The following is a 57,671-nucleotide window of genomic DNA, read 5'->3' on the forward strand; positions in this document are numbered from 1 at the left end:
CGGGTTCGGATACGCGTACCCGGCGCACGTGAAAGTCGAGGTTGAAGTCGGGATCCACCACCCAGCGCGGCGCCGCGGTGGGCAGCGTCGGCACGACGACCTTCTGGCGCAGCCGCAACACCCGTCGAGATGCGTTTTCGAACCGGGTCCGAAAGCGCTCCCAGTCCGGCGTGGTGTCGAGGAGTTCGAGCGCCATGATCCCCGAACGGGTCCGCGGATTCGCCTCGCCCCGATGCATCAAATAGTCGACAGGTCCAAGTTCGTCGGACAATCCAACAGCCTCGACAGGCTCAGCCACGCCGATCAAGCCTCCTGATTCAGCACCCACAACACAATCGACAACACAACGCTAGTCCGGTTAACGCGGTGGTGAAAGCCGAGTGTGGGTGCGGATCGGCCTGGTTTCGAAACCTCGTGCTAGGCACGTAAGTTGGGAGCTTGGCGGCCCGTGCTGCGCCCGGTTCAGCTGGCCGGAGTTGCCGAAAGCGCCAACGAGCCCATCAGCTCGCGCCGCCCGTAGACGACTCCGAGGAAGTCCGCGACGGCGTTGGCAGCCAGCCGTGACCGGACCGTCGGGGTGATGTCGAACGCGTGGTAGGCGTTGGCGAGCTCGGCATAGGCCACCGTGGCAGCCCCGGCGCCCCGTAACGCCGCGCAGAACGCCCGGGACTGGCCGCTAGGGGCCATTTGGTCCTTTTCGCCGTGCAACACGAAGAACGGTGGTGCTCCGCGGTGCACATACGAAATGGGCGAAGCCGCCGTGAACCGCTCGGGATCGTCTGCGTAGCGGGTCTTCATCACGAACCGCTCGAGGAACGGCAGCATCATCTCGTGCATGTTTTCGAAGTCGGTGAAGTCGTAGACCCCGTAGTACGGCGCAACCGCTTGCACGGTGGTGTCGGATTCTTCGAACCCGGGCTGAAACTGTGGATCGTTGGGGGTCAGGGCGGCCAGAGACGCCAGGTGCGCGCCTGCCGATCCGCCGGTGATCGCGATGAAATCAGGGTCGCCACCGTAGTCGGTAATGTTCTCGCGGACCCAGGCGATCGCCCTTTTCACGTCGATAATGTGCGCGGGGAATGCACAGCGCGGGCTCTTGCTGTAGTCGATCGAGACGCAAATCCAGCCGAGTTCCACCATTCGGCTCATTAACGTGTATCCCTGAGGGCGTTTGCCATTGACAGACCACGCCCCGCCGGGGACTTGGATCAGAACCGGAGCCCTGCAACCGGGCGCCAGGTCGGGCCGGCGCCAGATGTCGAGCAGATTGTCACGACCGCCCGGACCGTAGGAGATGTCGCAGGTGTGCGCCGCGTATCGGCGGCGCGGTCCGGACGGTAACAGGCCGCCCCGGCGCGCGCACACGGCCGGATCGCTGGTCGGGTGGCATACCTGGTCGCGGAAATCCGGACCGAACGACTCCTCGAGTGCAGCGGTAAGGGAGTGATCGGCCCGCTGTGCCGCCCAGGTGGTTGCAACTCGGTTGATCGACGGCGCTGCCACTCGGGACAACGCGTGTCCGGTCACGACATGCGGTGGAAATTCCGTAGCGAGCCAGCTGGCGACCCAGCCAAGGGCGAACGGCGAACCACGTAGCAGTAGGGCGCCGGCCCGATAGGTGTCGCGGGCGTCAGCCGCCAGCTGCGCCCCTTGTCGCAGCGCCTGGGCGCCTGCCCTCGAGCACCGCGAAGTCACTCTGGCCATGCACATAACAAAGCCCACCCAACCCCTCGACGTCAGGCACACGCGTCTTTGCGGTTAACGGCCGATTACCGGCCGGTGTTGTACGTGTGTCGAGGCTCACACCATAACCGATATTTGGCGCAGGGGAAGACTTTTCGCGCGCGTTGCGCCGCTCAAAATGATCTTGGGACGCCGTTAGATAGACTGACCTGCACATTGCCTCCGTAGCTCAGGTGGATAGAGCAAGGGCCTTCTAATCCCTAGGTCGGGTGTTCGAGTCACCCCGGGGGCACACACTGGGACAGCTGTGACGATTGTGGCGCGAATGGGCGCGTCGATCCGGCGTGAATCCTGGCCTCTGAGGGTGAATCCTGGGCGCGAAAACCAGCCGGATCCCGCCCTGGACACACACTGAAAGCCGTGAGTTCACACTCGATCTCGACAGATCTCGGGCCGGGGTCAATGCGCGGGCACGTCGGCTTGACGGGAAAAGTAGTGATGCGTTGATGCGATAGCATCAAGCCGTGCGGACGACGCTTGACATTGACGACGACGTGATCGCCGCAGCTCGCGAACTTGCATCCGCCGAGCGCCGTCCTCGCGGCCCTACGCGTCTTGGAAGGTCACCGCTTCCTGACTGATGACGTATCGCTCGTCGATGACGACATTCCGGCGATCGTCGGTCACCGCCAGGTAACCGACGCCCATCTGCTGACGCTCGCTCGCCGGCGAGGCGTCCGGCTGGTCAGTTTCGACAGCACAGTCCTCAGCCTCGCCCAAGGACACGATGGAGCTGCTGACTACCGTTAGCTGAAATACCGCAGGCCAAGAACATCACCGTCACCACCGCCGCAAACACTTCGGCGTCTGGCCCACTGCCGTCTTCCGAATCGAACGCGGGTCTTGCGGGGGGCTGCGCGCCGTCACATCGAGCGTGCCGGGTCGCGTCGGGCGCTCCCGAGTGCCGCTCGCGATCTGCTCAAGCAGGTCGCGTGAATTCGGCGGTACACGCTTTGGTCGCAATATGTCAGCATTGAGAGGTGAACGCACGCCGATTCGCTCGTTTGCTGGGTGTCGCGGTGCTGACAACCTGTGCGACGCTGCTGAGCGCGCCAATTCTCATCGCCTCCGCGTCCGCTGCACCCTGCCCCGACGTCGAGGTGACATTTGCGCGCGGTACCGACGAGCCACCTGGTGTTGGTGGGGTTGGACAGGCATTCATCGATTCACTGCGCTCGCAGGTTCGGGGTCGGTCCATCGGGGTGTATCCGGTCAACTACCCCGCCACTGAAGATCTCGCTCCGTCCGCATCCGCCGGCGCCAGCGATGCGAGCGCTCACGTTCAGTCCATGGTTGCGAACTGTCCCAATACCAAGCTGGTGCTCGGTGGATATTCCCAAGGCGCGGGAGTGATCGATCTGATCACCATCGCCCGAGCATCGGTTGCCGGTTTCAACGCCGCGACGCTATCGGCGGAAGAGGCCGATCACGTCGCTGCGGTCGCTGTCTTCGGAAATCCGACGACCAGGTATCTGGGGGGGCCGATAAGCGAAATCAGCCCATGGTATGGGCATAAGGCCATTGACTTGTGTGCGCCCGGCGATCCGGTGTGCTCTCCAGGGGGCCTGTCGCTGCCTACGCATGACGAGCTGTTTTCCCCCGAGCACTTATCCTATGTGAACTCCGGAATGCCCAGTCAGGCCGCGACTTTCGTGGCGAACCTTCTCTAACGCACCTGTCGAGGACTCCCAGCTCATCGTTGTGCGGCGACCGGAGGTTAGCCTGGCGCGCCGGGGTTGCCGCCGGTGCCCGGCGTGCCGTCGAGGCCGTCGCCCCTGGTTAGGGTCCCGGAACCACCGGCACCTCGGGGGCCGGCGGTTCCGCCCGCACCACCCGCCCCGGCCGCACCGCCCAAGCCCGCGGCACCGTCGCTGCCCGAGCCGCCCCCCAACAACCCTCCGGATCCAGCCGCGCCGGCAGCACCGCCCGCGCCGCCATCGCCGCCGTCAGCGCCGTGGCCGCCGTCACCACCATTGCCGCCGGCCCCACCGATGGTCCGGTCCGTGCCAGCGTTGATGCTGGCGTCACCACCGAGACCACCCGCACCGCCGGCACCACCGCTTCCGCCGACCCCACCAGCCCCGCCGACACCACCAGCCCCACCATTTCCGCCCGTGCCGAACAGCCGCGAACCGGCTCCACCGCTGCCGCCCGCACCACCCGCGCCACCGGCCCCACCGACACCGAGTGAGCTGCCGCCGTCACCGCCGTCACCCCCGTTACCGCCACCGGCAGCGGTGGACAGGAACGGGCTGCCCTCGTCGACGTGCGCGGTGCCGCCGTCACCACCACTGCCGCCTGCCCCACCGGCCGCACCGCTAGCGCCAGCGCCGCCCGCACCACCCGAGCCGCCATGACCGCCGTTGCCGGCCAAAAACCCGCCCTGACCTCCGGCACCACCGCTTCCGCCAGCGCCGCCGTTGCCGCCGGACACCGAACTCGCGGCCCCGTCGCCGCCAGCACCACCGTGGCCGCCAGAGGTGAGGTTGTGACCCGCGACCACGGAGCCAGCGCCGCCGGCGCCACCGGCGCCGCCCGCGCTGCCGGAAGCCACGGCGTTGGTCCCCGCTCCACCGGCACCACCGGTGGCCGCGCCGGCACCCTGGACCGTAGCGCTGCCGCCGATCCCGCCGTCACCGCCAGCGCCGCCAACGGCGGCGGTACCGCCGTTGCCGCCCTTACCCCCGGTGGCGGTGACCCCGCTGCCGCCCACCGTGGACGTTGCGCTGGCGCCGTTGCCGCCTGTGCCACCACTGGGTGTCGGGCCGGTGCCGCTGCCGCCACTGGTTCCGCTGTCGCCCGTTTGACTACCAGGCCCAGATACGTCGTTTGGGCTAATGCCGGGGCCGGCCGCGGTACCGGCGGGGGAATTGACACCGTCAGCCCCGGCCATTCCAGCACCACCATGCCCCCCGGCGCCGCCGCTGCCGATCAATACCGCATGACCGCCGGCACCGCCGTTGCCACCGGCCCCACCGGGGGTAATCGCGGCTCCGCCGTTCCCACCAACCCCACCGTTGCCGTACAACCACCCGCCGTGGCCGCCGTTACCGCCGGCCGCGCCAGCCCCACCGGCCCCACCGGCCCCACCGTTGCCGATGAGCCCTGCCGCCCCGCCGTTGGTGCCCGCCACTCCCGGAGTCGTGCTGGTGTAGCCGGCACCACCATTGCCGTACAAAATCCCGCCGTTACCTCCGCTTTGTCCCGGCGCGGTCGCATCGGCGCCATTGCCGATGAGTGGGCGCCCTAACAACACCTGAGTAGGCGCGTTCACCGCAGCCAATACGTCCCGCTGCAAGACCTGCAAGGGCTGCCTGGGCTGCACGGACGACGCATTGGCGGCCTCGGCAGCCGCATACGCGCCCGCGCCGGCATTGAGAGCCCGCACGAACTGCGCATGAAACACCGCGGCCTGAGCACTCAGCGCCTGATACTCGTAGCCGTAGCCGCAAAACAACTTCGCGATCGTCGCCGACACCTCATCGCTAGCCGCGGCCAGCACCTGCGTGGTCGAGCTGGCCGCGGCCGCATTGGCCGCCCCAATAGTCTCGTTGATCTCGGCCAAAACGGCTGCGGCAGCCGCCTGAAAATCAGGACTCGCGATCACAAATGACGACATCAGCGGCCTCCATCACGACGACGCCCGCGCGACGCCGCAAAGATATTTGGGACAGTGCTAGGGCGGGCGACCGACAGGCCATTCGACGACGGCAAATCCGGGGTAAGCCCGACAGCCCCGGCACCGAACGGCATCGCCGTCCCCGCTGACACCGCCATGGGGCCGTCTCCCTCGCGCGTATATAAAACCTCCGACTGTCGAATCGTCGACTAACCAATGCATGCAAGGGCCGTAGCCGACTACCTAATCCCGCACCGTCGATGCCCTCGAACTACCCCATTGGGACCAGCCTCACCGACGACGTTCGGGCCTTGCCAACAAACCGCGACAACCCGAGTCGTTCCCGATTCATGGAGGTTTCCGCGCTTGTCACCACGGCAGGACACCCGTTCACACTGCCGTCGCGGGCTAAGGCCGGGGCACCGCGCGCCTAGATCGCGGCTGCCGCTGGGTGGGTGCTCGCTGACGGCTACCCATGCGGTTCGGGGATACTGCATCCGAAACAAACCCGCGGAGGTTGCTGGATGGTCGAATCCGATCTCGTCTTGTACAGCGTCGACAAGCGCGTCGCCCTGATCACCGTGAACGATCCGGACCGGCGCAACGCCATCACCGACGAGATCTCCGCCCTGCTGCGCGGCGCCGTGCAGCGGGCCGAAGCCGACCCCGATGTGCACGCAGTGGTGGTCACCGGCGCAGGCAAAGCATTTTGCGCCGGCGCGGATCTGAGCGCCCTCGGCGCCGGGATCGACGGCCCAACCGAGTCCCGATTGCTGCGGCTCTACGACGGATTCATGGCCGTTGGCAACTGCGTCCTACCGACCGTCGCGGCGGTCAATGGCCCGGCGGTTGGCGCCGGCCTGAACCTGGCACTGGCGGCCGACGTGCGCATCGCGGGACCCGCCGCAATGTTCGATGCCCGTTTCCAGAAGCTGGGGATCCATCCAGGCGGGGGTGCGACCTGGATGCTGCACCGGGCGGTAGGACCGCAGGTCGCGCGGGCGGCGCTGTTGTTCGGCATGCGTTTCGATGCCGAATCCGCTGTGCGCCACGGGGTCGCGCTCAGCGTTGCCGACGATCCCGTCGCCGCGGCACTCGAGCTGGCCGCGGCGCCCGCTGCGGCTCCACGCGAGGTAGTGCTGGCAACCAAGGCCACCATGCGCGCTACGGCCAGCCCCGGATTGCTCGACAACGAGCAACACGACCTCGCCAAGCGCTTAGAGCTTGGGCCACAAGCGAAATCGGTCCAGTCGCCGGAGTTCGCCGCACGATTGGCCGCTACCAAAGGGCAAGTGCGTAGCAAGTAGTCGGTCGGGTGCCTGGCGCGGCGATGGGGAGGTCAGCCTGGTGCGCCGTCCGCGCCGTTGATGCCGGGGTTGCCGTTGACTCCTGGGGGAGGGCTTAGCGCTCCAGTGCCGCTGGTGCCGCCAGTGCCAACGGATGTGCCGCCAGCTCCACCCGAGCCGCCAGCTCCGCCAGGTCCCGCGGTACCGCCGGTACCCACGGCACCGCTCAGGAGTCCGCCGCGCCCACCGATTCCACCGGGAACACCTCCGACGCCGCCGGTTCCGCCAGTGCCTCCGTCGCCAGCGTTGCCACCGGTGCCACCGGCGCCACCGACGGTGGCAACCCCATCGACGCCGTTACCGTTGCCGCCGGTGCCGGCGTCGCCGCCCGCCCCGCCGACCCCGCCGAGGCCGCCGGCCCCGCCGGCCCCGGCATTGCCGCCGTTGCCGCCGTTGCCGAACAGCCCAACTGCCGCACCGCCGTTACCGCCCGCGCCGCCGGCCCCACCGGTGCCGCCGGTGCCACCCTCGCCGCCTGCACCGCCGTTACCGCCCGCTCCCCCGTTGGCCAAGATAATGGGGGAGCTGCTGGTGCCGTCGACCGTCGCGCTGCCGGCGTCGCCACCGATACCGCCCGCACCGCCGGACGCGCCGCCGCCGCCGACGCCGCCCGAACCACCGACGCCGCCATTGCCGCCGTTGCCGAACAGCGTCCCGCCGGTGCCGCCCGCGCCGCCCGCCCCTCCAGCGCTACCGTTGCCGCCGGAAGCGCCAGTGCCGCCGGTGCCGCCGGAACCGCCACTACCGCCCTTGGTGGCACCGACGCCGGCAATCGTGGTCGCGTTGCCGCCGTTGCCGCCGTCGCCGCCTGCGCTGCCGGGGGCCACCCCCATGGTTCCGTTGGCACCGTTACCGCCGATAGCGTTGCCGTTGAAATCACTGACCGTCGCATTGCCCCCTGCGCCGCCGGTAGCGCCAGCACCGCCCTCGATGGAGGTCCCGGCGCTGCCGCCGGCACCGCCCGTGGCCGTGACGCTGGTACCGGAGTTGGATGTCGCGCTGGCACCTTCGCCGCCGGTGCCGCCCGTCGGAGTGAGGCCAACACCGGTGCCGCCGGTGCCGCCGCTCGCACCAGTTTGGCTGCCCGGCCCGACGACATCCGCGGGACTGGTGCCGGTGCTGGCTGCGGGGCCGGGGGTGGGGTTGACACCGGTTGCCCCCGCTAGTCCGGCCCCGCCGGTACCACCGGCGCCCCCGGCGCCGATAAGGCCAGCGTTGCCGCCGTTGCCCCCCACAGCTCCAATGCCGCCGTTGACGCCGGCCACGCCGCTACCGCCGGTCCCGCCACCACCGCCGTTGCCGTACAGCCACCCACCGGCCCCGCCAGCGCCGCCCGCCGCGCCGGCACCGCCCGTTCCACCAGTGCCGCCGTTGCCGATCAACCCCGCCGCGCCGCCGGCACCGCCCGGCTGGCCGGCGGCGCCGGCCGCGCCGTTACCGCCATTACCGAACAACAGGCCACCCGCCCCGCCGGGCTCGCCCGGCGTCGTCCCGTTGGTGCCGTTGCCGATTATCGGACGCCCCAGCAGCGCCTGAGTTGGCGCATTCACCGCGCCCAGCACACCCTGCTCCAGCGCTTGTAGCGGTGCCGCGTTGACGGCATCGGCGGCCGCGTATGACCCCGCACCCGCAACCAGGGCCCGCACGAACTGCTCGTGAAACGCTGCCGCCTGACTGCTGAGCGCCTGAAACCCCTGTGCGTGTGCACCGAAGATCGCCGCAATCGCCGCCGACACCTCGTCGGCGGCCGCGGCCACCACCCCCGCCGTCGGCAACGCCGCCGCCGCAGTGGCCGAGCTGATCGTGGAACCGATGCTCGCCAAATCCGCTGCCGCTACCGACACCGCCTCTGGCACCGCGATCACAAACGACATGCCCATCTCCTAACCAAACCAGGACACTCGGCGATCACCGGCAACCCCCGAGCCCACGTACAAGCAGCAGCGTATGCTCGTCGCGACAGCCCATGTCGCGTTTCCGTAACATCTGGTCGTCGCTGGCCGGCACCGACCGTCCGCCCGTTACAGGTCCAACAGCGCGGACTCGGGCGACTCGATCAAATCCCGCAGCTCACAAACGAATTGAGCCACCTGGGCACCGTCTGCGACGCGGTGGTCGAACACGCAGGTCAACGTCATCGTCGGACGCACCACGACCTCGTCGCCGACGGCCACCGGGCGCGGCTTGATCGCTCCCATGCCCAGGATCGCCGCTTCGGGATGGTTGATCACCGGGACACCGTCGTCCACTCCCAGCGCGCCGAAGTTTGACACGGTGAAGGTGGAACCCCGCAGCTCCGCCGGCGTGAGAGTGCCCTCGCGAGCGCCGGTGATCAACTCGGCTGTCCGGCTGGCTAGTTCGCGAGTGGTCTTGTTGTGAGCGTCGGTGATCACTGGGACCAGCAGTCCGCGTTTGGTGGCCACACCGAAGCCCAAGTGCACGCCACGATGGACGTGCACTTGCGGGCCCTCGGGCGACTCGACCCAGGTCGAGTTGAGAATCTCGTTGTGCGTCAATGCGATAACCAGGAGACGTAACGTCAGTACGAACGGTGTGATCTCGGGTGCAACCGAACGAAACCGGTCAGACAGCCGCTGCAGTTCGGTGCAGGCAACCTCAACGCTGGCTTTCGCGGCAGGAATCTCTTTGTGGGACAACGCCATTTTCTCGGCCATCCGAGTCTGAACGCCGTGGACCGGCCGCACGTCCGCCGCCTCGACATGAGCGGCCGCCAGCACGTCCGCTCGGGTGATCACGCCGCCGGCCCCGGACCCTTGAGGAAGCGAAGTCAAGTCAACCGTCAGCTCCTTGGCCAGCTTGCGCGCCGGAGGCGCGGCCAGCGGCCGGCTGGGGCGTCGGCTGGTATCGATGCTCGAGTCTGCTCCGTAACCGACCAGGGTTGGTACGTCGGCCTCGCCGTTAGTCCCCGACGGCATCTGCCGTTTCACATCACCATTCAAAGGCTCGGTGTCGATGCGGACCAACATCGCACCGACTTTGATCACATCACCGACATCGCCTGTCGAGCCGCCGATTTCGACGATCCGGCCGGAGTACGGACTCGGGATCTCGACCTCGGCCTTGGCGGTCTCCACCGTGCACAACGTCTGGTTGAGTTCAACGTCGTCACCGACGGCGACCTCCCAGGACGTCACCGTCACGTCCTCCAGTCCCTCACCGAGGTCTGGCACCCGGAACGACTTGACCCGGTCGTCGGCGTTCATGGCAATGCCAGCGCGCGCTCGACGCAATCCAGCAGCCGGTCGGGACCCGGCAACCACAACCTCTCCAACCGCGCCGGCGGGTACGGAGTGTCAAAACCGCACGCCCGCAATACTGGAGCCTCCAGCTCGTAGAACATTTCCTCCTGGATGCGCGCGGCCAAGCCGGCGCCGTAGCCCAGGCTTCGCGGACCCTCATGCATCACCACGCAACGCCCGGTTCGATGGATCGACGCGGCAATCGTATCGAAATCCAACGGGACAAGTGACCGCAAGTCGATGACCTCCAGGCTCCAACCGCGTTGCTGTTCAGCGTCTTCCGCAGCGGACAGGGCAGTGGCGACGAGACCGCCGTAGGTTATGACAGTCACGTCGGCGCCCGGCCTGCGCACCATCGCGTGTCCGATCGGAGGTTCTGGCCTGCTCGTGTCGACGATTCCCCGACCCTGGTAACGCCGCTTGGGCTCCAGGTACATCACCGGGTCCGGGCAGGCGATGGCATGCCGCAGCAGCCAATAGCCGTCGCCAGGGTTGGACGGGACCACCACCTTCAAACCGGCGGTGTGCGCCCAGTAGGACTCGGTGGATTCCGAATGGTGTTCGGCCGCACCAATGCCGCCAAACGACGGGATCCGCACGGTCACCTGCATGTTCACCTCGCCGCGGGTACGACTCCGATACTTGGCGAGGTGGCTGACCACCTGATCCAACGCAGGATAGGAAAAGCCGTCGAACTGGATCTCGGGCACCGGCACAAAACCACGCAACGCCAATCCGACCGCGATGCCGATCAGCGCGGACTCGGCCAGCGGCGTGTCGAAGCACCGCTCCTCGCCAAAGGTTTCGGCCAGTCCCTCGGTCACCCGGAACACCCCACCCGCTGCCGAAACGTCCTCGCCGAACACCAGGACCCGGTCGTCGGCGGCCATCGCATCATGTAGTGCGCGGTTGATCGCCTGCACCATGGTCAACTGCCGAGCGACGTCCGCCACCTCCACCGTGAGTGCTTCGTCGGCGTGGGCCGGACGATCGGCGATTTGAGTCACGCCCGCCTCCTCACTCGGTCCTGGCCAGTTCGGCGCGCAACTCTTGGCGCTGCGCTTGCAATCCGGGCGTGATTTCGGCGAACACGGTGGTGAATACGTCATCGATGTCGAAGTCGGGCGCACCGAACACAGCGTCACGCAGTTCGGTCCGCGTCCGCCTTGATCGAGCGGCCACTCGCTCCTCCAACCGTTCGGACCACACGCCCTGGGCCTGCAAGTACGTGCGGTAGCGCGGAATGGGGTCCAGCGCTAGCCAGCGATCCACTTCCTCCTGGCTCCGGTACCGGGACGGATCGTCGGCGGTGGTGTGCGCCCCTAGTCGATAGGTGACCGCCTCGATCAACGTCGGGCCACCACCGGACCGAGCCCGGGCGGCGGCTTCAGCCATCACCGCGTAGCACGCCAGGACGTCGTTGCCGTCGACCCGGATGCCAGGCATCCCGTAGCCGAGTGCCTTGTGCGCGATAGAGGGTGCAGCCGTCTGCTTGGATACCGGCATCGAGATGGCCCACTGGTTGTTTTGCACATAGAACACGCACGGCGTGGTGAACACCCCCGCGAAGTTCAACGCCTCGTGGACGTCACCCTCGCTGGTGGCGCCGTCGCCAAGGAAGGCCACCGTCACCGAATCCTCGCCGAGGCGTTGGGCGGCCATCGCCGCGCCGACGGCGTGCAAGGTCTGGGTGCCGATCGGTACGGAGATCGGCGCGCAGCATTTCTTGGTGAATTCCAGCCCGCCATGCCAGGTACCCCGCCACGCGGCACCTACATGTCCGGGAGGGATACCGCGCACGAGATAGGCGCCGAGCTCGCGGTATTGGGGAAACAGCCAGTCGGTCTTGCGTAGACAGGCTGTCGCACCGACCTGGGCGGCCTCCTGGCCGCGGCAGGAGGCGAACAGCGCCAATTCACCTTGGCGCTTCAGATTGATGAACTCGATGTCCAGTTCTCGAGTGAGCACCATCATCTCGTAGAGCCAGCCCAGCGTCTCCTCAGGAAGATCACGGCTGTAACGAGGTTCGGCGGTCGGGTTCCCGTCCGGGTCGACCAGTTGCACCGGCTCCAGGTCGACAGTCATCGGCTTTGGAGAGCTCTCCGCCATACCGCCTCCCAACTTCGGAGCCACAACGCGGTCACGCCGTCAACGGATGCCGTCCTTCCGGTAACGGATCACCAGTCAACTGCGTTCCATCCTTTGCGTCGGCGCCGGTGGAGCGGCGGGCCCAGCAAAATCCCGACAGCGAACTACTGCAAACCGAAGCCAACCGCCAGACCGCGATAAACTTCGGCTCGCCGCAACACTGACGCACCTTCCATTATGCGCTCAAATGCGAAGACACCGCGGCTGATCGCTGGAAACCGCAGCCGTGTCGCACACTTTGGCCGGGGACGCCTCGCATTGCGTCAATGCCGTTGCCGCTGGCCCGGACAACGGCGGACCAGCAACCGTTAACCCGGCGCGGATTCGCCCGCCCTGCGCAGCAGCATCTCCGCGTGCCGCAGCACCGGCGAGTCGACCATCTGTCCTTCGAACGCAAACACCCCACGCTCGTTTCGTGACGCGGCTAAAACCCGTCGCGCCCAGGCCAGCTTCTCGTCGCCCGGCCGATATGCCTTGCGCACCACCGCGACCTGGCTCGGGTGAATGCACACGGTCACATCGAAGCCCACCGCCGCGGCGTCGAGCGCCTCCTCCTGCAAGCCCTCGATGTCACTGATGTCCAGATGTACGGCGTCGAGCGCAAGCCGGTCGAACGCGGATGCCACCAACAGGATCGTCGACCGCACGTGGCGGGTCACATCTCGATACGCGCCGTCGGCCCTACGGCTGGAGCTGCCGCCCAGGGTGGCGATCAGGTCCTCGGCACCCCACATCATCCCCACGGTGTTCTCGGCGGCGGCGATTTCGGCGGCGAACAATGCACCCCGCGCGGTCTCCACTAGGGCGATGACATCGCGTGGCGCAAGGGCGGCCACCTGCTCGGCCGATTCGGCCTTCGGCAGCATCACGGTCGTGTACGCCGTGCCAGCCAGAGCCTCCAGGTCACGTGCCTGTTCATCGGTGCCGGCCCCGTTGATCCGTACGACGGTGTGCGCCGGGTCCAACGGGGTGTCCTGCAGCGCCTGCCGGGCCACGGGCTTCTCGTGGACGGCAACGCCGTCCTCGAGGTCCAGAATCACCACGTCGGCGGCGGCTGCGGCCTTTGCGAAGCGCTCGGGGCGGTCGGCCGGGCAAAACAGCCACCCGGGACCGGCGTCGCGCAAGCTCATCACGCCTCCTTACTCGGCTGCTTCTGTACCAGGGTCGTGCGCACCGCGCGCGCGACGATCTCGCCGTGCTGGTTACGCCCGGTGTGCTCAAGCGTGACTAGCCCTTCACCGGGCCGGCTTTTCGACTCGCGCTTGCCGGTACAGATGGTCTCCGCATACAGGGTGTCACCGTGAAACACCGGCTTGGGAAACGACACCTCGGAGAAGCCGAGGTTAGCGACGATGGTGCCCAGCGTCAGCTGAGCAACCGACAGCCCGACCAGGGTCGACAGGGTGAACATCGAGTTCACTAGCCGCTCGCCACGAAACCCCGGCTGTTCGGCGGCCCACGCCGCGTCGAGATGCAGCGACTGGGTGTTCATCGTCAGCGTGGTGAACAACACGTTGTCGGCTTCGGTGATGGTGCGGCCGGGCCGGTGCAGGTATGTCGTGCCGATTTCGAATTCCTCAAACCACAAACCGCGCTGCACAACCGATTTGCCGGTCACGACAACCCCAGCGATCGCGCAATCAGCATCAGCTGCACCTCGGTAGTCCCCTCACCGATCTCGAGCACCTTGCTGTCACGGTAGTGCCGCGCCACCGGATATTCGTTCATGAAGCCGTATCCCCCGTGGATCTGGGTAGCATCGCGGGCGTTGTCCATCGCCGCCTCCGATGAGATCATCTTCGCGATCGCCGCCTCCTTCTTGAACGGCTTGCCCGCCAACATCTTTGCGGCCGCCTCGTAGTATGCGGTGCGGGCGACGTGCGCACGTGCTTCCATTCGTGCGATTTTGAAGCTGATCGCCTGATACGAACCGATCGATTGCCCGAACGACTGCCGTTCCTTGGCGTACTTGACGCTCTCATCCACGCAGCCCTGCGCGGCCCCGGTTGCCAGCGCGGCGATGGCAATCCGGCCCTCGTCCAGGATGGACAAGAAGTTCGCATACCCCGTCCCGCGGGCGCCCAGCAGGTTCTCCCGCGGGACGCGGGCCTCGTCGAAAGTCAGCGGGTGAGTGTCCGAGGCGTTCCAGCCGACCTTGTTGTAAACCGGCTCGACGATGAATCCCGGTGTGCCGCTGGGCACGATGATCGTCGAGATCTCCTTCTTGCCGTCCGCTGGGCTTCCAGTGCTCCCGGTGACGGCGGTGACGGTAACCAGCGAGGTGATATCAGTGCCGGAGTTGGTGATGAACTGCTTGCTTCCGTTGATGATCCATTCGTCACCCTCGAGACGGGCCGTGGTACGGGTGCTGCCGGCATCCGAACCCGCTCCCGGCTCGGTGAGCCCGAAACCGGCAAGCGCGCGCCCGGCGGTCAGATCCGGCAACCACTTGCGCTTCTGCTCCTCGGTGCCGAAGCGGAAGATCGGCATTGCGCCGAGGCCTACCCCGGCCTCCAGGGTGATCGCCACCGACTGGTCCACCTTGCCCAGCTCTTCGAGCGCCAGGGCCAGGGCGAAATAGTCGCCGCCCATGCCGCCGTACTCCTCCGGGAACGGCAAGCCGAACAGTCCCATCTCGCCCATCTTGGCGACGACCTCGTACGGGAAGCTATGCTCCGCATCGTGTTTGGCCGATACCGGAGCAACGACGCTGCGCGCGAAATCGGCCACCGTGTCGCGCAGTTCCTCATATTCCTTGGGTAGCGCCCCGGCGGGAATGGTTGTCGTCATGATCGTTGATCCTTGATTCTTGCGAGTACTTGTTCGACCTTTACCTGATGGCCAACTGACACCAGCACCTCCACCTGTCCCGAAACCGGCGCGGCCAGTGAGTGTTCCATCTTCATCGCCTCGACCACCACCACCACGTCACCCTCGGAAACCTCGGCGCCCGAAGTGACCGGCACGGCAATCACGTTGCCCGGCATGGGGCTGACGACCTCGGCCTGCCGCTCGCCCACCGCACGGTGAATCTTGTGTTCCTCGGCCTCACGCAGATGCCAGGTTCCGCGTTCGTCGGCGATCCACAGGTGCCGGTCGGCCTCGGCCCAGCTATAGTCCCGACGCAGCCCGGCTATCGTCACGCTCATCTGTGTGCGCGTGACTTGCACACTCGCGGAACGAATCTCGCCATCGCCAACCTGCACCCTGGCCATCTCCGGTAGCCCCCAAACCGACACCGTCTCACTGCGCAGCGGGGTTTGCATGGCGGTGCGCACCGGCGCCGCACCCCCGCCGACCCGCCATCCGGTCGGCGTGGCCCACAGGTCTCCCGCGGCACGGCGGGACAGGGCCCACTGGCGGTAAAGGCCCCCCGCGGCCAGCACGTCGTCGGGCGCCGGCAGCGGCACGAAGTCGGCCAATCGCTCGTCCAGTAACGCGGTGTCGAGGTCGCCGGCACGTACCCGCTCGTCGGTAAGGAGGAACCGCAGGAATTCCAGATTGGTCTGCACGCCCAGGACCGCGGTCCGGGCCAGCGCTTCATCGAGCCGCTGCAGTGCCTGCTCACGGTCATCCCCGTGGGCGATCACCTTGCTTAGCATCGGGTCATAGTCACTACCGACCACGGTGCCGGCCAGCAGCGACGAGTCCACCCGAACCCCGGCGCCCGACGGTTCGAGCACCTGCAGCACCCGGCCGCCGGTAGGCAGGAATCCCCGTGCGGGATCTTCGGCGTATATCCGGGCCTCGATCGCGTGACCGCATAGTTCTATGTCGTCCTGCGCAAAGGCCAACTTTTCGCCGGCACCCACTCGCAGCTGCCATTCGACCAAGTCCAGCCCGGTCACGGCCTCGGTGACCGGATGTTCCACCTGCAGACGGGTATTCATCTCCATGAAGAAGAACTCATCGGGGCGGTCGGCCGAGACGATGAACTCCACCGTGCCGGCGCCGACATAATCGACGCTGCGCGCGGTGTTACAGGCCGCGGCCCCGATCCGGTCGCGGGTCTGCGGGTCAAGCAGCGCAGACGGCGCCTCCTCGATGACCTTTTGGTGGCGCCGTTGCAGGCTGCACTCGCGCTCACCCAGATGGACCACGTTGCCGTGCGTATCCGCGAGCACCTGCACTTCGATGTGCCTGGGCCGCAACACAAATCGCTCCAGGAACACGGTGTCGTCACCAAACGACGACGCGGCCTCTCGCCTTGCGCTGACCAGCGCCGCACGCAGCCGGGCGGGCTCTTCCACCAGCCGCATGCCTTTGCCGCCCCCGCCAGCGGACGGCTTGATCAGCACCGGATAGCCAACCTCGGCCGCTGCCGTGGCGAGCTCTTCGTCCGTCAGGCCCGGCTTGGCCACCCCCGGCACCACCGGCACGTCGAATGCGGCAACGGCATTCTTGGCGGCGATCTTATCGCCCATCACCTCAATCGCACGCGCCGGTGGGCCCAGGAACACCACCCCGGCGCGCTCGCAGGCCGCGGCGAAATCGGCATTCTCGGAAAGAAATCCGTAACCCGGGTGGATCGCCCGGGCACCGGTGCGCGTCGCGGCATCAATCACGCGCGCGATGTTGAGGTAGCTCTCGCGCGCTGCGGCAGGTCCCAGCCGCACGGCCGTGTCAGCTTCGAGGACATGCCGGGCGTCGGCGTCGGGATCGCTGTAGACGGCGACCGACCGGATGCCTAGCCGGCGCAGTGTTCGCATAACCCGCACCGCGATTTCGCCGCGGTTGGCCACTAATACGGTGTCAAACATCGCGTCACATCCGGAACACGCCGTAGGAGACTTGTTCTAGCGGAGCATGAGCACACACCGAAAGAGTCAATCCAACAACAGTTCTCGTATCAGCTGGATCGATGATGCCGTCATCCCATAGGCGCGCGGTCGAGTAGTACGGGTTGCCCTGGTCCTCGTACTGCTGGCGGATCGGCGCCTTGAACGCTTCCTCCTCCTCGGGTGACCAGGGATTGCAGGCCGCAGAGAGCTGCTCGCCGCGGACCGTCGCGAGCACCGACGCCGCCTGCTCGCCGCCCATCACCGAGATCCGCGCATTCGGCCACATCCACAAGAACCGCGGCGAGTACGCCCGGCCACACATCGAATAGTTGCCCGCGCCATAGGATCCGCCGATCACGACGGTCAGTTTCGGCACGCGGGCACAGGCCACGGCGGTGACCATCTTAGCGCCATGCTTGGCGATGCCGCCGGCCTCGTAGTCGCGGCCCACCATGAAGCCCGCGATGTTCTGCAGGAACAGCAACGGGATCTTGCGCTTGTCGCACAGCTCGATGAAATGTGCTCCCTTGAGCGCGGATTCGCTGAATAACACGCCGTTGTTGGCGACGATCCCGACGGGGTGGCCGTGGATGCGCGCGAAGGCGGTCACCAGTGTCTTGCCGTATTTAGCTTTGAACTCAGTGAATTCGCTGCCGTCGACCAGCCGCACAATGACCTCGTGCACGTCGTACGGCACCCGGGGGTCGGGGGGTACGACGTCGTAGAGCTCGGTCTGCGCATGCTTGGGCTCGACCGAAAGGCCCACCTCCCACTGCGCGGGCTCTCGCGGCCCAAAGGTGGCCGCAATCTCGCGGACGATCCGCAGCGCGTCCTCGTCGTCCTCAGCCAGGTGGTCGGTGACACCGGATACTCGCGAGTGCAGGTCGCCGCCGCCGAGTTCCTCGGCCGTCACGATTTCGCCGGTGGCGGCCTTCACCAGTGGCGGGCCACCGAGAAAGATGGTGCCCTGTTCGCGGACGATAACGGCCTCGTCGCTCATTGCCGGTACGTAGGCGCCGCCCGCCGTGCACGAGCCGAGGACCGCCGCCACCTGCGCGATGCCCTTGGCGCTCATCGTCGCCTGGTTGTAGAAGATCCGCCCGAAATGCTCGCGGTCGGGAAACACCTCGTCCTGGCGCGGCAAGAAGGCGCCGCCGGAATCGACCAGGTAGATGCACGGCAGCCGGTTCTGCAGCGCGACCTCCTGTGCGCGCAGGTGTTTCTTGACCGTCATTGGGTAGTAGGTCCCGCCCTTGACGGTCGCGTCGTTGGCGACGATCACGCACTCCCGCCCCGACACTCGGCCAATACCGGTGATAATCCCGGCGCCTGGGGACTCGTCACCGTACATGCCACCGGCGGCCAGCGGAGCCAGCTCGAGGAATGGGCTGCCCGGATCCAGCAGGCGGTCCACCCGCTCGCGCGGCAGGAGCTTGCCGCGGCTGATGTGACGCTCGCGCGCGCGTTCGTTGCCGCCCAAAGCGGCTGCGGCAAGCTTGTCGTTCAGCTCGGCCACCAGCCGGCGGTGCTCGTCGGCGAACGAGGGTGCGATAGTTGTCACTTTGTTGCCAAGTCCCGAAGCACCAGGGGCGGTTGGGTTTTCGCGATCACCTCTTCGACCGACACGTCGGGGGCGGTTTCGATCAGGTGCAGGCCGTCATCGCATACGTCGATGACCGCGAGTTCGGTGACGATGCGGTTGACGCAGCCAATGCCGGTCAACGGCAACGTACAGCGTTCCAGGATCTTTGGGCTGCCATCTTTGGCGGCGTGCTCCATCATCACGATCACCTTGCGAGCGCCATGCACCAGATCCATCGCGCCGCCCATACCCTTGACCATCTTGCCGGGGATCATCCAATTGGCGAGGTCACCGGTGACCGAAACCTGCATGGCGCCAAGCACTGCCACGTCCAGATGCCCGCCGCGGATAATTCCGAATGAGGTCGACGAGCTGAAGAAGGCGGCACCGGGCAGTGTGGTTACGGTCTCCTTGCCCGCGTTGATCAGATCGGCGTCAACGTCTTCGCGCCGAGGGTACGGGCCAACACCGAGGATTCCGTTCTCCGAATGCAAGACGACGTGGACACCCTCGGGTATGTGGTTCGGAATCAGAGTGGGCATGCCGATGCCAAGGTTGACGTATTGCCCGTCCTCGAACTCCGCCGCGACCCGCGCGGCCATCTGGTCTCTAGTCCAGGTCATCTGGCGCCGCTCCTCCTCATCGCTTCGCTCTGCATCGTCGCCGGCGCGGTCATTTGGCGCCGCTCCTCTCCCCCGCAAGCGGGTGGGGGTACCTCCCACTTGTGGGGACGTGCCCCACATCGCTTCGCTCTGCATCGTCGCCGGCGCGGTCACCGCACCGTCTCCTTCTCAATCTTCTTGATGGGATTGGGCACGTGCACGACCCGCTGCACGAACACGCCTGGTGTGTGGACGGTGGCGGGGTCGATCTCTCCGGGTTCGACGAGATGCTCGACCTCGGCAATCGTGATCCGGCCGGCTGGCGCGCATTCCGGATTGAAGTTTCCAGCGGCGTAGCGGTACACCAGGTTGCCGTGCCGGTCGCCCTTCCAGGCGTGCACCAGGGCGAAGTCGGTGCGGATACCCCGCTCGAGAACGTAGGTGACACCGTCGAATTCGCGGGTCTCTTTTGGCGGCGACACCACGGCCACCGCGCCGGAGGCGTCGTAGCGCCACGGCAATCCGCCGTCCGCGATCTGGGTTCCGACCCCGGCCGGCGTATAGAAGGCCGGTATGCCCATCCCGCCGGCGCGCAGCCGCTCGGCCAGGGTTCCCTGCGGGGTCAGTTCTACTTCGAGTTCTCCGGACAGAAACTGGCGGGCGAACTCCTTGTTCTCGCCCACATAGGATGAGATGGTTCGACGAATTCGTTTGTGCTGCAACAGCACCCCAAGACCGACGCCGTCAACACCACAGTTGTTCGACACCGTTTCCAGGTCGGTGACGCCGCGATCAGCCAGCGCTGCGATCAGTGCTTCGGGAATGCCGCAAAGCCCGAATCCCCCGACCGCCAGGGACGACCCGTCGGCTATGTCCGCGACCGCCTCCGCAGCGGTAGCCACCACCTTATCCATTACCGCTAGGGCCTCCGATTTCAGTTAATCTTGATTAACTGGCTGTGAGAATACCATCGCGCGTGCGATCGCGTCCAGGACGGCGCCTCACCCTCGACGGGCGAGGTACTCGATCGCCTGTTGCCGCATCTCCACTTTGCGGACCTTGCCGGTCACGGTCATCGGGAACTCGTCGACGATCCACAGATACCGAGGAATCTTGAACCGGGCGATCCGGCCCGTACAGAATTCACGCAATTGCTCAATGGTCAATCCCGGGGCACCGTCGCGCAGCTTGACCACCGCCATGAGCTCCTCGCCGTAGCGTTCGTCTGGCACCCCAATGACGTGGCCGTCGACGATATCGGGATGGGTGTAGAGAAACTCCTCGATCTCGCGTGGCGAGATATTCTCGCCGCCACGCACGACGATGTCCTTGATCCGCCCGGTGATCTGCACGTACCCGTAAACATCCATCGCGGCCAGGTCTCCGGTGTGCATCCAACCATCGGCGTCGATCACCTCAGCAGTCCGCTCCGGCTCATCCCAATAGCCGGACATCACCGAATAGCCGCGCGTGCAGAACTCGCCGGCAACGCCGCGGGGCACGGTCTGCCCAGTGAGGGGATCCACCACCTTGATTTCGAGATGCGGACCCACCCGGCCGACCGTGCCCACGCGTCGCTCCAACGAGTCATCCGTACGGGTCTGGGTGGATACCGGGGAAGTTTCTGTCATGCCGTAGCAGATCGAGACCCCGGGCATGTGCATGTGTTCGATCACCTTGCGCATCACCTCGACCGGGCACGAGGCGCCGGCCATGATCCCGGTACGCAGGCTCCCCAACTCATAGTCGGCGAAATCCGGCAGGCCCAACTCGGCAATGAACATTGTCGGCACCCCGTAAAGACTGGTGCACCGTTCGTCCTGCACCGCCCGCAGGGTGGCGGCAGGGTCGAAGCGCGGCCCTGGAATTACCATGCAGGCGCCGTGGCTGGAGGCTGCTAGGTTGCCCATCACCATCCCGAAGCAGTGATAGAACGGCACCGGAATGCAGATACGATCGTGCTCGGTGTACCCGAGCAGTTCGCCCACCAGGTAGCCGTTGTTGAGGATGTTGCGATGGCTCAGCGTGACACCCTTCGGGGATCCCGTTGTGCCAGAAGTGTATTGGATGTTGATGGGGTCGCGGCTAGCCAGCTGCGCTGCGATATCCTGCAAAGCGGCCGGGTCGGTGTTGGCCCTGGCCAGCACCTCCCAGCCATCGCTGTCCAGCAACACCACATGGCGCAGGCCGCGGCAGCTGGGCGCCACCTCAGCCAGCATCGCCGAGTAGTCCGCATCCTTGAACCCCTCGGCGGCAATCACCATCGCAACCCCGGATTGCCTTAGCGCATACTCCAATTCACGAGCACGATAGGCGGGGTTTATGGTCACCAGAATCGCGCCGATCTCTGCCGTCGCGTACTGGACCAGCACCCACTCCCACCGGTTTGGCGCCCAGATGCCGACCCGATCGCCGGGGCCGATACCGGCCCGCAGCAATCCCGTCGCGAGCCGGCGCACCGCAACCAGCAACTCGGCGTAAGTCCACCGCAGCCCCGCACGGAAGTCGACGAGTGCCTCCCGATGCCCGTACCGGACCACGGTATCTGCGAGATTGCTGCCAATGGTCGTCGCGAGCAGTGCGGGTTGGTCCGGACCACACTCGTAGGACAGCGGATTACGGTCAGCGGCTGCTGCGGCCACGGTTCCTCCGCCTGGCGCCCACACGCGACAAACTCGAGTTAATAGCGAATAACTCGTGTTACGTTAGTGACGATTAACCGAAGTGTCCAGGACGAATTGTGGACGGAGGCCGTCATGACAGCGTCCGCCCCTAACGGCCAACCCGGCCAACCCGGCGAGCCCGGTCAGGCCGGGGCCCCAAATCGTCGCAGCCAGTTGAAATCCGACCGGCGCCTACAACTGCTGTCGGCCGCCGAACGGCTGTTCGCCGACCGCGGTTTCCTCGCAGTGCGGCTGGAGGACATCGGTGCCGCCGCCGGCGTCAGCGGCCCGGCCATCTACCGCCATTTCCCCAACAAGGAGTCGCTGCTGGTCGAATTGCTGGTCGGGATCAGCGCCCGGCTTCTCGCCGGTGCGCGCAATGTGACGGCTCGCATTGCCGACCCCGCGGCGGCACTGGACGGCCTCATCGATTTTCACCTCGACTTTGCCCTCGGCGAGCCCGACCTCATCAGGATCCAGGATCGTGACCTTGCACACTTGCCCGCGGCCGCCGAGCGGCAGGTCCGGAAGGCCCAGCGGCAGTACGTAGAGCTCTGGGTGGGCACCTTGCGCGAACTCAACCCCGCCCTGGCCGAGGCCGACGCCCGGCTGATGGCGCATGCGGTGTTCGGCCTGCTGAATTCCACACCGCACAGCATGAAATCGGCGGATGCCAAGCCGGCACGCGCGGTACGTTCCCGCGCCGTCATGAAGGCGATGACGGTCGCCGCGCTCATGGCCAGCGATCAGTAGCGGGTTGTTGATCTGTCCGGGAACGCGGGAATGACGTGCCGAGCGAAAAGGCGCATCTGTTCCAGCATTTCGTCGGCGGTATTGGCGACGAACAAGGTGGCGTAGAAGCCATCCAACCCGGCCTCCTCGAACGCAGCGACCTTGGCGCACACCTGTTCTGGTGTCCCGATGAGATTGTCGGCGACATACTTGTCCAGACTCACGCCCTTCATCATGGTGTCCCGCAACGAGGTTCGGAATAGCTCGAATGTGGAGCCCTCAAGGCGTTCACCCGCCTTCTCAGCGGTCGGAGCAAGGCACACGACCGTCTGCAAACCGATCGTGACTTCGGCGGGATCCCGTCCCGCGGCCCGCGCATATTCCGCCACTTGCGCCCGGCCAGCGGCGATTTCGGCCGGCCCCAGCTTGGCCGGCAGCCAACCCTGGCAACGCTCCCCCGCCCGTCGGATCGCGCCCCGTGCGTTGCCGCCAGAAAAGATTGGCAGCGGAGACTGAACCGGCTTGGGGTACGACTCGACGTCGCAGAAACGTCGGTACTTGCCGTCATAGGTCGACCGCGGCTGCTCAAACAGAATGCGTAATGCTTCAATACCCTCGGTCATCAGTCGAGTACGCGACGCATCGGCGAAATCCGGTGTCACTGATTCAAATTCGTCTCGGTAGCCACCGGCTGCCACTGCTAGTGTGACGCGGCCGCCGCTGATGTGGTCCAGCGTGGCAACCTGCTTGGCAAGCAGCACCGGGTCACGCATTGGCAAGACGAGGATCCCCGTGGCAAGCCGCACCACAGAGGTCTTGGCGGCGATCGAAGCCAGCATCATCAGCGGCTCAAAATAATCCGGTGGTGCCGACCACGCCTCGCGCACGAACCGTTGCGTGCTCAGATGATCGTTGCCGGCGACCTCGTCATAGCCAAGTCCTTCGGCCTCGACCGCGATCTGAACCACCTCGCCGGCCGTGGCAAACGGAACCGGATATGCCATGCCGGCCAGACACGTGGGTACGTCAATCCCGAACTTCACCGCATCCACCCCCGGCTCCAAAACCTATTTCTTCAGCGTTCGTTCAAGAAAGACTCTACCCGTATATCACACAAACATCAACGTTTGTTGAAGAACTCTTCCGTGCACTCCGGCGACGTTGTTCCATATCGCCCGGTACCCTGCAATCCATGAGGTGGACATGAGCGATCCACGTCGACCCCAGCGGTTTGGTCCCCCTCTATCAGGGGGACCGACCGTGCCGCAGGGTCCCCCAAATGCGCAGCCCGTCGATCCCGCTTACGCCGGCCAGGCACCCTATGCGCCCACCTACGGTGGTCACATCCCGCTGTGGGCGCCGGGATCCAACGAACCGAATCCAACCCAGCGGTTGCCCCAGTACTGGCACCAAGACCAGGCATCGTCGGGTTCGATGCCGCCGGAGGGCCCGCAGCCACCGCGAGAGCCGAAAACACCGCGCTGGTTGTGGTTTGCCGCCGGCGCGGCGGTGCTCCTGGTGGTCGGCTTGGTCATCGCGTTGGTAATCGCAAACATTTCGGTCAAGAACCAAACTGCGGTCGAACCGTTGCCCCCGATGCCCGGACCAAGTTCGTCGCTTTCGACCACGACAAGGACGCCACCCTCGCCCAGTGCCGCGCCGGCGCCCACCACTACGAGTGGCTCGGGCACAGCCACCGAAACGACCGGCGCCGCCGCAATGCAAACAGTTGTCTATAACGTCACTGGCGAAGGCCGCGCCATCAGCGTCAGCTACCTGGACACCGGCGATGTCATACAGACCGAGTTCAACGTAGCGCTACCGTGGACCAAAGAAGTCAGCCTGTCGAAGTCGGCCGAGCACACGGCGACCGTCACGATCGTCAACATCGGCCACGACATCACCTGCTCGGTGACCGTTGCCGGAGTCCAGGTACGCCAGCGCACCGGGGTGGGCTTAACCATCTGTGACGCCCCGACGAGCTAAAGCGCGTCGGTCACGGCGGCGGCGCCACGCCGCGGAACTCGTACCGCCAGCATGGCCACGAGTCCCACCAGCAGCACCAGGCATATGCCGCCCAGGCCGGCGCGGACCGCCCCGAACGCGTCGACGAAGACGGAAAACAACCACGGTGCCACGAAGGCCACCGCTCGACCCGTCATCGTGTACAGACCGAAGGCCACCCCCTCCTTGCCGTGCTGAGCCATCCGCAGCAGCAGTGCACGCGCAGACGACTGCGACGGTCCAATGAACAGACATAGCAGCAACCCGCACACCCAGAACGCGACCGCACCGGACAACGCCATCAAGGTGAGCGCCGAGGCGAGGATCGCGGCCAGCGAGACCACGATGACCGGCTTGGAACCCACCCAGTGGTCGACGAACCCGCCCAGCACCGCGCCCAGTGCGGCCACCACGCTCGCTGCCACACCAAACATCAGCACGTCGGCTTGCGCAAGCCCGTAGACATTGACGCCCAGCACCGCGCCGAAGGCGAACGTCGCCGCAAGCCCGTCTCGGAAGATGGCGCTGGCGATCAGGAAGTAGACGAGGTTACGGTCGCGGCGCCATTCGGCGCTGATGTCGGTCCACAGTTTTCGATAGCCACCCAGGATCCCCGTCGAGTGAGAAACCTCGTCCGCTCCGGGTAGCCGGTGCGCAACGAATAGCAGCGGCAGCGCCAGCAGCGCCAGCCACGCCGCGGCGAGCAGCATCGCTACCCGGACGTTGAGTCCGTCGTTGGTCGGCACGCGCAGCAGCCCGCGGAGCTCACCGGTGCCGGACATGACGCCTAGATAGACCAGCATCAGCAGCAGGACGCTGCCGACATAACCCGACGCCCAGCCAAAGCCGGAAACCCGGCCGGCCGTCTGCGGCGTCGAAAGCTGCCGCAGCATCGCGTTGTATGGAACGCTGGCCAGATCACTGCACGCCGCCGTCGCCGCAAGCAGCGCCAGCCCGGCAAACAGGTAGCCGGGATTGTCGCGGATCAGAAACATCGCGGACGTCAGCCCCACTGCAAGGCCGGTCAATACGCCGAGCGCCACCCGTCGGCGATGCGGTGACTCCACCCACACGCCGACAACGGGCGCCAAGACCGCGATGGTCACCCCCGCGGCGGCGGCCGCGCGCCCCAACCAACTCTCCGGCGCAGCACCTCCGGGCATGCCCTCGCCCACGCTGCTGGTCAGGTAGACGGAGAACACAAAGGTCGTCACGATCGCATTCAGGCCGGTGGAGCCGCAATCCCACAGCGCCCACGCCGCGACACGGAAACGCAGCAACGTGGCCGACCCCGACCGCATTGCGCCCCGCCTTCCGACCAGGCTTCGCCCGCCGCTTTCAGCCTGTAATTTTGCAGGCCCGCTCTCGCTGTTTGTCTGCGGATCTACCGGCTCGGCGCATGGGCGGTGGTCTTCAGCTGCACCCGAGCCCGAGTTATCCATGTCCGGCAGCCTATTGGGATTGGTAGCGACCCGCCGCGCCCGGCTCCGCCGCGCTTGCGATCGCTACGTCGGGATTGCTAGCGACCCGCCGCGCCCGGCTCCGCCGCGCTTGCGATCGCTACGTCGGGATTGGTAGCGACCCGCCGCGCCCGGCTCCGCCGCGCTTGCGATCGCTACGTCGGGATTGGTAGCGACCCGCCGCGCCCGGCTCCGCCGCGCTTGCGATCGCTACGGGGTGTCTACGATTGGCCGCATGCCGATACCCGCCCCAAGCCACGACGCACGTGCCGTTGTCACCGGAGCCTCGCAAAACATCGGCGCAGCACTGGCCACCGAACTTGCCGCGCGCGGGCACAGCCTGATCGTTACCGCGCGACGCGAAGACGCGCTCACCGACCTGGCGGCGCGGCTGGTAGACAAGTATCGCGTCGCCGTGGAGGTGCGACCGGCCGACCTCGCCGACCCGTCCGAACGTGCGAAACTCTGCGATGAACTGGCCGCACGGCCCATCTCGATCTTGTGCGCCAACGCGGGTACCGCGACCTTTGGTCCCGTCGCCGCGCTGGACCCGGCGGGCGAAAAGGCCCAGGTTCAGCTGAATGCCCTTGGAGTGCACGACCTTACGTTGGCAGTGCTGCCCGGAATGATCGAGCGCGGGGCCGGGGGCATCTTGATTTCTGGTTCGGCAGCGGGCAATTCGCCGATTCCCTACAACGCCACCTACGCCGCGACCAAGGCGTTCGCGAACACCTTCAGCGAATCGTTGCGTGGTGAACTACGTGGCTCCGGCGTGCACGTCACGCTGCTGGCCCCAGGGCCCGTTCGCACCGACCTACCCGCCGAAGAAGAGGCGTCGCTCGTCGAAAAGCTGGTACCAGACTTCCTATGGATTTCGACCGAGCACACCGCGCGGTTGTCCCTGGATGCGTTGGCGCGCAACAAGATGCGTGTCGTTCCGGGATTGACCTCGAAGGCGATGTCGGTAGCGAGCGGGTATGCTCCCCGCGCCATCGTGGCACCGATCGTGGGCGCCTTCTACAAGAAGCTCGGCGGCGGATAGCCGTTATTTCCGCCGGCGACGCCCGGAGCCAAAGATGCTGCGGGTGATCTCACGTACGCCGGTGTTGATGGCGCTCTTCACGGTCGGGTTCTTCAGTACCTGCTCCCACATGGCGGGGCCCTTCGGCTCCGCGGGAGGCGGCATCGGCGGCACCTCGGTTACGTCCGGCCACGGCAGGGGGTCATACTGCCCGCGCGGCGGAGTCTGATCCGCCTCTGGCTGAGTGCTTAGTTGAGCATCCGGCTTGTGTTCTATCGTCCGGCCGTATTTGGCCTGCAGCGGACTGTCTTTGGCCGCAGCGGCGACCGCGTCGGTGCCGATCGATGCCATCAGCGACCGAGGCACCCGCATGCGCGTCCACGCCACCGGTGTCGGTGCACCTTTCTCCGACAACACGGTGACGACGGCCTCGCCGATTCCCAGCGATGTCAGCGCCGACTCCAGGTCGTATACATCGGTTTTCGGGTAGGTGCGCACGGTCTTGCTGAGCGCCTTCTGGTCATCGGGCGTGAACGCCCGCAGCGCGTGCTGGACCCGGGCACCCAACTGGGACAGCACATCGTTGGGCAGATCCGTCGGTAGCTGCGTGCAGAAGAACACCCCGACTCCCTTGGAGCGGATCAGTTTGACGGTTTGTTCGACCTGCTCGAGGAAGGCCTTGGACGCATCGGCGAACAACAGGTGTGCCTCGTCGAAAAAGAACACCAGCTTGGGCTTGTCCACGTCACCCACCTCGGGCAGGGACGTGAACAGTTCGGACAGCAGCCACATCAGGAAGGTGGAAAAGATGACCGGCCGCAGCGACTGACCGGTGAACTCGAGCAGCGAGATGATGCCCTGACCTTCCTGGTTTGTGCGCTGCAGGTCCTGTGGGTCGAGCTTGGGCTCGCCGAAGAACGTGTCGCCGCCCTCGCCTTCGAGGTTAACCAGCGCACGCAAGATGACACCCGCCGTCGTAGGCGACACACCGCCCAAAGATTTCAGGTCGGCTTTACCCTCTTCGCTGGTCAGGTGGCTAATGGCCCGGCGCAGGTCGTCCAGGGTGACCAGCCGACGGTCTTTGGCCCAATGGAAGATCAACCCTAGCGTCGACTCTTGAGTGGCGTTGAGCCCCAAGACTTTTGACAGCAGAACCGGACCAAAGCTGGCGACGGTCGCACGCACCGGGACCCCAATTCCGCTGGTACCCAACGACAGGAACTCCACGGGAAATGCCGTCGGCGACCAGTTGTCGCCGGTGTCCTTTGCGCGTGCGGCGGTCTTGTCGTTGCCCTCCCCCGGTTGGGCCAGACCGGATAAGTCGCCCTTCACGTCGGCCATCAGCACGGCCACACCGGCCGCGCTGAGCTGCTCGGCGATCAACTGCAGCGTCTTGGTCTTGCCGGTTCCCGTGGCCCCGGCAACCAGACCATGCCGGTTGACGGTTGCCAGCGGAATGCGAATCTGAGCGGTCGGGTCGGCTTCGCCGTCCACCACAACAGTGCCCAGCTCGAGCGCTTGACCTTCGACGGCATAGCCCGCCGAAATCCGCTTTGCGGGCGTCCCCGCCGATTCAGTGCTCATCAGATCCCCTTGCAGTGCGGCAAATCAACACACTACTTGCCAGGGGGCGGCGGTTGTGTGGCTGACGTGGGCCTACGCTGTGCGCTGTGCGTGATGAATTGGTGTGGATCGACTGCGAAATGACCGGGCTCGATCTGGGCACCGACAAGTTGATCGAGATCGCCGTCTTGGTAACCGATGCCGATCTGAACATTCTCGGCGACGGAGTCGACGTGGTAATCCACGCCGACGACGCCGCGCTGTCGTCCATGATCGACGTTGTCGCCGAAATGCACTCGCGCTCGGGGCTAACGGCCGAAGTGCGAGCATCCACGGTTGATATAGCCACCGCCGAGACGATGGTGCTCGATTACGTCAACGAGCACGTCAAGCTACCCAAGACGGCGCCGCTGGCGGGTAATTCGATTGCCACCGATCGTTCGTTCATCGCGCGAGACATGCCCACATTGGACTCGTTTCTGCATTACCGGATGATCGACGTCAGCTCGATCAAGGAACTCTGCCGACGCTGGTACCCGCGCATCTACTTCGGACAGCCGCCCAAGGGGCTCGCGCACCGGGCGCTGGCCGACATTCACGAATCCATCCGCGAACTGCAGTTCTACCGTCGCACCGCGTTCGTACCCCTGCCAGGGCCATCTACCAGCGAAATCGCGGCGGTGGCCGCCGAGCTGTCCAACGGGTCGGGTACGCCGGGGGATATCGATTCGGCCGAGGAGCGTCCAAGCGGTTAATATCGACGTCGCCGCGGCTAAGCCCGGCAATGGTGGCTGTAGTTCAGTTGGTAGAGCACCAGGTTGTGATCCTGGGTGTCGCGGGTTCGAGTCCCGTCAGCCACCCCAACAGGTCAGAGGGTATTTTCACCTCTGACCTTTTACTTTTCCGGACCTCTTGCAACGCTATTGCAGCCTTGAGACGCGCCGGGCCGAGATGCAGGTGCGTCGTTAGCGGGCCGGGTAGCGTTTCTCAGGAGCAACTATTCCGACACCAGGCACGATCCGATGACCCTCGTTCAAACCCTCTACACGCGCGACCGAATTATCCAGGTCTCGGATCGTCGGCTGACTTGGCCAGACGGAACAGTCTTTGACGACGACTACACAAAGCTTGTCTGCTGGAATCAAACGTTCTCAGTCGCATTCACCGGCATCGCACGGGTTGACCGACGCCTGCGGAAGTCGACGTCGGAGTGGATCGCAGAAATGCTGTCAGACTACTTGATCTTCGAGAATGGGGTGCGGGCGCTGTGCGCGGATGCCCAAGACAGGGTTAGGCGCCTGAATTGGGATGACAAGCGGCTCGCCATCGTCATCGCCGGTTTCGATGGGCGCGATGTCCCGCTGGTCGCCCAGATCGCAAACTTCGACACATCGACAGGTGTCGCGGACGATCCCGACTTCTTTCACATCAGGTCGGGTCTCATCAGGCCTGGAAATTTGACGGGTACTCACTTCGTGGGCGCAGCGATGAAAGGGCTTGAGTACAAACTATTTACGAGATACGTTCCGCGCGTCCTTCGCAAGGACAAAGCTAACGGCCATAACCGCGCGATCAAGCTGTTGGTCGAAAACCAACGGCGCGTCCACAAACAAACGAACCGTGTCGGGGAAGATGCCCAGGCCGTGACGATTCCATGTAGGCGGATGGCTAACGGCATTGTCATGAGCAATCTTGACGGGACAGATATCCCAGTACACAGCACAAGTTTCGTCTACTTCGACAAGCACGGGTTCCGTTATAGGCAACTCGGCCCGCTGATGGCCCACAACGGAACAGTGATCGATCAAGTCATAGGGACGGCGGACGAAGAGAACCCTGACAACCAGTCAATGAGCATCCGATTTGTCAAGGTTCCCAATCCGCCCACGCCAAGAGCGATCACAGGATCTCGCCGATAGCACTATTCGTCCTACACGCAGAGATGAAACCCAGTACGCCGAAGTGTACTGGGCATCTTGACGCTAAAGTCCGCAGGCTGAGGCAAGTGAAGTTACGGACCAGGTGGGCTCAGCCGGACGCTTCAGAAACTCCATCCCTGCGCCTCGATGTAGCCCATCAGGGTAAGCCAGGGCACGCCGAGAGCGTCGCAGACATCGGGGATACGGGGCCTTTCGATGTTGCCGGTCGGCAGTCTCCTGGGTAACCACCGTGCCGTTGTTCACCATCGCAAGCGCAATGACGAACGGGTCGGCGGCGCTTCGCCTGCCTCCCTGCCGGACCATGTTCGGGTACAAGCGCAATATGCGCCGCACCGCCTGTAGGATCTGCTCATCGAGAGGGCAGAACAGGTCAGTTTGTGCGTCCGCCCACTGCTTAGCGTCGTCGTCGCGTCGCGCGAGTTCGCGTTGAACCTCATCGACCGACCTAATCTGACCGGCACTGATCACATCCTCGACCCGTGCCCACAAACTGCGAAACACCGCTGGCCGGAAGAGGTCTCGCCTACCGTTCAAGATGGCGCTCGTATCGAAGGAATAGAGCACAGTGGTCAGACCACGCTCCGCAGCTCGGCGGACTCAGCCAACCTCAAAATCTGGCTGACCTTGGCGTCGAGGTAGATCGCAGCGGTGTTGCTGTCGATGACGCGGCGGCGATGGGCATCAGTCACCGCCCTCACGTAGCCCTTACCGAGATCGCGGACGGTATTGCGGTACCAATTCCCGCCCCCAGCCGACCGGGCCCGCTCGGCCTCGTCCTCGTAAGCCGCGATGAACTCGGCGCGGCGCTGGCGGTAGAACTCAACCGGCACGATTCCGACAGTGCTCAGCCGCCGTAGGAACGCCTCGGCACTCACGCCAAAGTGCGCGGCCGCAGCGACTCGTAATCCCACAGAGACGGCGCCTCACTGCGAACGATGACCTCGGGCCGCGCTCGCACGACGTCCGCACGCACGAGCACTTCGGCGGCGATTGCATCGCATCGAGCCTCTAGCAACCGGTCCTGGGTGCGCGGGCGATCATCCGCGATCACGTCGCACAAGCCCTCGGTGTGCAGCACCACGTGCACGAACTCATGCAGCAACGAGAACAAGCGGGGACGGGGGGCGTCGCTTCCATTGAGCACGATCACCGGCAACGCCTCGAAGTACAGACACATACCGCGCATCTCGTCGACAGCGACTTTGCCGCCACGAGTCGCGAGGACTAGAACGCCGGACGCTTCGATTGCGGACACCCACGTAGTTGCGTCCCTGATAGTGGTGTAACGCGGATCGCGTGATCGTTTCCCGGTGTGTCGTTCGGGACGAGAGCGCGGTCACCGCGTGATCCTTCGAGTGAACCTTCCAAAGCACTCTCGAGAGGAACCACACGATGACCGCTCCCCATATTGTGAACCCTGCTGTGTTGTTGGAGCAGGCTCTGTCCGACGCGTCGCCGGATCTGATGCGCACTCTGCTGGGCACGGTGCTTAACGCGCTGCTGTCGGCTGATGCTGATGCGGTATGCGGCGCCGAGTACGGCCGGCCCAGCCCGGATCGGGCGAACTCGCGTAACGGCTACCGCCACCGTGAACTGGACACGCGTGTTGGCACGATCGATGTGGCGATCCCTAAGCTGCGCCAGGGCTCGTACTTCCCCGAATGGCTGCTGGAGCGCCGCAAACGCGCTGAGGCGGCACTGATTTCGGTGGTGGCGACCTGCTATCTGCTCGGGGTCTCCACGCGACGGATGGACAAACTGGTGGCCACGTTGGGGGTCACCAGTTTGAGTAGGTCGCAGGTCTCGCGGATGGCCGCAGACTTCGATGAGCAGGTCAAGGCGTTTCGCACCCGCCCACTTGGGGAGGCGGGAGCGTTCACCTTCGTCGCGGCGGATGCGTTGACGATGAAAGTCCGCGAAGACGGGCGCGTGGTCAACGCTGTCGTGCTGGTGGCCACCGGCGTCAACGCCGACGGGCACCGGGAGGTGCTCGGAGTCAGTGTCGCCACCAGTGAGACCGGCCCGGCGTGGAACACCTTCTTCGCCGACCTGGTCGCCCGCGGCCTGCACGGGGTCAGACTGGTCACCTCCGATGCCCACCGGGGCCTGGTCGAGGCGATCGCGGCCAACTTGCCCGGCGCGGCCTGGCAACGCTGCCGCACGCATTACGCGGCCAACTTAATGGACGTGACCCCGAAAAGCTCCTGGGGATGGGTCAAAGCGCTGCTGCACTCGGTCTATGACCAGCCCGATGCCCAAGCGGTACACGCCCAGTTCGACCGTGTCGTCGAGGCGTTGGCCGATAAGCTGCCCGCGGTGGCCGAACACCTCGATGATGCCCGCGCTGAGATACTGGCCTTCACCGCGTTCCCCAAGGAACTGTGGCGCCAAATCTGGTCGAATAATCCCATATCCGTTAACCGGCTCTCAGCGGACACGAGCCGGGTAGCGGCGTGAGATCCGGACCGATTCCCCGGAGCGGGTGGATGCTGCTCAGAACAAGGCCCCTGACTGGGAAGGGCGGGAGACGGCGATGGCGGTGCGGGTCAGCGAGGGCGATGGCGGGTATCGGATCGATGGTGACTGGGACGGGGTTGATCCTGCGAATGCGTTCCTGGCTCACCTGAGCAGGCGAGGCTTCAGCCCGGCCACGGTGCGTGCCTATGCATTCGATGTGGTGAACCTGGCGCGGTTTCTTGCCGAGCGCGATGTGACGCTGGCGGCTGTTGATTCGCCGCTGGTGTTTGACTGGATCGATTGGCAGGGCGTGCGCCGCTTAGGCGGTCGCGGGAGCGCGGACCGGACGCGTTCGGCGGCGGCGTCGACGGTGAACCGTCGGGTAGCGGCGGTTCGGGCGTTGTTTGAGTACCTGGTGATGACGGGGCGGCGTGTTGACAACCCGGTGCCCTCGCCGCGGCGCGGTGCGGGGCTGCGTCGCGCGCAACGCGGGCTGCTGGGTCATCTGGGTCCCGGGCGGGCCCGTGCTGGCGGCCGGTTGGTGCGACAGCCATTGCTGCTACCAGAATCGTTGCCGGCCAACGATATCGACTCATTCATTGCCTCGTTGGGTACTCACCGGGATCGGGCGATGGTGTTGGCGATGCTGCTGGGCGGACTGCGGTCGGCGGAGGTGCGCGGGCTGCTGTTGGCCGATGTGGACATGGGTCGGCGACGGTTGCGGGTGGTCGGTAAAGGCGGCAAGGAACGCCACGTTCCGGTGGATGCCGCTTTTTTCACCGAGCTTGCCGCCTATCTGCGGTTGGAGCGCCCGCCCGGGCTGTCGACGCCGCAGTGCTTCATGGTGTTGCGCGGCCCGACGACTGGGGCGCCGGTCAGCGAGGCTGGGCTGCGCAGCCTGTTTCGCCGCCACCGTGAGCTTTCCGGTTCGATCCGGGTGCGTCCGCATCGGCTGCGTCATACCTATGGCACTGAATTAGCTTCCGCGGGAATGGATCTGCTTGCATTGCGGGCGTTGATGGGACACGCCTCACCGGAGACCACGGCCCGTTACGTGCACCTGTCATTGGAGCAGCTCGCCGCCGAATACGGTGCCGCCCGCGCCACGTTGGCCGGGGCACCGCGATGACGGCTGTTACGGTCCAGGGCTGCGTTGGTGTCAGCACCGACGTGTTGAGTGACTACCTCGACTACGTCGCTGGCTTGGGCCTGAGCGGTCGGGCGGTCCGGGACCGGATCCGAATCGCACGGCAATTTCAGGCTCGTCACCCGGATCTGGCGGCGTGGATGGCGCTGCCCGCGGTTGAGCGGGCCGGCGAGCTTCGCTCGAGTCGGGCGTGGCCGCTGCTGTGCTATGCGATTGGTGCTGGCCGGTTGCGGCTGGATGTTGAGCTGGCCGCCATTAAGCAGCTGACCGGGCTTGGTGTCGCCGTGGAGGCCCGTGATTCGTCTGGATTTTCCGCGATGCGTGAAGCGGGAAATCGGTTGGGCTGGAGCAGTTCTTGGATCGAAACTGTGCTCGGCGAGTGCTTGGCAGTGCTGCTGGCCTGCCATGGTGGGCTGGTCGCTGACCTCACCGAGCAGGCGATCGATGAATTCGACAGTGCGTTGTCGGCGAGTTGCATCCCGCGGTCCTCGCGGCGCGCCTACCGGGCGCGGTTGGCCAGCTTGCGCCAGCTGCTCTACGAGGTCCGGGTCCTCGACGCCGCTCCGCGACGACGACCGTGGGCACGCAGCCTCGAACAACGATTCACCGACGTGGCGATGGCTGCCACGATCCGCGACACCCTGCTGCGCTATATCCGGGTCCGAGCCGCGGTGTTGCGGCCCAAATCGGTGGAATCGCTGATCAATGACCTGCTGCCGTTTGTCGAATACCTCAGCGCCCACCACCCGCAGCTGACCAGCCTGCGCGAACTCGACCGCGCCTGCATCGAGAAGTACCTGGCCTGGAACCGCACCCGCGGCTGGCGTGGACAACGCGCAGCCGCCGGCGCCGGGCGCACCGTCTCGGCTGCGGTCGCCCAGTCGGCGGTGCTTAGCCTGCGCAACCTGCTCGATGACATCACCGCCTGGGGCTGGGAAGAAGCGCCGCCACGGCGGCTGGTCTTCGCCGCCGACGTGCCTAAGCTTGACCAGCCGCTGCCGCGGGCGCTGGCCCCTGACATCGATACGGCAGTGATGAATGCTGTTGCCTGTCTGAATGATTCGTTCGCCCGCATCGGGTTGACGGTGCTGCGCGGCGCGGGACTGCGGGTGGGTGAACTGCTCGACCTGGAATTGGGCAGCATCATTGACTACGGGGCGGCTGGCACCTGGCTAAAGGTGCCGCTAGGCAAGCTGGCCACCGAACGCATGGTGCCGCTATCGGCGGCCACTACCGCTGCGCTCGACGAGTGGGTCACACACCGTGGCGTGCACCGGCCACTGACCCATCCACGCACCGGCGTGCTCACCGACTTCCTGTTCACCCACCATGGCCGCCGCCTGGGCTACGCACGGCTGCGCAACGGGCTGCTAGCCGCGGCCCAATCCGCTGGGCTGCGCGGACCCGACGGCGGCATCCTCGTCGTCACGCCTCATCAGCTGCGTCATACCTGGGCCACCGAACTCGCCAACGCGGGGATGAGTATGCAGGCATTGATGGCGCTGCTCGGACATGTCACACCGCAGATGACGATCCGCTACGCCACCCTTGCCTCGCCAACCCTGCGCGCCGCCTACGACGATGCCATGGGCAAGATGCGTCGCCAGTTCACTCTCACCCCGGTCGGTCGACCCATCTTGCCTGACAAGGTCAGCTGGCTACACAGTGAGATGCTGAAAACCCGCGTCGGGCATGGCTACTGCGCGCGCCACCCTGCCGCCGGCGCCTGCCCGTATGCCAACATCTGCGAAACCTGCGACAACTACATCGCCGCGCCCGAATTCCGCGGCGCCCTCACCAACCAACTCGCCGACGTCCAAGCACTCAAAGTTGACGCGGACAACCGCGGCTGGGCCGACGAAGCAGCCCGCCATGACCGCGTCGCCCATGCCCTCACCGACCATCTCCAACGCCTCGACCGCTCGACCCACCCCAGAGCCACGAAGTTGACGTAACCGCGAGGGCCGGTTAAACGAACGCCTCAACCGCGAAATCCGCAGGCGCACAGACGTTGTCGGCATCTTCCCCGGCCGAGACACCGTCATCCGCCTCGTGGGAGCTGTCCTGGCCGAACAGCACGACGAATGGGCTGAGGGCCGGCGCTACCTGGGACTGGACGTCCTGGCCCGGGCCGCTGCCGTCGGCAACACCGAACCCGCACCCACAACACCGACCACCAACGGCCTGCCCGAACTGGAGCCCGCAGCATGACAAACCCAGACACCCCGGGCGGATTCGGCCCAGGGCTGAGCCGCCAAACCTACCTCGACCAGCTCGCCGACACCGGTCACACCGGCTGGCACGACGAGCACGGCGTCCCCGCGCCCTGGCCCGAGGACTTCTGCAACCCCGACAGCGGATGGCAACCCACGACAGGAGGCGACACCACCAACACCGACCCTAACCAACCCTACTAACCCCACCATCGAAGGATCAGCCGTTACACCACTCCCGGGGACTTGACCCGGCATGCATCTTGGCGCGTCCCCGCACACATGGGGTTCGAGTCCCGTCAGCCATCCCAAAACGCGCAGTAATGCGCTAGCCCACATCGTGGCGACCCGCTGCACCCGGCTCCGCCGCGCTTGCAATCGCCACTACCCACATGGTGGCGACCCGCTGCACCCGGCTCCGCCGCGCTTGCGATCGCCACTACCCACATGGTGGCGACCCGCTGCACCCGGCTCCGCCGCGCTTGCGATCGCCACTACCCACATGGTGGCGACCCGCTGCACCCGGCTCCGCCGCGCTTGCGATCGCCACTACCCACATGGTGGCGACCCGCTGCACCCGGCTCCGCCGCGCTTGCGATCGCCACTACGCGTTGGCGTTACCGGCGCGCCACTGATCCCACGGAATGTTCCAGTCGCCTAGGCCTTCGGTTCCGGGCAACGTGCCGCCCACCGTGTTGATGATCTCGACGATGTCGCCGCGCTTGCTGTGGTCGTAGAACCACTGCGCGTTGCTTGGGCTCACGTTCAGGCAGCCGTGACTGGTATTTGTGTGGCCCTGCGCCCCCACCGACCACGGCGCCGAGTGCACGAAGACGCCGCTGTAGGAAATCTGCGTGGCCCAGTCGACGTCGGTGCGATATCCGTTGGGCGAGTTGACCGGTACGCCATAGGTGGACGAATCCATGATGATGTGCTTGAACCGCGCGCCGACGGTGTAGATGCCGTTGGCGGTCGGGGTGCTGTCCTTGCCCATCGACGTCGGCATGGTCTTGACCACTTCGCCGTTGACCCGCACGGTCAGAATCTTGGTGGTGTCATCGGCGGTCGCGATCATCTCGTCACCAATGGTGAAGTGCGTCTTGACGTTGTCCTCGCCGAACATGCCTTCACCCAGGTCGACGCCGTAGGTGTTCACAGCTACGTCGATGGCGGTACCCGGCTTCCAGAAATGCTCTGGGCGCCAACGTACTTCACGGTTGTTCAGCCAGTAGAACGCGCCCTCGACGGGCGGGTTGGTGGTGATCTTGATGGCCTTCTCGGCGGCAACGCGGTTGGCGATATTCTCGTCGAACCGGATGGCCACCGGCTGACCGACTCCCACGACCTCGCCATCGGTGGGCACGACGTAGGGCATGGTCAGATGCGCGGGGGAACTGGTCTGGAAGGTCATTTGGCGGTTGGCCGCGCCGCCCATCCCCAACGCCTTCGCGTTCAGGGTGTAGCGCCGGTTGTAGCCGAGCTGCTCGGTGGTCTGCCAGTGCAGTCCGTCGGGGCTGAGCTGACCGTTAATGGCCCTGCCGCTGTCGTTGACCATGGTTACCGATGCCAGCACCCCGTCGGCGACGCTAACGGTCACCGGTGCGTCCACCGTGACACCGACGGCACCATCCGTCACCGAGGCGGTGAGCTTCGGAACCAACAGATCAGCGAACGGCGTGCCTTTGTCGACGATGACCTTGGCCGGCGCGGCGGTGCCGCCGCCGCTGCTGCACGCGCCGGTGAACACAGCAACCGGGATGATGACCGCAGCCAGCCACGATCGACGTCGGTGCAAAGGCGTCATCAAGTGACCTTCCAGATAATCTCGCTTACTTTGGTCACCGCTGACCCTGGATTGTTCCCAGTATTGTAGTGCCTCACGGCCACACGCCGCGGAAGTCCGGCCCGATTGTTGCCGTCAAGTGCTCTAGGTCACCTGAGAATTTCGCTCCGCGACGGAATGCCTGTTATTGTCGCAAACGCGGTCTCTGGCCGGCCAAGGCGCCGTTAGCTCAGTTGGTAGAGCAGCTGACTCTTAATCAGCGGGTCCGGGGTTCGAAACCCTGACGGCGCACCAAATCGCAGCACCGGTTCGTGCGCTTAGGGATTCGAGCGTCACGCCAGGGCGAAAATTCGGGGCTATTTGCCGCCCAGGGTTCACGCTCGAAGCCGTGAAATCTAGCGGTTCCTGACCCGGTGCACCACTACGACGACGACGATGGCGCCTACTCCGGCCAGGGACAACGTCACCGCGGGCTTCTTGACAAACTCGATCACCCGGACCTTGAGGTCATCGGCCAGACGGCGGGGGTTGGCACGCTCGGCAAGTGAGTCGACGGTGGCCGCCAGCTGGTCGCGGGCGAGGTCGATCTCCTGCTTGATGGTGTCGGGATCGCGGTCCGCCACGTGTCTGTCCTCCAACTGAGCCTGCTGCACCTGCCCGCACTACCCTAGAGCAATGACCGAGACCGCCCGGCTAGCCCCTGGAGACAAAGCCCCCGCCTTCAGCCTTCCCGACGCCGACGGCAAGAAGGTGTCGTTGGCCGACTACAAGGGACGCCGCGTCGTCGTGTACTTCTACCCGGCAGCCTCGACGCCCGGATGCACCAAGCAGGCCTGCGATTTTCGCGACAACCTGCACGTCCTCAACGACGCCGGCCTCGACGTCGTCGGAATCTCCCCCGACAAACCGGAAAAGCTGGCCAAGTTCCGCGATGCTGAGGGCCTGACGTTTCCGCTGCTGTCCGACGCTGAGCGCAAGGTCCTCACCGCCTGGGGCGCCTACGGCGAGAAGCTGATGTACGGCAAGACGGTCACAGGCGTGATCCGATCCACCTTCGTCGTCGACGAAAAGGGCAAGATCGCCGTTGCCCAGTACAACGTCAAAGCCACCGGCCATGTCGCTAAGCTTCGGCGCGATTTGTCGGTATAGCCCCGAGACTGTCCAGCAGTAGCGCCTCAGCGGTCGCAGCGCGTTCCAGCACACCCAGGTGCAGGCTTTCGTCGATGCTGTGCGCCTGCGTTCCGGGATCCTCCACCCCGGTGACAAGGATCTTCGCCTGCGGGAACGCGGCGGCAAACTCGGCGATGAAGGGGATCGATCCGCCCATCCCCATATCGATCGGATCAGCGCCCCACGCCTGCCGAAACGCCGCCCGGGCGGCGTCGTAGACCGGGCCGCTTGCCTCGATCGCGTACGGCTGACCAATATCGCCGCGCGTGACGGTGACCTGCGCACCCCACGGGGCGTGCCTTTGCAGGTGAGCTTCGAGTGCATCCAGGTGCGCGGCCGCGTCGCCACCGGGTGCGACCCGCAAACTGACTTTGGCCCGGGCCCGCGGGATCAGCGTGTTCGACGCTGCCGCAACCGATGTGGTGTCGATGCCGATCACCGTTATCGCCGGTTTCGCCCACAACCGCTGCGGCACCGAACCCGAGCCGATCTCCGAAACCCCGTCCAGCAGACCAGAGTCGGCGCGCACCCGTTCGGGCGGGTAATCAACAGCCGCAGCCATGCTCTCGTGCAGGCCCGCTACCGCAACATTCCCGTCATCGTCATGCAAGCTGGCCAGCAACCGCACCAGCGCACTCAGTGCGTCCGGAACGACGCCGCCCCATATGCCGGAATGCAGGCCATGATCGAGCGTGGCGACCTCGACCACACAGTCGGCAAAGCCACGCAACGACACCGTCAGCGCCGGAACGTCGGGGCTCCAATTGTCCGAGTCGGCGATGACAATGACGTCGGCGGCCAGCGCTTCACGGTGAGCGGCCAACAACCGGCCTAACGACGGCGATCCGGATTCTTCCTCGCCCTCGACGAACACCGTCACGCCCACCGGCGGCCGACCGCCGTGCGCCCGAAATGCGGCCAAATGCGTTGCGATGCCTGCCTTGTCGTCAGCGCTGCCTCGGCCATAGAGCCGCCCGTTGCGTTCGGTCGGCTCAAATGGTGGCGACGCCCATTGCGCACGGTCACCTTCGGGCTGTACGTCGTGGTGGGCATACAGCAGCACTGTGGGCGCTCCCGGTGGCGCCGGGTACTGCGCGATGACGGCCGGTGCGCCGCCCTCGCTGACGATCCGGACATCGCCAAAACCAGCCTGCGACAACAGGTCTGCGACTGCCTGGGCGCTGCGGTGGACCTCGTCGCGCCGAGCCGGGTCGGCCCACACCGATTCGATCCGAACCAAGTCTTCGAGATCCCGCCGCACCAAAGGCAACACGCCACGCACCCGCTCAACCAGATCAGCCATAGGTTCGAGGCTACTAAGCTGGCCGCGCGGGCTCGACTAGGGCGCGAGCAGACGCAAAAGCCCCCATTTCGGCACGAAATTGGGGGCTTTTGCGTCTGCTCGCGCCACCTAAGTGGTCTCTAGGATCGCCACCGCGGCCGCGGTATCCCCTTCATGGGTCAGCGACACATGGATCGTCACATCGGCCAGATGCCTGGCAATCTCTCCGGTGAGCCGGACCCGCGGTCGGCCCCACATATCGGTAACCACCTCGATATCGCGGTGGATGTCCTCCGGCAGTACCGGCCGTTGGGCGAAGCGCGACCCCGACCAGGCCTTGATCACCGCCTCTTTCGCCGCCCACCGAGCCGCCAAATGACGGGCCGCCGACGAACTCTTGTCGGATGCGTCGCGGCGCTCACCAGGAGTGAACGTCGCCGAGAAAGCAGTTCCCGGCTGGTCGACCTGCTCGGCGAAATCGGGAATCGAGACGAGGTCGATCCCCACTCCGACGATGCCCATGGGTGGCCAGGTTAACGGATGACCTGGTAGGCCTCACCGTCACCCAGCCGCGCGGCCGGATTCAACAGCATCGACGCCTCCTGCGGCTTCTCCGCGGCATCGTGGTCGAAGCGGCGGTCGGCGGGGCGCTCGTACATCGGCGGACCACCGGCAATGGCCGAAGCCAGACGACGCTGCCCGGCCAACAGTCGTGCGTCGGCACGGCGCTGGTAGTCCGCGCGCTGGCCGGGCTCCAGCGAGGCGATGAACGCCTGCGGGTGTACCAACGCGATCAGCCCGGACACATGGCCGAACCCGAGACTGGTCACCAACCCGGCTTTGAGCGGGAACTTCCCGCCCAGGCGCAACGTGTCGCGCACCCATACGAAGTGGGCGGAGCCGGCAAGTTCGTCGTCGACACAATCCAGGCTGCGGTTGGGCGGGATCACCCCGTCGCGCAGGATCTGGCACAACCCCATCATCTGGAACACCGCCGCACCGCCTTTGGCATGACCGGTCAGGCTCTTCTGCGATACGACGAACAGCGGTGCGCCCTCCGAACGGCCAAGTGCATCGGCGAGCCGCTCATGAAGCTCGGTCTCGTTCGGATCGTTGGCCAGCGTTGAGGTGTCGTGCTTCGAGATCACCGCGATGTCGTCGGCGGCCACGCCCAGCCTGGCCAAGGCACGCGCCAGGCGCGAATCCTTGCCGCCGCGGCCCGCACCGAGTGCGCCCAGCCCGGGCGCCGGGATCGAGGTGTGCACGCCGTCGCCGAAGGATTGCGCGTAGGCCACCACTGCGAGTACCGGCAGCCCCATCTTGAGTGCCAGGTCACCGCGGGCCAGCAGGATGGTTCCGCCACCCTGAGCTTCTACGAAGCCCAGGCGGCGCCGGTCGTTGGGCCGGGAGAACTTCGAGTCGTGGATGCCCCTGCCACGCATCATCGACGTGTCGGCGGTGGCCGCCATGTCACCGAAGCCGATGATGGCCTCCAGCGTGAGGTCATCCAGCCCGCCGGTCACCACCAATTCGGCCTTGCCCAGGCGGATCTTGTCGGCGCCCTCTTCCACCGAAACCGCCGCGGTCGCGCACGCCGCAACCGGATGAATCATCGAGCCGTAGCTCCCGACGTAGGACTGAACCACGTGCGCAGCAACAACATTCGGCAGAACTTCCTGCAGGATGTCGTTCGGCTTGTTCCGGCCCAACAGATTGCCGTGGTACATGGTCTGCATCGACGTCATGCCGCCCATCCCGGTGCCCTGCGTGCTAGCCACCAAACTGGGGTGCACGTAGCGCATCACTTCGGTCGGGCTGAAACCCGCGGATAGGAACGCGTCGACGGTCGCGACGATGTTCCACAGAGCCACTCGGTCGATGGAACTCGCCATGTCCGGGCTGATTCCCCATACCGTCGGGTCGAATCCGGTTGGGATCTGCGCGCCGACGGTCCGCGATAGTTTCGTCTTTCGGGGCACGCGAATTTCGGTGCCAGCCTTGCGGATTACCTGCCAGTCGGTGGAGTCGGGAACCGGTCGAACGACAGTGTGCTCGGGGTCGAATTCGGCGAAGGCGCGCGCGTCAGCCTCCGACGACACCACGAAGGCGAAGTCCTTGTCCAGGAATACCGACACCAGCAACGGTGAGGCGTGGTCGGGATCGATCGCGCCGTCATCAACAAACTCGCGAATGCCGACGCGCTCTATCACGGCGTCGTGGTAGCGCTCGACCAGCTCGGCCTCGTCGATCAAATCGCCGGATTCGGTGTCGTACCAACCCGGTTGAGGGTCGTCTTCCCAGCGGATCAAGCCGGTGGTCCAGGCCAGTTCCAATACTCCGGCCGCCGACAGTTCGTTCTCGACCTCCATCTCGAACCGGGTGCGCGACGATCCGTAGGGGCCGAGTTCGGCGCCGCCCACGATCACGACCAGGTCGGCGGGGTCGACGGCGAGGTCATGCCATTCTGGTGGCGGTGCCGGGGTGAAGCCACGCGGCGGCGACGGGAGCGCGGCGATCGTCCCTTCGGCCGCAACGTCTTCGGCCCCGTCTTCTGCGGCCTTCGCCGCATGCTCCTCGCGGGCCTTGGCGGCCAGTTCGGCCATGTCGAGGTTGGCATCGCCGAGCCCGCCGGTGAGGTCCGCCGTGATCGGCGAGCTGGCCGCGGCCACCTTGGACTCCACATCGCACAACCCGAGCAGCATTGCCGCCATCTCGTCCGTTGAGTAGGTGGTGACGCCGGCTTCCTCAACGGCGCTGACGATGGCATCGTTGTGGCCCATCAGGCCGGTGCCGCGGGTCCAGCCAATCAGCGCGTGCGCCAGACTGACTCGGGCCGCCCACGATGACTCCGCATGCCAGCGGCTCACCACCGCGTCCAGCGCCGACTTGGCCTCGCCGTAAGCACCGTCGCCACCGAACATTCCGCGGTTGGGCGAGCCGGGTAGGACCACGTGCAGACGCGACGCGATGTCACGCTCAGCGCCGATCGTCGACAGACCACCGATCAGCCGCTGCACGGCCCACAGCAGCACCTTCATCTCCATCTCGGCACGCGAACCGGCCTCCGAGAGATCACCAACGACCCGAGGCGCCGCAAACGGGAACAGCAGCGTCGGCGTCTGCGCATCCTTGATGTGAATCGATTGCGGCCCAAGGCTTTCAACCTGTTCGGTGCCGACCCATTCGACCAGCGCGTCGATATCGGAGTACGACGCCATGTTGGCCGCGACCACCCACAATGCCGCGCCGTAGCGGGCGTGGTCGCGGTACAGGGTGCGGTAGAAGGCCAGTCGTTCATCATCGAGTTTCGAGGTGGTCGCGATGACGGTGGCGCCGCCGTCGAGCAACCGCGCCACCACCGAAGCCGCGATCGAACCCTTCGAAGCGCCTGTCACAACAGCGACTTCGCTGCTGTTGGCGCCGGGGTTCGGGTTCTCGGCGCCCGCCGCGATGCGGCCGTACAGCGACGCGTGGATTTGACGGCCCACGGCCAGCGACTTGCCCTGCCACCAAGTGGCCTGAGTCGCGACGACGTGACCGGCCCCCTCGAAACGCTCCGACAGCCGCATCCAGTCGGCGTCAATGTCGCCCTCGTCGGTCAGCCACAACTTGACCAGGTCCTCGCGGGCGCTGGCCCAGCGGTCGTCGAAGACGACGGCCTTCTTGCCGTCGAACACGGGCGCCACCAAACGTGGCCAGTCCGCGCCCAATTCGGCGGTGACCAAGTCGATGAGTTCGGCATCGGTCGCCTTAGAGAGGCCAGTCGGGGCACTGATGGGGTCGTCCAGCCCGAGCTGGCCCAGGACGAGCCGAGCGGCCGAGGCGAGCACGCCGTCGCGGCCGGTGATCTGATCGGTGAATTCGCTCAGTGCGGCAGCGTCGACGGTCGCGCCGCCACCACCACCGGCGGACGGCAGCGCCACCGAAATGCCGCGGCGCGCCGCGACGGAAGCCACCGCGGCGTCGATGACCTTGTCGACCGAGCCGGCGTCGGCCAATGCGCCCTCGTGTAGGTGGCCCATGGCGCCACCGCGAATGCTGGTGCCCTCGCGGGTTCCCAGCGCGACTTCGACGGTGACGTGCTTGGCCCAACCATCGCCGAGTTCCCAGGTCTTCTTGACCCGCTCCGCAATGGCGGCGGGACGCCTGCCCGACGGCCCGAGAACCGTGCGCAGCTGATCATTGATCGCGTCGGAAAGCACTGGGCCATAAGGCTTGTAGGTGCGCGCCAGTTTGGTGACCTGCGACCGCAGTCCGGCCAAATCGGCCTCGGCGGCGCCATCGATGGCACCGAGGTTCAGCTCGGAACCGAGGTCCACCAGTAGCTGGTTGCGCCGCGACGACGCACCGTCGGTAATGGATTCGATCGAGTCCAGCTCCTCGATCTGATCGATGCGCATCTTGGCTGAAATCGCAATCAGCGCCACGGTGGCATCGGCCGCGTCGAACGCAATGTCGTCGGGGCGCGGGCCTCCTGACGGCGCAGCAGCGGGCGCCGGGGGGGGCGGGGCGGCGTCCGGAGCAGCTTCCGACGCTGCCGCCTCGACGACGGGTTCTTCGTCCTCCGGCTCCGGCTCGGGGTCGTTGTCGGTGGCGAAGAGCACCGCGGCGTCGCGCTCGGCGTTGAGCACTTCCACTGTGCTGTGGGCATATTCGGGAAGCTTGAGGGTGTTGGTCGCAAGACCGGCTACGGTCGGCGACGACTTCACGCCGATCTCGACGAACCGCTCCACCCCCAGGCCGCCGGCCGCCTCCTCGATGAAAAGCAGGTCCTGGGTTTCGATCCAACGCACCGGGCTGGCGAACTGCCACGCCAACAGCTCGATCAACACAACGCGCGCCATCTCGTTCCGGCGTTCGGCAAGCCAGGTGTCGTAGTCGGCGAGGATCTCGTCGAGCGGCTCGGCGGGCACCAGGTCGCGGATTTCCTGAATGAAGTCCCGGTCCAGGGTGAATGGTCGCGGCACCAGGTTGGGGATGTAGCGCCCGATGATGACGTCGGGATCTTTGTCGCGCGGCATGACCCGCTCCAGCGATCGGCGGAACTCCGCCACCCCGACCCGCAACACCCGCGAGTGGAACGGAACGTCGATGCCGGGCACCAGGATGAACGAGCGCCGACCGCCGGTGAGCTCACGGCGCCGCTCTACCTCGGCTTCCAGCGCCTCGAGACCGCGGACCGTGCCGGCGATCGCGTATTGCGAGCCACGCAGGTTGAAGTTCACGATCTCCAGGAATTCACCGGTACTTTCGGCGATCCCGGCGACGAACTCGGGCACTTCGTCGTCCGGAAGGTCGATCTGGGAGGGCCGAATCGCCGCCAACCGGTAGTTTGAGCGACCCAACTCGTCGCGCGGCACGATGTCGTGCATCTTCGACCCACGGTGAAACACCGTCTCCAGCAAGGCTTCCAACTCGTAGATGCCGGTAACACAAGCCAGTGCCGTGTACTCGCCGACGGAATGGCCGCATGCGATGGCACCCTCGACGAAGGCACCTTGCTCGCGCATCTCGGCAACTTGAGCGGCGGCCACCGTTGCCATCGCGACCTGGGTGAACTGCGTCAGATAGAGCACGCCATCGGGATGGTGGTAGTGCACGCCGCTGGCGATGATGCTGGTCGGGTTGTCGCGCACCACATGTAGCACCGAGAAACCAAGCGTGTCACGGGTGAACTTGTCTGCCTTGTCCCACACCTTGCGGGCCGCCTTGGAGCGGGCACGGACGTCCATACCCATGCCCTTGTGCTGGATACCCTGACCGGGGAACGCGTAGACCGTCTTGGGCGCGGCCAGGCGTGCCGACGCCGACATCACCAGATCCGACCCGATGCGTGCGGCTACCTCCAAAACCTCTGCACCCTGGTCGATTCCGACGCGCTCGACGCGGAAGTCCACCTCGTCGCCCGGACGCACCATGCCCAGGAACCGCGCGGTCCAACCGACGAGCCGGGCCGGCGGACGAGCTTGCCCGTCGGTGGCGGTCACCGCGTGCTGCGCTGCGGCCGACAGCCACATGCCGTGCACGATCGGCCCACCTCCACCGTCAGGCCCCGCCAAACCGGCCAGCAGGGCGGCGGCCCGGTCGGTGTGAATAGGGTTGTGGTCGCCGGACACCACCGCGAACGGCCGCATGTCGACCGGTGCGGCAAGCGTGACATCGCGCCGGCGACGACGCGGGGTGTCGGTGGCGTTCTCGGACACCGCACCGCCGGCCCGGACCGGGTCGGCGAGTTCGGCGGTACCGGTGCGCCCGAGGATCGCGAACCGCTCGTCGAGGGTCGCGATTACCGCACCGTCGGGCCCGGTAACCGTGACCGAGACCGGCACGACGCGACCCATATCCGTGTCGGTGGCCGCCGAAGCCGTTGCGACGACGGTCAATTGGGTCGGGTCGGTCGGCAACTTGCCGACCACATGGGCGGCGTGGTCCAGGTGGACCAGGCTCAGCAGGCCCTCCAGGACGGGCACACCGGCGTCGGTGACAGCGGAGCCGATCGCCGCGAAAACCGCGGGCCAGCAAGGACCGACGAGCGCATCCGGCACGGTGGTGAGGCTGGGCGCCAACGGCTCGCCGAAGGTAGCGGTAACCCCGGTGTGGTCGGCGACCCGCTCGGGATCCCAGTTCACCGCCAGGGTGGCCGTCCCATCCTTGACCGGGGGCAGCGAAGCCGGCCCGTCCACACCGGCGGCGATGGCGAGCACCGAGCGCATCGCGGTGGCGGCGTCGGCCGCCGAAACCACCGGCATCCCGCCGTCAACGGTATTGGCGGGCAACGTGAATCGGATGTCGATCCATGTGCCGGACACCGGCACGCTCAAAACGACGTCGTCGCGGTCGGTCTGTAACCGAGATCCGGTGGACGAGTGGGTGGCACGGGGGTTTTCGGGGCCATCGTGTACTTGCCACTCGGTGGCATCGGCGATTCGATGAACCGGGTTGATCGCGGTGCGACCGGCCCACAGCACATCGGGCGCATCGAGCACGACCGCCAGTGGTCCGCTGACATCGCGGCGACCCAGCCGGCGCGAGGTGACGTCCTTCGGTTCGGCACCGGCGCCGAGCACCTCCTCGATGGCGACTTGCTCGAAGCGGTCCAGCAATTCACCGACGGGCTCATCCATTCGGGTGATGCCGGCGACCGACGCGGTGCCCGGAATGATGCACACCTGGTCGGCGTCGTAGCGGGCGTCATGCGCCTGCCACAGCGAGTCGCTGCGCCACCAGCGCCGCACATCCTTGTCGATGATCGGCACGAAGTTGACCGGCTTGCCCAGCGTCTTGCACAACGTGACGAAGAAGGGCACATCCGCGGGATGCAGTTGCACGGTTTCGGCGTCTGGGTAGTGCGCGAGCAGAGTGGCGATGGCCTGCCGCGGATTCTCCAGCAGCGCGGGGTCGCCAAATAGCGTCTCGATGGCGCCGAAATCCTCGGCGTGTAAACGAGCTTCGGCGCGCTGCAACATCTGCTCGAACCGGTCGCGCCAGGTATCGGCCAGCCACGGGCTGCCCGGCGCAGCCGTATCTGCGGTGGAATTACCGTCGCCAATGGTCAACTCGACGTAGCGCTGCAGCCACTGCAGGTAGGTCATCTCACCGACGTCGCCGAAGTACGGCTTGGCGGTGTCGGCCATCGCGGCGATGATCTCGTCGCGACGCTCCGCGACCGCCTCGGCGTCGCCGGCAACCTCGTCCAGCAGCCGGCCACACCGGGATGCGGTGTTGTCGATCTCGTGGATGTCGGCGCCGAGCTGGCTGCGGCTGGAAGCCATGCCGCCCTGGGCTTTTCCGGCGCTGATCCATTGATCGGTGCCTTGGGTCTCGACCAGCATCCGCTTCACCGAGGGCGACGTCGTGGACTCCAGCGTCGCCATCGCAGCGGTGCCGACCAGGATGCCGTCGATAGGCATCAGGGGGAAGCCGTAGGCCAGCGCCCAGCGACCCGACAGGTATTCGGCGGCCCGCTCCGGGGTGCCGATTCCGCCGCCGACGCAGACGGTGATGTTGGCGCGCGAGCGCAACTCCGAGTAGGTGGCCAGCAGCAGGTCGTCGAGATCTTCCCAGGAATGGTGCCCACCGGCGCGCCCGCCTTCGACGTGCATGATCACCGGCTTGGTGGGCACCTCGGTCGCGATGCGGATCACCGAACGAATCTGCTCGACGGTTCCGGGCTTGAATACCACGTGGCTGATGCCGATGTCGTTGAGCTCGTCGATCAGCTCGACGGCTTCTTCGAGATCCGGGATGCCGGCGCTGATCACAACGCCATCGATCGCCGCGCCGGACTGACGGGCCTTCTGCACCAGCCGCTTCCCACCGACCTGGAGCTTCCACAGGTAGGGATCCAGGAACAGCGCATTGAATTGATAGGTGCGGCCGGGCTCGAGCAGCCCGGACAGCTCCTCGATGCGGTTGGCGAAAATCTCCTCGGTCACCTGTCCGCCACCGGCCAACTCGGCCCAGTGCCCGGCATTGGCCGCGGCGGCAACGATCTTGGCGTCGACGGTGGTCGGCGTCATCCCGGCGAGCAGGATGGGCGACCGGCCGGTCAGGCGGGTGAACTTCGTCGAAAGCTTGACGCGGCCGTCGGGCAGGCGAACGACGGTAGGGGCGTAGCTCGACCAAGGTCGGGCCACCTCGGGGATGGCCCCGACGGTAAAGAGGTTGCGCTGCCCGCCGCGGGTCGCCGCGGGAACGATGCCGATACCGAGGCCGCGGATTACCGGCGCCGTCAGTCGGGTCAGGATGTCGCCGGGACCCAGATCGAGGATCCAGCGCGCGCCCGCTTCATGGACCCGGGTGACCTCAGCTACCCAGTCGACCGTGCCGACCAAGATGGAGTCGGCCAACTCGCGGGCCAACGTGGCGTCGATGCCGACCTTCTCGGCCCAGCCGCCAACAATGTCAATGCCGTCGGCCAGCCGCGGCGTGTGGAAGCCCACCTCGACCTTCACCGGGTCGAAGGCCGGCGCGAAGACGTCGCCGCCGCGGACCTTGTTCTTGCGGTCGGCCTCTTCCTTCTCCGAGATCTGCCGGCAGTACAGCTCGAAACGCGACAACTGCTCGGGAGTACCGGTGATGACGACCGACCGCCGGCCATTGCGGATCGACAACACCGGCGGCAACACCGTGCGCACATCCTGGGCGAATTCGTCGAGCAGCCGCCCGATCCGCTCCGGGTCGGCATTGGTGACCGACACCATCGGCGGACGATCGCCGAGGATGGAAATTCCGCGTCGGCGAGCCACCAGCGTTCCGGCCGCACCGAGCAGCTGGGCCAGAGCCAATAGCTCCACATCACGCGCACCGGCCGCCTTGACCGCCTCGACCGCCAGCACACCCTGCGAGTGTCCCGCCAGCGCCACCGGCGGGGTGGCAATGAGGTCCATGCCCTGGCGTGCCAGGGCGCGGATGGCCGCCATCTGGGTAAGCAGGACGCCGGGCTGCGACACCGCGGATGACGTGAGGTGCTTGTCCGACGGGACCATATCTTCGGCGGCCAGTGCACGCACCCACTGCAACGGCTCGAAGCCAATCGGACGCACCACGACCAGCTCTCGTGCCACCGGCTCGAGCAGCAACTCCGCTTCACCGACCAACGTGGCCAATTCAGATTCGATCCCGGCCGCGGAGACGAGCTCTTCAAGGGTCTCTAGCCACGCGCTGCCCTGGCCACCGAAGGCGGCAGCATACGGCTCGCCAGCCGTCAGACGGTCGACCAGAGCGTGGGAGCCGTGCGGGCCATTTTCCTCGCGGTCAGCAGACACCCGGTCGTGCTCGTGGATCGTCACGTCTTATCTCCCTGTATGCCTCTATATGCGTCTGTACGTATCGGTTCGTTCGGCCGGGTCGGACACCCCGCGGCTGGGCCTCATCGATTCCACATCGAATCGCAGCCGAACATCGACTGACCGATGTGCTGTCGGGAGCCGGCTCGTGGGTCGAGCGGCGCCGACGACTGCATCGGCCCATATAAGAGTCTCATAAGGATTGGTCCACCTTTTTTACGCGGATCGGTTACTGGCGAGTTCTACGCACGGGTAACCGTGTCGCGGGTAACACCCGGTTGAACCGGCGGCGCGAGTCTGCCGAACAAACGTCCTGCATGCAGGTGGTTACGGTCGAGTAGTATAACTGCGCTGATCAAGGCAGTATTGTTACCAAATCGTTATGTGAAAAATTCGTGCTGCGGCGGCCGCGTGAAGCCGCGCCGCCCGAGGCATCGCGGTTTCGCGGGCGCCGGCGAGGCGGCTCGGCGAGCGAACGGGTGTTTGCTGGAGGGGCAGGCGCCGGAACCAAGCCTGATGGCCCGGTTCCTCACTCGCGCCGTTCCGGCGCTCGCCGTCGCCGGGCAAGCCTGATGGCCCGGTTCCTCACTCGCGCCGTTCCGGCGCTCGCCGTCGCCGGGCAAGCCTGATGGCCCGGCTCCTCACTCGCGCCGTTCCGGCGCTCGCCGTCGCCGGGCAAGCCTGATGGCCCGGCTCCTCACTCGCGCCGTTCCGGCGCTCGCCGTCGCCGGGCTAGCGGAGCGGAAAACTTAAGCCCACTGTCCAAATTGGGGCTTCAAAATTTCGTTGATGTCGACTCCCACCCCGCCGACCTTGCGCTTATCGATCTCGACCTGGTGCAAATGGGCGGCCGGATGGGTGTACCCCTTGGGCGAACCCCAGTTGTGCTGCCAGAAGTACGCGCCCAGGCCGTCCTTCACGGCCCAATCGATCGTCTTTGAGTTGGCGTACACACCAGTGCGCTGGTGTCCGATGACCGACTCCCATGACCGCAGATACGGAACGATTTGGTTCTTGTACTGGTCGTAGGACGGATTGTCGTCGATAGACGCATATATCGGAGCGCTGGCTGGACCTCCGGCCGCGGCGTGCAACTCCGCACCGCGCTTAGCGTGCTGCACCCCGGCGGCGGCTCCGCCCAGCCAGTCAGAGGTACTTCCCTTGCCGTACTGATAGCAAGAAACGATCTTGAGCCCGCTTCCGGCCAGGTCGCGCGCCTCGGTGAGTTGGATCGGCTTGCCGAGCATCCAGGCGCCGCCCGGCCGCCGGTCGGACACGTACCGGATCGCCCCGACGGCGCCGGCGGCCCTGATCTGGCTGGCGGGAATGACTCCGGCCGCATAATCCAACAAGGTGCCGAGCGAACCCGCCGATACCGGTGCGGCGCGCAACGACGCCGCCGCGACGCCGAGACCTAGCAGACCCGGGGTCGCCGCAGCGAATTTGAGCACGTCACGGCGCGAGACCGACACATGTCACAGGGTATGACACAAACACCATCTAACACATTGACACCTGCAGTCACATATGCATCACGTTGCCGCAACGATCACAAGCCAGCAGGTGTCATCGCTGCGCAGCCGCGGGGCCCTGGCCGCGCGGCGTGGCGAGCGAGAACAACTCCGCCCACTGCTGTGCTGATAGGTCCTTCGGGAGCGTCCCCTTCTTGATGTTCTCCCTGACGAGCCATTCCTCGACCGTCCGGTGTCTCCCACGCTCGCAGAGTCTGGCAAGAATCGATGGAAGCCCACGACCCTTGCCGGTGAAAGCGGCATGCACAAAGGCTCTGTACCGGTTGCCAAGCCGTGGATCAACCAGCGCATTGCGACGACGCGACATGGTAAGCAGTCCCGCGTCGACAGAAGGTCGCGGTTTGAAAGCCGTTGCCGGGACCCGCGCTTCGAGTCTGAAGGTGATCCACGGCCACCATTGCGCCGTCATCATCGTGGCTCCGCCGACGCCGGCGCGGCGTCGAGCCACCTCCCACTGCACCAGCAGAATTGCATCCGTCCATCTACCCGCATGAAGCAGCTTGCGCATCATCGCTGTCGTCTGGTGAAACAGCAGGCTCCCTACCACGACGTGCGGCGTGTCCGGTAGCTGCCAGTTCAGGAAGTCGTCGTTGACCACATGTACGCCGCGGCGTAGCTGGACAGACAGCCATCGCGCCTGCCGTTGATCGATCTCGACAACGGTGAGCGGCCGCCCGAGTTCTTGCAAGTCGAACGTGAGAGCCCCACGCCCGGGCCCTATCTCAACGATCGGCCCCTCGGTACGACGGACCAACTTGACGATCTTGTTGATTGTTGTGGTGTCGGTCAAAAAGTTCTGGCCGTGTTCATGACGGCCGCCACTATAGGTGGGCATGGGTTCGCTCCGCGGATGTCGAATCTTCCGGGCGCGAATAACGGCCGCCCGGCTGACCTAGCTGAGCGGCGGAGCGATGTGATGCACCGGACCGCCGCTAAGAGCGGCGATCGCGTATCAGTACGAAGCGGAAGCTACCCACGACGCCAGCCTAGCCCTCCACAACGAGCTGACCCTCGGCGATCTCAATTCCGCTGTGGTTTCCCCTGCCGCGCGCTAGTTGGGCCTGAATCGCACCCACTGCTCCCAGCGCCGCGTAGGGACCAGTCACCGCGATCAGGCTCAGCAGTGAGCAGACCCGGGGATCGCCGCGCTTGAGGTTTCGCATTTCCATTAGAGCGTTGAGGTTGTCCAGCGCGTCGACCATGAGTCCGATCCGTTGCCACCGCCGACGGTTGGCTTCGTCGCTGCCGAGATAGCCAATGCCAAGGGCCAGGGCACGGGCCCCGAATATGCGAATCAAGTACTTCAGCTCGGTGGACAGCATGTGGTCCGGCACGCCGTTCATGCGGGTCTGGGAGCGAGGGGAAGCAAATGCGATGGCGCCCAGCAGGATTCGTCCGATTGCCGCTGCGGCAAAGGCGCGGCGCAGGACTTTGGGCTGCGGTGGTGTTGTGCTCATCAACCCAGTCTTAGCCGTCGAAGTAAGCATGTCGATTACCTTCGAGGTAGTGGTTTAAGTCCAATACCGTTCAGTTAAGACGGAGAGTCGTGACGTCTGGTGGGCGTTGGGGTTGGGGCCAGTGAGCGTGAGTTGCGCGTTTGACGTGCCATTTGGACATTTTGCGTTTGATCACCCGTGGTGCGGATCGTCGGCGCCTGGCGGGGTTGAGTCGGTCGAGCAGGCGGCGCAGGAAGGCCCACCAGTGCTGATCGGCGGCTTGGGGGTCCTCAGGGGGGAAATGCACCCTGTTGGGCGACGGATTGGCGGGTGATGCGCAGCGCGGCGGTGAAACTGACCCGGTCGGGGTCCTCGCCGGCGTGTTCGGCGGCCTGGGCCATCAGGGTACGAATGGCGTAGTGACAGCACAGATGTCCCCAAATCTCTTGTAGGACAAGATCAGGGGACTTCGAGCGCAGTACCACCTGGGGTCCGCGTTGATGGGTTTTGAGTTCGTCGAAGGTGTTTTCGATTTCCCAGCGCTGGGCGTAGGCGGCGGCCAACTCGACGGCGGGGGCCTGTTCGGGATCGGTCAGCGTGGTGAATAGCCGGTAGCTGGTGGAGTTTTCGCGTCCGTCGTCGATGGTGTAGTCGATGACTCGTGCCAGCATCGGCTCGCTGCGACGGTCAGCGCTGGACTGCAGATGCGCTAGCCACGAGCCGTCAGCAAGATCCTGCACATGCACCGGTTGTGGCGCGTAGGCGTCGGTGCGTACTCGCCACAACAGGTCGGCTCCGGTCGCAAGGGCTTTGCGCCACAAGGCATACGAGAAGAACCCGCGATCAGCCAGCAGCAGCATGTCCGGCGTGAGAGCATCCAGCAGCTTTTCGGCGAGTTTGGCCTCCGAGTCACGGTAACCACCGATCGTTGCGGCGAAGACCGCATGCGTGGCACACTCGGCCAGCCCCAGGATCCGGGCCTGCGGAAATGCGGCCTTCTCACCCCTGCCGCCGGCCCCCGGACGACTGAAGTACTCGTCGTTGGCTGGGGTGTCGGCCACATCCAGACAGCTGCCGTCGATGGCCACCAGCCGCCGCTCGGCCAGCCAAGCCCCTGGGGTTTGCGGTCCGGCTAACGGGCGGGCTACCCGGGAAAACAAGCTGGCCAACAGGGCCGATCCCAGCCGCTCACGAGCCTGAAAGATCGCCGACTTACCCGGCAGTCGATACTCTTCACGCCACCCCGACGCCCACGCCAAACCATCAGTGAGCTGGGCCAACACATCCTCATACGAGCCCTCTGAATACAGGCCCATCGCGATCGCGAAATACGCCATCACCCGCGCAGGCAACGACCGATGCCGCTGCTGAGTGCGACCGGCCTGCTCGATCACCTCATCCACCACCGTTGCGGGAAACACCCGCGTCAGCACCCCCACCGACACCAAATCTGACAACCGGCGATCCGACTCAGGCTTCCGCCAACCCGCACGAGGCATAGGTCATAAACTACACCCATGTAACCTTAACTGAACGGTATTGAAGTTAAGCCGGGTTAAAACCAATACCGTTCAGTTAAGGCGGAGAGTCGTGACGTCTGGTGGGCGTTGGGGTTGGGGCCAGTGAGCGTGAGTTGCGCGTTTGACGTGCCATTTGGACATTTTGCGTTTGATCACCCGTGGTGCGGATCGTCGGCGCCTGGCGGGGTTGAGTCGGTCGAGCAGGCGGCGCAGGAAGGCCCACCAGTGCTGATCGGCGGCTTGGGGGTCCTCAGGGGGGAAATGCGCCCTGTTGGGCGACGGATTGGCGGGTGATGCGCAGCGCGGCGGTGAAACTGACCCGGTCGGGGTCCTCGCCGGCGTGTTCGGCGGCCTGGGCCATCAGGGTACGAATGGCGTAGTGACAGCACAGATGTCCCCAAATCTCTTGTAGGACAAGATCAGGGGACTTCGAGCGCAGTACCACCTGGGGTCCGCGTTGATGGGTTTTGAGTTCGTCGAAGGTGTTTTCGATTTCCCAGCGCTGGGCGTAGGCGGCGGCCAACTCGACGGCGGGGGCCTGTTCGGGATCGGTCAGCGTGGTGAATAGCCGGTAGCTGGTGGAGTTTTCGCGTCCGTCGTCGATGGTGTAGTCGATGACTCGTGCCAGCATCGGCTCGCTGCGACGGTCAGCGCTGGACTGCAGATGCGCTAGCCACGAGCCGTCAGCAAGATCCTGCACATGCACCGGTTGTGGCGCGTAGGCGTCGGTGCGTACTCGCCACAACAGGTCGGCTCCGGTCGCAAGGGCTTTGCGCCACAAGGCATACGAGAAGAACCCGCGATCAGCCAGCAGCAGCATGTCCGGCGTGAGAGCATCCAGCAGCTTTTCGGCGAGTTTGGCCTCCGAGTCACGGTAACCACCGATCGTTGCGGCGAAGACCGCATGCGTGGCACACTCGGCCAGCCCCAGGATCCGGGCCTGCGGAAATGCGGCCTTCTCACCCCTGCCGCCGGCCCCCGGACGACTGAAGTACTCGTCGTTGGCTGGGGTGTCGGCCACATCCAGACAGCTGCCGTCGATGGCCACCAGCCGCCGCTCGGCCAGCCAAGCCCCTGGGGTTTGCGGTCCGGCTAACGGGCGGGCTACCCGGGAAAACAAGCTGGCCAACGGGGCCGATCCCAGCCGCTCACGAGCCTGAAAGATCGCCGACTTACCCGGCAGTCGATACTCTTCACGCCACCCCGACGCCCACGCCAAACCATCAGTGAGCTGGGCCAACACATCCTCATACGAGCCCTCTGAATACAGGCCCATCGCGATCGCGAAATACGCCATCACCCGCGCCGGCAACGACCGATGCCGCTGCTGAGTGCGACCGGCCTGCTCGATCACCTCATCCACCACCGTTGCGGGAAACACCCGCGTCAGCACCCCCACCGACACCAAATCTGACAACCGGCGATCCGACTCAGGCTTCCGCCAACCCGCACGAGGCATAGGTCATAAACTACACCCATGTAACCTTAACTGAACGGTATTGGGTTTAAGTCCGGGCAACGGCGTTAGGTTCGGAAAGATGTCCGCGGGTATTGCGGTGCGCGAGTGGCGCACTCGTCGGCGTTTGAGCCAGTTGGAACTCGCCCATCAGGTAGGTGTCTCGCCTCGGCATCTCAGCTTCGTCGAGACGGGCAGGGCCAACGCCAGTCGGGCGATGCTGCTGCGCATCGGTGAGTCACTGGATCTTCCGCTGAGTGCACGCAACCGGCTGCTGCTCGCCGGTGGCTACGCACCCGTTTTCGGTGAGCACACGTTAGACGCCGACAGGATGCGTCCGGTGAGGGCGGCCGTCGACTCGGTTCTGGCCGGGCATGCCCCGTATCCGGCCGTCGTCACCGATGCCTGCTGGAACCTCGTTGCCGGAAACGTGGGCTGCGTCGTGCTAGCCGAAGGCGTTGATCGAGAGCTGCTCCAACCTCCGATCAACGTTATGAGGTTGTGCCTACACCCAAAGGGACTGTCGCAGCGGTTGCTCAACTACGCCGAGGTGCACGCCGCGATCCTGGGCCGAGTACGCCGACACGCCGACGCCACTGCTGCACCGGATATCCGCCGTCTCTACGAGGAACTCGCTAGTTATCCTGCGCCTAAGCGGCCCGACGACATTGAGCAGACCGGCGAGCTGTACGTGCCGTTTCGGATGGCCACGCTTGACGGTGCCGAACTGCGGTTCGTCAACACCATCGCGACGTTTGGCAGCCCGCTCGACATCTCCGTAGAAAGCCTGGCCATCGAGTCGTTTTTTCCCGCCGACACCGCCACCGCCGATTACCTGCATCATCTCGACAGCGATCACCGTGTCCGCTTGATCGCAGAGCAATACCCGCAGTTGCTCGGTTACCTCGGCTGGCGCTAGGCGCCGATGTCGCCGAATTATTATTGTCACTATAAAGTTAATGAAGTTACGGTGAGCGCTCAGTGCGACGGGGGTTCAGATGGATCACGATCAGCTCATCGACCTCACCCGGCGGGCTTTGAAACTCGCGCGCGACAAGACCACCGACCTCGCGCCGCAGCAGCACACGGTCGACGCACGCGAATACACCTCGCTGGAGCGACACGACACCGACAAAGCAATGCTGATGGCCAGCCCACAACTGGTTGGCTACGTCTCGGAGCTGCCCGGCCCAGGCACGTATTGCACCAAGACGGTGATGGGTCGATCCATCCTGCTGACTAGGACAGCTGACGGCTCGGTCAAGGCGTTCAACAATGTCTGCCTGCATCGACAATCCCAGGTAGTGACGGGGTGCGGGACCGCCAGGCGGTTCAGCTGCCCATACCACGCGTGGACCTACGACAACACCGGGCGGTTGGTCGGCCTGCCCGGCCGCGAGGGCTTTCCCGAGGTGACGTTGAA

The 57,671-nt window shown here is 65.6% G+C and carries 41 protein-coding genes, 3 tRNA genes and 6 pseudogenes (2 of these 50 running past the window's edge); 20 read left to right on the forward strand and 30 right to left on the reverse strand.

Annotated elements, in window-relative coordinates:
- A protein-coding gene (locus tag AADZ78_RS18440; RefSeq protein WP_085249546.1) for a WS/DGAT/MGAT family O-acyltransferase crosses the window boundary here: on the reverse strand, window positions 1-298 show its 5' end (the start). 1,175 nt of this gene lie to the left of the window's left edge; only the first 298 of its 1,473 coding nucleotides appear in the window; it begins with the start codon at window positions 296-298; the stop codon falls past the left edge of the window.
- A gap of 164 nt (window positions 299-462) precedes the next feature.
- Window positions 463-1,710 carry an alpha/beta hydrolase gene (locus tag AADZ78_RS18445; protein WP_085249522.1) on the reverse strand — a complete coding sequence of 416 codons (1,248 nt, stop codon included), beginning with the start codon at window positions 1,708-1,710 and terminating at the stop codon, window positions 463-465.
- Window positions 1,711-1,901: 191 nt separating this feature from the next.
- Here AADZ78_RS18445 and AADZ78_RS18450 point away from each other — a divergent pair.
- The 4 genes and pseudogenes from AADZ78_RS18450 to AADZ78_RS18465 all read left to right on the forward strand — a co-directional run bounded on the left by AADZ78_RS18450 (window position 1,902) and on the right by AADZ78_RS18465 (window position 3,413).
- Window positions 1,902-1,975: transfer RNA gene (locus AADZ78_RS18450), tRNA-Arg, on the forward strand.
- A gap of 232 nt (window positions 1,976-2,207) precedes the next feature.
- A pseudogene (locus AADZ78_RS18455) lies at window positions 2,208-2,288 on the forward strand (type II toxin-antitoxin system VapB family antitoxin); the annotation flags it as partial.
- Window positions 2,278-2,493, forward strand: a pseudogene (locus AADZ78_RS18460) (hypothetical protein); the annotation flags it as partial. The pseudogenes AADZ78_RS18455 and AADZ78_RS18460, both read left to right, overlap by 11 nt.
- Before the next feature lie 230 nt (window positions 2,494-2,723).
- The gene (locus AADZ78_RS18465) at window positions 2,724-3,413 is read left to right on the forward strand and encodes a cutinase family protein (protein ID WP_204079000.1); all 690 of its coding nucleotides are present in this window, start codon (window positions 2,724-2,726) and stop codon (window positions 3,411-3,413) included.
- Between the two features lie 47 nt (window positions 3,414-3,460).
- Here the strand turns inward: AADZ78_RS18465 and AADZ78_RS18470 are convergent, their stop codons facing one another.
- Window positions 3,461-5,362, reverse strand: coding sequence for a PE family protein (locus tag AADZ78_RS18470; RefSeq protein ID WP_085249523.1), 1,902 nt, complete (start codon window positions 5,360-5,362; stop codon window positions 3,461-3,463).
- A gap of 524 nt (window positions 5,363-5,886) precedes the next feature.
- On the opposite strand from AADZ78_RS18470, the gene AADZ78_RS18475 reads away from it, so the two are divergent.
- Window positions 5,887-6,669: an enoyl-CoA hydratase gene (locus AADZ78_RS18475; RefSeq protein ID WP_085249524.1), complete on the forward strand. Its 783-nt coding sequence runs from the start codon at window positions 5,887-5,889 to the stop codon at window positions 6,667-6,669.
- Between the two features lie 32 nt (window positions 6,670-6,701).
- Here the strand turns inward: AADZ78_RS18475 and AADZ78_RS18480 are convergent, their stop codons facing one another.
- The 12 genes from AADZ78_RS18480 to AADZ78_RS18535 form a co-directional block, all read right to left on the reverse strand.
- Window positions 6,702-8,582, reverse strand: a complete 1,881-nt coding sequence (locus AADZ78_RS18480; protein ID WP_204903365.1) for a PE family protein — start codon at window positions 8,580-8,582, stop codon at window positions 6,702-6,704.
- Window positions 8,583-8,729: 147 nt separating this feature from the next.
- The gene (locus tag AADZ78_RS18485) at window positions 8,730-9,932 is read right to left on the reverse strand and encodes a dihydrolipoamide acetyltransferase family protein (RefSeq protein ID WP_085249525.1); all 1,203 of its coding nucleotides are present in this window, start codon (window positions 9,930-9,932) and stop codon (window positions 8,730-8,732) included.
- A complete protein-coding gene (gene bkdB, locus AADZ78_RS18490; RefSeq protein WP_085249526.1) occupies window positions 9,929-10,975 on the reverse strand; it encodes a 3-methyl-2-oxobutanoate dehydrogenase subunit beta in 1,047 nt (348 codons plus the stop codon). The genes AADZ78_RS18485 and bkdB overlap by 4 nt, the downstream gene beginning before the upstream one ends.
- A gap of 10 nt (window positions 10,976-10,985) precedes the next feature.
- Window positions 10,986-12,077, reverse strand: a complete 1,092-nt coding sequence (gene pdhA, locus AADZ78_RS18495; protein WP_085249549.1) for a pyruvate dehydrogenase (acetyl-transferring) E1 component subunit alpha — start codon at window positions 12,075-12,077, stop codon at window positions 10,986-10,988.
- Window positions 12,078-12,424: 347 nt separating this feature from the next.
- On the reverse strand, window positions 12,425-13,246 hold the full coding sequence (locus tag AADZ78_RS18500) for an HpcH/HpaI aldolase/citrate lyase family protein (RefSeq protein ID WP_085249527.1): 822 nt from the start codon (window positions 13,244-13,246) through the stop codon (window positions 12,425-12,427).
- Window positions 13,246-13,749 carry a MaoC family dehydratase gene (locus AADZ78_RS18505; protein ID WP_085249528.1) on the reverse strand — a complete coding sequence of 168 codons (504 nt, stop codon included), beginning with the start codon at window positions 13,747-13,749 and terminating at the stop codon, window positions 13,246-13,248. The genes AADZ78_RS18500 and AADZ78_RS18505 overlap by 1 nt, the downstream gene beginning before the upstream one ends.
- A complete protein-coding gene (locus AADZ78_RS18510; RefSeq protein WP_085249529.1) occupies window positions 13,731-14,906 on the reverse strand; it encodes an acyl-CoA dehydrogenase family protein in 1,176 nt (391 codons plus the stop codon). Before AADZ78_RS18510 ends, AADZ78_RS18505 begins: the two co-directional genes overlap by 19 nt.
- Window positions 14,903-16,876, reverse strand: a complete 1,974-nt coding sequence (locus tag AADZ78_RS18515) for an acetyl/propionyl/methylcrotonyl-CoA carboxylase subunit alpha (RefSeq protein WP_085249530.1) — start codon at window positions 16,874-16,876, stop codon at window positions 14,903-14,905. Before AADZ78_RS18515 ends, AADZ78_RS18510 begins: the two co-directional genes overlap by 4 nt.
- Before the next feature lie 4 nt (window positions 16,877-16,880).
- A complete protein-coding gene (locus tag AADZ78_RS18520; RefSeq protein ID WP_085249531.1) occupies window positions 16,881-18,458 on the reverse strand; it encodes a carboxyl transferase domain-containing protein in 1,578 nt (525 codons plus the stop codon).
- The gene (locus AADZ78_RS18525) at window positions 18,455-19,102 is read right to left on the reverse strand and encodes a CoA transferase subunit B (protein ID WP_085249532.1); all 648 of its coding nucleotides are present in this window, start codon (window positions 19,100-19,102) and stop codon (window positions 18,455-18,457) included. Before AADZ78_RS18525 ends, AADZ78_RS18520 begins: the two co-directional genes overlap by 4 nt.
- Window positions 19,103-19,251: 149 nt before the next feature.
- Window positions 19,252-19,995, reverse strand: coding sequence for a CoA transferase subunit A (locus AADZ78_RS18530; protein WP_085249533.1), 744 nt, complete (start codon window positions 19,993-19,995; stop codon window positions 19,252-19,254).
- 87 nt (window positions 19,996-20,082) lie between these two features.
- Window positions 20,083-21,723, reverse strand: coding sequence for an AMP-binding protein (locus AADZ78_RS18535; protein ID WP_085249534.1), 1,641 nt, complete (start codon window positions 21,721-21,723; stop codon window positions 20,083-20,085).
- 114 nt (window positions 21,724-21,837) lie between these two features.
- Between AADZ78_RS18535 and AADZ78_RS18540 the strand changes: the two genes are divergently transcribed.
- Window positions 21,838-22,497, forward strand: a complete 660-nt coding sequence (locus AADZ78_RS18540) for a TetR/AcrR family transcriptional regulator (protein WP_085249550.1) — start codon at window positions 21,838-21,840, stop codon at window positions 22,495-22,497.
- Here the strand turns inward: AADZ78_RS18540 and AADZ78_RS18545 are convergent.
- Window positions 22,491-23,528, reverse strand: coding sequence for an LLM class flavin-dependent oxidoreductase (locus tag AADZ78_RS18545; protein WP_085249535.1), 1,038 nt, complete (start codon window positions 23,526-23,528; stop codon window positions 22,491-22,493). The genes AADZ78_RS18540 and AADZ78_RS18545 overlap by 7 nt on opposite strands.
- 151 nt (window positions 23,529-23,679) lie before the next feature.
- Here AADZ78_RS18545 and AADZ78_RS18550 point away from each other — a divergent pair, with 151 nt between their 5' ends.
- Window positions 23,680-24,462: an MmpS family transport accessory protein gene (locus tag AADZ78_RS18550; RefSeq protein ID WP_085249536.1), complete on the forward strand. Its 783-nt coding sequence runs from the start codon at window positions 23,680-23,682 to the stop codon at window positions 24,460-24,462.
- On the opposite strand, the gene AADZ78_RS18555 is transcribed toward AADZ78_RS18550, so the two are convergent.
- Window positions 24,459-25,781: an MFS transporter gene (locus tag AADZ78_RS18555; RefSeq protein WP_085249537.1), complete on the reverse strand. Its 1,323-nt coding sequence runs from the start codon at window positions 25,779-25,781 to the stop codon at window positions 24,459-24,461. The two genes, AADZ78_RS18550 and AADZ78_RS18555, sit on opposite strands and share 4 nt — an antisense overlap.
- 394 nt (window positions 25,782-26,175) lie before the next feature.
- Between AADZ78_RS18555 and cmrA the strand changes: the two genes are divergently transcribed.
- Window positions 26,176-26,982, forward strand: coding sequence for a mycolate reductase (gene cmrA / locus AADZ78_RS18560; RefSeq protein WP_085249551.1), 807 nt, complete (start codon window positions 26,176-26,178; stop codon window positions 26,980-26,982).
- Window positions 26,983-26,985: 3 nt separating this feature from the next.
- Here the strand turns inward: cmrA and AADZ78_RS18565 are convergent, their stop codons facing one another.
- Entirely contained in the window at window positions 26,986-28,545 is a 1,560-nt protein-coding gene (locus AADZ78_RS18565; RefSeq protein WP_085249538.1) for a helicase HerA-like domain-containing protein, read from the reverse strand.
- Window positions 28,546-28,631: 86 nt separating this feature from the next.
- Between AADZ78_RS18565 and orn the strand changes: the two genes are divergently transcribed.
- From orn to AADZ78_RS18580, 3 genes are all read left to right on the forward strand, one after another.
- Window positions 28,632-29,279 (forward strand): oligoribonuclease, encoded by a 648-nt coding sequence (gene orn / locus AADZ78_RS18570; RefSeq protein ID WP_085249539.1) that lies wholly within the window; start codon window positions 28,632-28,634, stop codon window positions 29,277-29,279.
- Window positions 29,280-29,311: 32 nt separating this feature from the next.
- Window positions 29,312-29,387, forward strand: a tRNA-His gene (locus AADZ78_RS18575).
- A gap of 159 nt (window positions 29,388-29,546) precedes the next feature.
- Window positions 29,547-30,443: a hypothetical protein gene (locus AADZ78_RS18580; RefSeq protein WP_085249540.1), complete on the forward strand. Its 897-nt coding sequence runs from the start codon at window positions 29,547-29,549 to the stop codon at window positions 30,441-30,443.
- 122 nt (window positions 30,444-30,565) lie between these two features.
- On the opposite strand, the pseudogene AADZ78_RS18585 reads toward AADZ78_RS18580, so the two are convergent.
- Window positions 30,566-31,028 (reverse strand): annotated as a pseudogene (locus AADZ78_RS18585) (DUF4411 family protein).
- Window positions 31,029-31,033: 5 nt separating this feature from the next.
- Window positions 31,034-31,722 (reverse strand): annotated as a pseudogene (locus AADZ78_RS18590) (ImmA/IrrE family metallo-endopeptidase); the annotation flags it as partial.
- Window positions 31,723-31,856: 134 nt separating this feature from the next.
- Between AADZ78_RS18590 and AADZ78_RS18595 the strand changes: the two are divergent.
- The 5 genes and pseudogenes from AADZ78_RS18595 to AADZ78_RS18615 all read left to right on the forward strand — a co-directional run.
- Window positions 31,857-32,909, forward strand: a pseudogene (locus AADZ78_RS18595) (IS256 family transposase); the annotation flags it as partial.
- Between the two features lie 88 nt (window positions 32,910-32,997).
- Window positions 32,998-34,050, forward strand: a complete 1,053-nt coding sequence (locus AADZ78_RS18600) for a tyrosine-type recombinase/integrase (protein ID WP_204903510.1) — start codon at window positions 32,998-33,000, stop codon at window positions 34,048-34,050.
- Window positions 34,047-36,023: a site-specific integrase gene (locus AADZ78_RS18605; protein WP_085253505.1), complete on the forward strand. Its 1,977-nt coding sequence runs from the start codon at window positions 34,047-34,049 to the stop codon at window positions 36,021-36,023. The genes AADZ78_RS18600 and AADZ78_RS18605 overlap by 4 nt, the downstream gene beginning before the upstream one ends.
- A gap of 19 nt (window positions 36,024-36,042) precedes the next feature.
- Window positions 36,043-36,279: pseudogene (locus AADZ78_RS18610) on the forward strand (transposase); the annotation flags it as partial.
- Window positions 36,276-36,485: a hypothetical protein gene (locus AADZ78_RS18615; RefSeq protein ID WP_085253506.1), complete on the forward strand. Its 210-nt coding sequence runs from the start codon at window positions 36,276-36,278 to the stop codon at window positions 36,483-36,485. The pseudogene AADZ78_RS18610 and the gene AADZ78_RS18615, both read left to right, overlap by 4 nt.
- A gap of 400 nt (window positions 36,486-36,885) precedes the next feature.
- Here the strand turns inward: AADZ78_RS18615 and AADZ78_RS18620 are convergent, their stop codons facing one another.
- Entirely contained in the window at window positions 36,886-38,085 is a 1,200-nt protein-coding gene (locus tag AADZ78_RS18620) for a L,D-transpeptidase (protein WP_085253507.1), read from the reverse strand.
- Between the two features lie 197 nt (window positions 38,086-38,282).
- Between AADZ78_RS18620 and AADZ78_RS18625 the strand changes: the two genes are divergently transcribed.
- Window positions 38,283-38,358 (forward strand) — tRNA-Lys (locus AADZ78_RS18625).
- 101 nt (window positions 38,359-38,459) lie between these two features.
- Here the strand turns inward: AADZ78_RS18625 and AADZ78_RS18630 are convergent.
- The gene (locus AADZ78_RS18630) at window positions 38,460-38,687 is read right to left on the reverse strand and encodes a DUF3618 domain-containing protein (protein WP_085253515.1); all 228 of its coding nucleotides are present in this window, start codon (window positions 38,685-38,687) and stop codon (window positions 38,460-38,462) included.
- A gap of 52 nt (window positions 38,688-38,739) precedes the next feature.
- Here AADZ78_RS18630 and bcp point away from each other — a divergent pair, with 52 nt between their 5' ends.
- Window positions 38,740-39,213, forward strand: coding sequence for a thioredoxin-dependent thiol peroxidase (gene bcp, locus AADZ78_RS18635; protein WP_085253508.1), 474 nt, complete (start codon window positions 38,740-38,742; stop codon window positions 39,211-39,213).
- On the opposite strand, the gene AADZ78_RS18640 is transcribed toward bcp, so the two are convergent.
- From AADZ78_RS18640 to AADZ78_RS18675, 8 genes are all read right to left on the reverse strand, one after another.
- Window positions 39,185-40,537, reverse strand: a complete 1,353-nt coding sequence (locus tag AADZ78_RS18640) for a dipeptidase (protein WP_085253509.1) — start codon at window positions 40,535-40,537, stop codon at window positions 39,185-39,187. The two genes, bcp and AADZ78_RS18640, sit on opposite strands and share 29 nt — an antisense overlap.
- Before the next feature lie 108 nt (window positions 40,538-40,645).
- On the reverse strand, window positions 40,646-41,038 hold the full coding sequence (locus AADZ78_RS18645) for a holo-ACP synthase (RefSeq protein ID WP_085253510.1): 393 nt from the start codon (window positions 41,036-41,038) through the stop codon (window positions 40,646-40,648).
- 11 nt (window positions 41,039-41,049) lie between these two features.
- Window positions 41,050-50,307: a type I polyketide synthase gene (locus AADZ78_RS18650; RefSeq protein WP_085253511.1), complete on the reverse strand. Its 9,258-nt coding sequence runs from the start codon at window positions 50,305-50,307 to the stop codon at window positions 41,050-41,052.
- Window positions 50,308-51,053: 746 nt separating this feature from the next.
- Entirely contained in the window at window positions 51,054-51,776 is a 723-nt protein-coding gene (locus AADZ78_RS18655; protein ID WP_085253512.1) for a DUF1906 domain-containing protein, read from the reverse strand.
- A 94-nt stretch (window positions 51,777-51,870) separates the two neighbouring features.
- Window positions 51,871-52,671 carry a 23S ribosomal RNA methyltransferase Erm gene (erm, locus tag AADZ78_RS18660; protein WP_085253513.1) on the reverse strand — a complete coding sequence of 267 codons (801 nt, stop codon included), beginning with the start codon at window positions 52,669-52,671 and terminating at the stop codon, window positions 51,871-51,873.
- Window positions 52,672-52,822: 151 nt separating this feature from the next.
- Window positions 52,823-53,293 (reverse strand): hypothetical protein, encoded by a 471-nt coding sequence (locus AADZ78_RS18665; protein ID WP_239655094.1) that lies wholly within the window; start codon window positions 53,291-53,293, stop codon window positions 52,823-52,825.
- Between the two features lie 269 nt (window positions 53,294-53,562).
- Window positions 53,563-54,771 (reverse strand): IS4 family transposase, encoded by a 1,209-nt coding sequence (locus AADZ78_RS18670; protein ID WP_204903364.1) that lies wholly within the window; start codon window positions 54,769-54,771, stop codon window positions 53,563-53,565.
- A gap of 271 nt (window positions 54,772-55,042) precedes the next feature.
- Entirely contained in the window at window positions 55,043-56,251 is a 1,209-nt protein-coding gene (locus AADZ78_RS18675) for an IS4 family transposase (RefSeq protein WP_204080107.1), read from the reverse strand.
- Between the two features lie 79 nt (window positions 56,252-56,330).
- Between AADZ78_RS18675 and AADZ78_RS18680 the strand changes: the two genes are divergently transcribed.
- Window positions 56,331-57,167 (forward strand): helix-turn-helix domain-containing protein, encoded by an 837-nt coding sequence (locus AADZ78_RS18680; protein ID WP_085250767.1) that lies wholly within the window; start codon window positions 56,331-56,333, stop codon window positions 57,165-57,167.
- Window positions 57,168-57,246: 79 nt separating this feature from the next.
- Window positions 57,247-57,671 carry the beginning of an aromatic ring-hydroxylating oxygenase subunit alpha gene (locus tag AADZ78_RS18685; RefSeq protein WP_085250766.1) on the forward strand. Its footprint extends 727 nt past the window's final position, so 425 of the gene's 1,152 nt are visible here — the first part of the coding sequence; the start codon lies at window positions 57,247-57,249; the stop codon falls past the right edge of the window.

It is taken from the genome of Mycobacterium riyadhense (genome assembly GCF_963853645.1).
GTDB lineage: Bacteria > Actinomycetota > Actinomycetes > Mycobacteriales > Mycobacteriaceae > Mycobacterium > Mycobacterium riyadhense.

Coding starts and splice junctions, on each gene's coding strand:
- AADZ78_RS18445 (WP_085249522.1), bottom strand. CDS start 1,710: ATGTGCATGGCCAGAGTGACTTCGCGGTGCTCGAGGGCAGGCGCCCAG.
- AADZ78_RS18470 (WP_085249523.1), bottom strand. CDS start 5,362: ATGTCGTCATTTGTGATCGCGAGTCCTGATTTTCAGGCGGCTGCCGCA.
- AADZ78_RS18475 (WP_085249524.1), top strand. CDS start 5,887: ATGGTCGAATCCGATCTCGTCTTGTACAGCGTCGACAAGCGCGTCGCC.
- AADZ78_RS18480 (WP_204903365.1), bottom strand. CDS start 8,582: ATGTCGTTTGTGATCGCGGTGCCAGAGGCGGTGTCGGTAGCGGCAGCG.
- AADZ78_RS18485 (WP_085249525.1), bottom strand. CDS start 9,932: ATGAACGCCGACGACCGGGTCAAGTCGTTCCGGGTGCCAGACCTCGGT.
- pdhA (WP_085249549.1), bottom strand. CDS start 12,077: ATGGCGGAGAGCTCTCCAAAGCCGATGACTGTCGACCTGGAGCCGGTG.
- AADZ78_RS18500 (WP_085249527.1), bottom strand. CDS start 13,246: ATGAGCTTGCGCGACGCCGGTCCCGGGTGGCTGTTTTGCCCGGCCGAC.
- AADZ78_RS18510 (WP_085249529.1), bottom strand. CDS start 14,906: ATGACGACAACCATTCCCGCCGGGGCGCTACCCAAGGAATATGAGGAA.
- AADZ78_RS18515 (WP_085249530.1), bottom strand. CDS start 16,876: ATGTTTGACACCGTATTAGTGGCCAACCGCGGCGAAATCGCGGTGCGG.
- AADZ78_RS18525 (WP_085249532.1), bottom strand. CDS start 19,102: ATGACCTGGACTAGAGACCAGATGGCCGCGCGGGTCGCGGCGGAGTTC.
- AADZ78_RS18530 (WP_085249533.1), bottom strand. CDS start 19,995: ATGGATAAGGTGGTGGCTACCGCTGCGGAGGCGGTCGCGGACATAGCC.
- AADZ78_RS18540 (WP_085249550.1), top strand. CDS start 21,838: ATGACAGCGTCCGCCCCTAACGGCCAACCCGGCCAACCCGGCGAGCCC.
- AADZ78_RS18550 (WP_085249536.1), top strand. CDS start 23,680: ATGAGCGATCCACGTCGACCCCAGCGGTTTGGTCCCCCTCTATCAGGG.
- AADZ78_RS18555 (WP_085249537.1), bottom strand. CDS start 25,781: ATGCGGTCGGGGTCGGCCACGTTGCTGCGTTTCCGTGTCGCGGCGTGG.
- cmrA (WP_085249551.1), top strand. CDS start 26,176: ATGCCGATACCCGCCCCAAGCCACGACGCACGTGCCGTTGTCACCGGA.
- AADZ78_RS18565 (WP_085249538.1), bottom strand. CDS start 28,545: ATGAGCACTGAATCGGCGGGGACGCCCGCAAAGCGGATTTCGGCGGGC.
- AADZ78_RS18580 (WP_085249540.1), top strand. CDS start 29,547: ATGACCCTCGTTCAAACCCTCTACACGCGCGACCGAATTATCCAGGTC.
- AADZ78_RS18600 (WP_204903510.1), top strand. CDS start 32,998: ATGGCGGTGCGGGTCAGCGAGGGCGATGGCGGGTATCGGATCGATGGT.
- AADZ78_RS18605 (WP_085253505.1), top strand. CDS start 34,047: ATGACGGCTGTTACGGTCCAGGGCTGCGTTGGTGTCAGCACCGACGTG.
- AADZ78_RS18615 (WP_085253506.1), top strand. CDS start 36,276: ATGACAAACCCAGACACCCCGGGCGGATTCGGCCCAGGGCTGAGCCGC.
- AADZ78_RS18620 (WP_085253507.1), bottom strand. CDS start 38,085: ATGACGCCTTTGCACCGACGTCGATCGTGGCTGGCTGCGGTCATCATC.
- bcp (WP_085253508.1), top strand. CDS start 38,740: ATGACCGAGACCGCCCGGCTAGCCCCTGGAGACAAAGCCCCCGCCTTC.
- AADZ78_RS18640 (WP_085253509.1), bottom strand. CDS start 40,537: ATGGCTGATCTGGTTGAGCGGGTGCGTGGCGTGTTGCCTTTGGTGCGG.
- AADZ78_RS18645 (WP_085253510.1), bottom strand. CDS start 41,038: ATGGGCATCGTCGGAGTGGGGATCGACCTCGTCTCGATTCCCGATTTC.
- erm (WP_085253513.1), bottom strand. CDS start 52,671: ATGCCCACCTATAGTGGCGGCCGTCATGAACACGGCCAGAACTTTTTG.
- AADZ78_RS18665 (WP_239655094.1), bottom strand. CDS start 53,293: ATGAGCACAACACCACCGCAGCCCAAAGTCCTGCGCCGCGCCTTTGCC.
- AADZ78_RS18670 (WP_204903364.1), bottom strand. CDS start 54,771: ATGCCTCGTGCGGGTTGGCGGAAGCCTGAGTCGGATCGCCGGTTGTCA.
- AADZ78_RS18675 (WP_204080107.1), bottom strand. CDS start 56,251: ATGCCTCGTGCGGGTTGGCGGAAGCCTGAGTCGGATCGCCGGTTGTCA.
- AADZ78_RS18680 (WP_085250767.1), top strand. CDS start 56,331: ATGTCCGCGGGTATTGCGGTGCGCGAGTGGCGCACTCGTCGGCGTTTG.